Raw genomic sequence first — 57,296 nt, 5'->3', positions numbered from 1 at the left:
TGGTCGCCATCCAGCTGATCGCCCAGGTCCGCAAGACCACCGGCGCCCGGCTGGCCATGAAGACCCTCTTCGAATCGTCCACGGTGGCCGCGCTGGCCGAGCGGATCGAGGACCTGCGCAGCGGGCCCGCGCCCGCCGCCGACGCACCCGCCGCCACCACCATCCCCAAGCTCGAGCGCTGAAGCAGGAGACATGACCGACACGAAGGAATGGACGTTCCCGGCCTCGTTCGGGCAGGAGCGGATCTGGCTGTCGAACCAGCTCGACCCGGCGTCCCCGGTGTACAACCTGCCCTGCCAGGTGCGGCAGGATCTGCCCCTCACGGAAGGGCAGTGGCGGGCCGCGCTCGGCGTGGTCGTCGGGCGCCACGAAGCCCTGCGGACCACGTTCCGGATGGACGGCGCGGACCTCCGCCAGGTGGTGCACGCCGACGTCCCGATCGATTTCGAGGTGCACGACCTGCGTGCCCACCCGGACCGGGAAGGCCGCGCGGTCGAGCTCTCGGAGGCGATCGCCCGCCGTCCCATCCCGCTGGACACGGCCCCGCCGTGGCGGGCGCAGCTGTGCCGGCTCGCCGACACCGACTGGCTGCTCACCTTCGTCGTGCACCACACGGTGTTCGACGCCGGCTCGGCGGTCGTGCTGGCGAAGGAGCTCGACGAGGCGTGCAACGCGGCCGCCGAGGGGCGGCTGCCGAAGCTGCCGGAGCTGGCCATCCAGTACCCGGACTACTCGGCGTGGCAGCGCGGCGAGCTGCCGTCCGTGCGCGCGCAGCTGGACTACTGGCGCGAACGCCTCGCCGGGCTGCCGCCGGTGCACAGCCTGCCCACCGACCGGCCGCGGCCCGCGGAGTTCGGCTTCGGCGGCGACCAGGTCGACTTCGCCCTGCCCGGCGGCCTGCTCGACCGGGTCGGCGAGGTCGGCCGCACCCTGTCGGCGTCGCCGTTCATGGTGCTGCTGGCCGCCTACACCGCGCTGTTGTCCCGGCTGTCCGGCTCGGACGACGTCGTGGTCGGCGTGCCGGTCGCCGGGCGTGACCTGCCGGAGCTGGCGCCGCTGATCGGGATGTTCGTCAACCAGCTCGCCGTCCGCGTCGGCTGCGGGGGCGAGCCGTCGTTCGCCGACCTGGTGGGCCGGGTCCGCACCGCGGTGCTGGACGCGATCGAGCACGGCCGGGTGCCGTTCCAGCTGGTCGCCGAGGCGGTCCGCCCCGAGCGCGACCCCGCGGTGCAGGCGGTTTACCAGCTCGGGTTCAACTTCATCCCCGACTCCGGCATCGAGCCGGTCCGGTACGCGACGGCCAAGGACGACGTGGCCATCGACCTGACCGCGGTGAACGGCCGCCTGCTCTACCGCACCGACCTGTTCGACCGGGCGACGGCGGAGTCCATGGTGGACCGCTTCCTGCGGCTCCTGACAGCCGCCGTCGAGGACCCGGCCGTCGCGGTGGCGGACCTGCCGCTGCTGTCGGACGCCGAGCGACGGCAGGTGGAAGCGTGGAGCGGTGCCGCCGCCGAAGACGCCCCGCTGGTCGTCGACCGCTTCGAAGACCAGGTGCGGGCGACGCCGGACGCCGTCGCCGTCGACCTCGGCGGGGTCCGGCTGACCTACGCCGAGCTGAACGCGCGGGCCGACCGCGTCGCGCACCGCCTCGGTGGTGGTGGCGTGGTCGGGATCTGCGCGCCGAACTCGGCCGACCTCGTCGTCGGCATCCTCGGCGCGCTCAAGAGCGGCGCGGCCTACGTTCCCCTGGACCCGGCCGACCCGGCCCCGCGGCGGGCCCTGGTCCTGGCCGACGCCGGGGCGCGGGTCGTGCTCACCGCCGGGGAGGTCACGCTCGAGGCGGACACCCTCGCGCTCGACGACCCGGCCGTCTGGGCGGAGTCGTCCGGCGAGCACCCCGCGCGGCCGGGCGCGGACGACCTCGCCTACGTCATCTACACCTCCGGCTCGACCGGGCGGCCGAAGGGCGTGCGGATCGGGCACCGTGCGCTCGCCACCTACCTGGGCTGGGCGCGGGCGGCCTACCCGAGCCTGGCGGGCCGCGCGCTGCTGCACACGTCGGCGTCGTTCGACCTGACGGTGACCACGCTGCTCGGCCCGCTCACCGCCGGTGGGTCCATTGTGGACACCGGACGGCCGGACTTCGTCAAGGCCACCCCGACCCACCTCACGGTGCTGCCGGAGGAGTCGTACCCGGCCGGTGACCTGGTGCTCGGCGGTGAAGCGCTGATGGGCGAGCTGGTGCGGCCGTTCTCCGGGATCGCCGTCACCAACGAGTACGGGCCGACCGAAGCGACGGTCGGCTGCATCACCCACCGGCTGGACGGCCCGGTCGACGGGCCGGTGCCGATCGGCCGCCCCACGCCCGGCACCCGGGTGTACGTCCTCGACGAGCGGCTGCGGCCGGTCCCGCCGGGCGTCGCCGGGCAGCTGTACCTCGCCGGGGCGCAGCTCGCGCAGGGCTACCTCGGGCTGCCCGAGCTCACCGCCGAACGGTTCCCCGACAGCCCCTTCGGGCGGGTGTACGCCACCGGTGACCTCGCGCGCTGGCGTCGCGACGGCACCCTCGACTACCTCAGCCGGACCGACGACCAGGTCAAGCTGCGCGGGTTCCGGATCGAGCCGGGGGAGGTGGAAGCCGCCCTGCGGGAGCTGCCGGACGTCCGGGACGCGGCGGTGGCCGTCCGCGAAGAAACCCTCGTCGGGTACGTCGTCGGCAGCGCGGACGGCGCGGCCGACGCCCTGCGGGCCACCCTGCCCGAGCACCTGGTGCCCACGGTGTTCGTCACCCTGGACGCGCTGCCGGTCGCGGCGAGCGGCAAGCTCGACCGGGCCGCCCTCCCGGACCCGCAGCTCGGCGGCGGCACGGAGTACGTGGCCCCGGGCACCGCGGCCGAAGAGCTGGTCGCCGAGGTCCTCGGCGAGCTCCTGGGCGTGGAGAAGCTGGGCGTGCACGACGACTTCTTCGCCCACGGCGGCAACTCGCTGCTGGCGATCCGGGCGATGGTCCGCATCCGCAAGCAGGTCGGCGTCGACCTGCCGGTGCGCGGGCTGTTCTCGTTCACCACGGTGGCCGAGCTCGCCGCCGAGGTCGAGCGGCGGCTGGCCGCGGACCTGGACCAGCTCAGCGACGAAGAGGTCCGGGCCCAGCTGGCCGAAGGCGGGCCGGCGTGACGACGATCGACGAAACGAGCAGCGCGGCTGCCCGCCGCGCGTTGCTGGAACAACGGCTGCGGCGGCGCGCGGCACCGGCCGCGACCATCACCCCGCGCCCGGACGGCGACCCCGTCCCGCTGTCCTACCAGCAGGAACGCGTCTGGTTCATGGAGCAGTTCGCTCCCGGCACGACGTCCTACACCATCCCGGTGCCGATCCGGCTCACCGGCCGGCTCGACACCGCCGTGCTGCAGGCCGCGCTCGACGCCCTGCCGGCGCGGCACGAGGCCCTGCGGATGCGGTTCCCGGCCGGGGAGGACGGGCAGCCCTCCGTCCACATCGAACCGGCCGTCACCGTGCCGCTGTCCCTTGTGGACGCAGGCGGCGAGGACGCGGCCCGGGCGGCGGTGGACGCCGCCGCGGCCGAGCCGTTCGACCTGGCCACCGGGCCGCTGCTGCGCGCCACCCTGGCCCGGATCTCCGACGACGAGCACCTCCTCGCCGTGTGCACGCACCACATCGCCGGCGACGGCTGGTCGGTCGACCTGCTCCTGCGCGACCTCGCGGCGCACTACCACGGCACCGCGGCCGCGCTGCCCGCGTTGTCCGTCGGCTACGGCGACTTCGCGCACTGGCAGCGCCGGACGCTGACCGGCGCCGAACTGGACCGGCAGCTCGACCACTGGCGGGCCGCGCTCGACGGCGTCGAACCCCTGGAGCTGCCGGCGGACCACCCGCGGCCGGCGACCCAGACGTTCGACGGCGCGATCCACGAGTTCTTCGTCGAGCAGGACCTGGCCCGCGCCCTGGGGGCCTTGAGCCGCGAACACGGCGTCACGCTGTTCATGACGCTGCTGGCCGCCTACCAGGTGCTCCTGGCCCGGTATTCGGGCCAGGAGGACTTCGCCGTCGGCTCGTCGTCGGCCGGGCGTGGGCTGCCCGAGCTCGAAGGCGTCGTCGGCATGTTCGTCAACATGCTGCCGCTGCGTGCCCAGCTCGAGGGCGACCCGACCTTCGCCGAACTCCTGGACCGCACCCGGCGGCACGTGCTCGACGCCTTCGAGCACGCCGACGTCCCGTTCGAACGCCTGGTCAACACCCTGGGCGTGCCGCGGGACGTGAGCCGCTCACCGGTGTTCCAGGCGATGTTCGCGCTGCAGAACTACGAGATGGGCCGGATGAGCACAGCCGGGACGTCCGAAGTGGACTTCCGCTGGCTGCCGATGGACCTGCCCTCGACCCGGTTCGACTTCGAGTTCCACGCGATCGAGATCGAGTCCGGGATCATCGGCAAGTTCGTGCACAACACCGCGCTGTTCGGCGCGGAGACCGTCGCCGGCATGGCCGGGCGCCTGGTCACCCTGCTGCGGTCGATCGTCGCCGACGCGACGCGGCCCCTGTCCGACCTGGACATCCTGGGTGACCAGCGCGACCTGGTCGTGAACCGGTGGAACGACACCGCGGGGGAGGTCCCGCCCGGCACGCTGCACTCGCTGGTCGAGGCCCAGGTCGCCCGGACACCGGACGCGCCCGCCCTGACCTTCCGCGGCGAGTCGCTGACCTACCGGGAGCTCGACGACCGCGCCAACCGGCTCGCCCACCGCCTCCGGGAACTCCGGGTCGGGCCGGGCACCCTGGTGGGCGTCTTCGCGCAGCGGTCGTTCGAGCTGGTGATCGCGCTGTTCGGCGTGCTCAAGGCCGGGGGCGCGTACGTGCCGCTCGACCCCGAGTACCCGGCCGACCGGCTCGCCTTCATGCTCGAAGACGCGGCCGCACCGGTCGTGCTGACCCAGGCCGCCCTGCGTGACACGCTGCCGGTGAGCGACGCGGCGGTGGTCGTCCTCGACGACCTGACGGGACCGACGACACCCGTGGCACCCCTGGCGGGCGCGGACGATCCCGCGTACGTCATCTACACCTCCGGCTCGACCGGGCGGCCGAAGGGCGTCCCGAACGGCCACCGCGGCATCGTCAACCGCCTGGACTGGATGCAGCGCGAATACGGCCTCGACGGCTCGGACGCGGTGCTCCAGAAGACCCCGGCGAGCTTCGACGTCTCGGTGTGGGAGTTCTTCTGGCCGCTGCTGACCGGCGCCCGGCTGGTGCTGGCCGAACCCGGCGGGCACAAGGACGCCGCCTACCTGCGCGAGCTGCTCGTGAGGGAAGGGATCACGACCGCGCACTTCGTGCCGTCGATGCTGACCCTGTTCCTCGCCGAACCGGGCAGCGAGGTGGTCCCGGCGCTGCGGCGCGTGGTGTGCAGTGGTGAGGAACTGCCCCTGGACACCGCCCGCGAGTTCGTCCGGCGGCTGCCGCACTGCGCACTGCACAACCTCTACGGCCCGACCGAAGCCGCGATCGACGTCACCGCCTGGCACTGCACACCCGAGGCTCTCGAAACCGCCGCGGCGGTCCCGATCGGGGCGCCGATCCGCAACCTGCGGATCTACGTCCTGGACCGGCGCGGCAATCCGTGCCCGGTCGGCGTGCCCGGTGAGCTGCACATCGCGGGCGTCGGCCTGGCGCCGGGCTACCACAACCGGCCGGACCTGACGGCCGAGCGGTTCGTCCCGGACCCGTTCCACGGCGGCCGGATGTACCGCACCGGCGACCTCGCGCACTGGCGGGCCGACGGCACGGTCGCCTTCCTCGGCCGCCTCGACCACCAGGTCAAGCTGCGCGGCCTGCGCATCGAGCTCGGCGAGATCGAGGCCCGCCTGCGGGAGCAGCCCGGCGTGACCGACGCCGTCGTGCTCGTCCGCGAGGACACGCCGGGGGACAAGCGCCTGGTCGGCTACGTCGTCGGCGACGCCGACCCGGGCGTCCTGCGGACGGCGTTGAAGGAAACGCTGCCGGACTACATGGTCCCGCCGTCGTTCGTCACCCTCGATGCGCTGCCACTGACCCCGAACGGGAAGCTCGACCGCAAGGCCCTGCCCGCCCCGGTCGCGGCCCGCGACGCGAGCACGGCGCTGGTCGAGCCCTCGACGCCCCTGGAGGTGCTGCTCGCCGAGATCTGGCGGGACGTGCTCAAGGTCGGCGAACTCGGCGTCGGCGACGACTTCTTCGACCTCGGCGGCCATTCGATGCTCGCCACCCAGGTCGTCGCGCGGATCGCGAAGGCCGGGCACCAGGCCGGTGTGATGGACCTGTTCCAGCACCGCACGATCCGCGAGCTGGCGGTGTTCCTGGACGGCGACCGCGACGACTCGGGGCACCTGCTGTACGAGCTGACCAAACCGGTCGCGAAGCCGACGCTCACCTACGTCTGCTTCCCGTACGGCGGCGGCAGCGCGATCGTCTACCAGCCCCTCGCGGACGCGCTGCCCGGCGGGTATTCGCTGTTCTCGGTGGCGATCCCCGGCCACGACGTCGGGCTCTCCGAGGAAGCCGTGCCGTTCGACGAACTCGTCGAGCGGCTGGCCGACGAGGTCCTCGAGCGCATCGACGGCCCCCTGGCCATCTACGGCCACTGCGGGGTCGGCAACGCGCTCGCCGTCGGCGTCGCCCGGCGCCTCGAAGAGCGCGGCCGTGCCCTGGAGGTCGTCCACATCGGCGCGATCTTCCCGTTCGCGCGGATCAAGGGCGCGGTCGGTACCCTGCGCACGAAGCTGGAGCAGCTGCGCAGCAACCGGTACTACGCGAACTGGCTCAAGGGCATGGGCGTCGACACCGACGACCTCGACCCGGCCCAGGCCGACCGGATCATCAGCAACATGCGCGCGGACAGCCGCGCCGCCGAGGAGTACTTCAGCGGCCTGCTCGACGCGCGGGTGGCCAAGCTGCGCGCGCCGATCGTCTCGGTCGTCGGCTCGGAGGACCCGGTCACCGACTACTACGCCGAGCGCTACCGCGAATGGGAGTTCCTCACCGACCACACCGGACTGGTCGTCCTGGACCAGGCCGGGCACTTCTTCCTCCGCTACCGCGCGGAAGAACTCGCCGAGATCCTCACCCGGGTCCACCCGGCGCTCGACGAGCCCGGTGACCTGCACGTTTCGGCCCGGGGCGACGACGCGGGCTGGGCCGTCCACGACACCCACCGATCCACTGTGGACGACAGGCCCGCGGTGAAGCCGAGCATGGCCCGGTTCGTCACCGTCACCGCCGGGCAGCTGGTCTCCTCGACCGGCTCCGCGCTGACGTCGTTCGCGGTGCCGATCTGGCTGTACACGAAGACGGGCTCGGTCACCGACCTCGGCCTGCTCTGGGCCCTGGCGCTGCTGTGCGGGGTGCTGGTCCTGCCGGTGGCGGGCGCGCTGGTCGACCGCGGCGACCGCCGCCGCATCATGATCGCGGCCAGCGCGATCGCCGGCGTCATCCAGCTCGCGCTCGCCCTGCTGCTGACGGTGGGGCACCTGCAGCTGTGGTTCCTCTACGTGCTGATCCCGCTCGGGTCGGTCGCCGGGTCGATCCAGCGGATCGCCTACCAGTCGTCGGTGGCGCAGCTCGTGCCCAAGCAGTACCTCGGCCACGCGATGGGCCTGGCCCAGCTGTCCAACGGTTTCGCGCAGCTGCTGATGCCGGTGATCGCGGCCGGGCTGCTCGCCGCGATCCAGCTGTCCGGGATCCTGGTCCTCGACATGGCGAGCTACGCCTTCGCCGTCGTCAGCCTGCTGTTCGTCCGGTTCCCCGACCTGCTCGGCTGGCGCCCGCGCGAACCGCTGCTGACGGCGATCGCGGGCGGCCTGAAGTACTCGTGGAACCACCGCGGCTTCCGCACCATGCTGCTGTACTTCGCGCTGGCCAACGTCTTCCTGGCGCCCGCGCTGGTGCTCGTCTCGCCGCTGGTGCTGTCCTTCGGCACGGTCACCGACGTCGCCCAGGTCGCCCTCGCCGAAGCCATCGGCGCGGTCGCCGGCGGCATCGGCATGGCCCTGTGGGGCGGCCCGCGACGGCGGCGGATGGTCGGCGTCCTGGCCGGCAACGTCGGCATCGCGCTCGGCAGCCTGGTGATGGGCCTGCGCCCGTCCCTGGTCGTCGTCGCGGCCGGGGTGTTCCTGCTGGCCGCCGCGATGGCTGTGTCCCAGGGCATCTACGCGACCTTGGTGCAGGTCAAGGTGCCGCAGCGCTACCACGGCCGGGTGTTCGCGATCAACCAGACGATCACCTGGTCCACGCTGCCGATCGGGTTCGCCGTGCTGGCGCCGCTGGCCGTGAGCTGGTTCTCGCCGCTGCTCGCCCCCGGCGGCGCGCTGACCGGATCGGTCGGCGCGGTCCTGGGCACCGGAGAAGGCCGGGGCGTCGGGCTCGCCTACGTCGTCTACGCGCTGGTTCTCCTGCTCGTCAACGCAGGCGGGTTCAGCATCCGGCTGCTGCGCCGGTTCGACACCGAGGTGCCCGATTCGCTGCCGGACGACCTCGTCGGCGCGCAGGAGCGGGAGCGCAAGCTCGCCGGGAAGGAGGCCGCGTGAGCACCGTGGTCCTGATCAGGGAAGCCCGCGGGCACTGGGTCGGCGAGGTCGCCGCCGCGGTGCACGCGGCCGGCCACCGGGCAGTGCTCCTGGCCCCGCCGGTGGACGCGGCCGAACGCGCATCGCTCGCCGCGCTGGTGGACGAGGTGGTGGCGGTCGACGACGTCTACGACGCTTCGGCGGTCGCTGCGACGATTCGTTCGGCGTACGGGACACCGGCCGCGGTGCTGACCGGCTCGGACGGGGCCATCGCGAGCACCGCCCGGGTCGCCGAGCTGCTCGGGGTCGCGCGCTGCCCGGCGTCGGTGTTCGCCCGGTGCGCGAACAAGTTCGCGGTCCGGGAGGTGCTGGGCGGCACTCCGTTCGCGCTGATTTCCTCGGCGGCGCAAGCCCCGGACGTGGCCGCGCGGGTCGGCCTGCCGGCGATCGTCAAGCCGGTCAACGGCGCCGGGAGCAACCTTGTCCGCGCAGTGTCCACAGTGGCGGAACTGGCCGCGGCGTACGAACTGCTGGCCGCGCGGCTGCCCGAGTCCGCGGACCCGCGCTACCACCGTCCACTGGGGACACTCGACCCGGCCGGGACGTTCCTGGTCGAAGGGTTCCTCGACGGGCCCGAGTACGCGGTGGACGTGCTGGTCCGCGACGGCGTGGCCGAACCGGTCGAGATCCTCGACAAGCCGCTGATCGACGAGCGCAAGTTCGAACTGGTGCTGTCCTGCCCGCCGGCGGACCTCTCGCCGGAGCGGGCGGCGCTGGTCACGTCGGCGGCGTCCGCCGCGGTGCTCGCGCTCGGGCTGGACAACACCGTCGCGCACGTCGAGGTGATCGACGACGTGCGGCGCGGTCCGACGATCGTCGAGGTCAACGCGGGCCGCCCGGCGGGCTCGATCATGCCGCTGCTGGCCAGGCTGCGCACCGGCATCGACGTGTTCGCCGAGCTGACCGCGCTCGCCCTGGGCGCGCCGCCGCCCGCGCGGGAGCCGGCGAAACTGCCGATCCCGCTGGCGATGCTGATCCTCTACGCGGCCGGCTCCGGGACCCTCCGGAGCATCGGCGGCCTCGACGAGGTCGCCGCGCTGCCGGAGGTCGTCGACGTCGTCACGACCGTCTCGCCCGGCCAGGTGCTCACCGACGAGCAGGAGACGTACGCGGTGAACCTCGTCGTCGCCGGGTTCGCAGGCCACGACGACCTGGCCGCCCTGCACGCCGAAGCGAGCAAGCTGATCCGGCTGGAGGTCGGGTGAAGACCGCGTTCATCGTCCGCGAGACCCACGGGCATTGGATCGGGGACTACGCGGCCGCGGTCCGGGCGGCCGGGTGGCGGGCCGAGCTCGTCACCGAGCCCCTGGACGACGCCGAGCGGGCCGCGTTGGACCCGTTCGTGGACGGGTTCGTCGTCGTCGAAGACGTCCGGGACGTCCTCACCGTCACCGAGGCGGTGCGCCCCCGGAAGCCCGACGCGGTGCTGACCGCCGCGGAAGGGATCATCGCGACCACCACCCAGGTGGCCGAACTGCTCGGGGTGGCGCGCTGCCCGGCGTCGGTGCTCACCCTGGCGCACAACAAGTTCGCCGTCCGGGAGAAGCTGGCGGAGGCGGGCCTGCCGGGGCCGCGCGCCGCGTTGTTCGCCGACCCGGCCCAGGCCGGGGAGATCGCCGCGCGGGTCGGACTTCCGGCGATCGTCAAGCCGGTCAACGGCGCGGCGAGCACCCTCGTCCGCACGGTGTCCACTGTGGATGAACTGGTGGCCGCGTACCACCTCCTGGCGTCCCGGTTGCCGCATCACCCGGACGCGCGCTATCACCACCCGCTGGCCGGCGGCCTCGACCCGCGGCGGGTGTTCCTCGTCGAGGGCCTGCTCGACGGCCCGGAGTACGCGGTCGACGTGCTGGTCCGCGCCGGGGTGGCGGAGACCGTCACGGTGGTCGGCAAACCGCTGGTCGACGAGCGGAAGTTCGAACTCGGCATGGTGTGCCCGCCGTTCGGGCTGTCCGGGGACCGCGCGGCAGCGATCCGGTCGGCCGCGGCCGACGCGGTGCTCGCCCTCGGGCTGGACAACACGGTCGCGCACGTCGAGGTGATCGACGACGCCGCACTCGGGCCGGTGGTCGTCGAGGTCAACGCCGGCCGCCCGGCCGGGGGCGCGCAGCCCGCGCTGCTGAAGCTCGCCACCGGCATCGACGTCACCGCCGAAGCCGTCTCGATCGCCCTCGGCACACCGCCGCCCGCGCGGGGCACCGGGCTGCCGGTGCCGGTCGGGTACCTGGTCGTCTACGCCGAGGGCGCCGGGCGGCTGGTGCGCGTCGAAGGCACCGGCGACGTCGCGGACCTGCCCGAGGTGCTCGACGTCGTCACGATCGTTTCGCCCGGCCAGGTGCTCACCGACGACCACGAGATCTATGCCGTCAACGTCCTCGTCGCGGGGTTCGCCGACGCCGACGACCTGGCCGCGCTGCACGCCGAGGCCACCAAGCTGATCCGATTCGAACTGGAGGAGTCATGACCGCCGATCTCGCCGCGGCCCTGGAGCTGCAGGGCAACGAGCACACGAAGATCGCCGTTTTCCCGGCCGCGGACTTCGCCGCGGTGGAGGCGCACCTGCCGCAGTTGCAGGCCCACCTGCGTGACCACGGCGCCGTCCTGCTGCGCGGTCTGCCCGCCGACCTCGACCTGTTCAACCGGGTGACCGAGACGATCGGTGGTGCGCTGCTCACCTACACCGAGCGGTCGACGCCGCGCTCGGCGGTGGCGGGCAACATCTACACCTCGACGGAGTACCCGCCGGCCGAGTCGATCCCGATGCACAACGAGAACTCCTACTCGGCGAGCTGGCCGGCACGGCTGTTCTTCCTGTGCGACACCGCGGCGGAAACCGGCGGCGCGACGCCGGTCGCGGACAGCCGCGCGATGGTCCGGCTGCTGCCCGAAGACCTGCGCGAGCGGTTCGCGGGCGGCGTCACCTACACCCGCGCGTTCCGCGAAGGGCTCGGGCTGACCTGGCAGGAGGCGTTCCAGACCGAGGACCGCGCGGTCGTCGAGGACTACTGCGCGCGCCACGGCCAGACCTTCGAATGGACCGAAGAAGGGCTGCGCACGCGGCACGTCCGGCCGTCCTTCGCGGACGAGCCGCACACCGGCGACACCGTGTGGTTCAACCAGGCCAACCTCTTCCACATCCGGAGCCTCGGCGAAGAGGTCAGTGAAGCGCTGCTGGAGCTGTACCCGGAGGAAGACCTGCCCCGCAACGCCTACTTCGCCGACGGCAGCCCGATCCCGGTCGCCGATCTGGAGCAGATCCGGGCGGTCTACGACGAGGTCAGCTACGCGTTCCCGTGGCAGACTGGCGACATCATGGTGATCAACAACATGCTGATGGCCCACGGCCGCGAGCCGTTCACCGGCAAGCGCCGCATCCTGGTGGCGATGACGGGATGACCGCCCCGGTGGTGGTGCTGCTCGCCCACCCGCGGCCCGGCAGCTTCAACCACGCGCTCGCCTCGCGGGTGGTCGACGCGCTGGAGCGGGCCGGGGTGCCGGTGCGGTTCCACGACCTGTACGCCGAAGGCTTCGACCCGGTCCTGACCGCGGAAGAGGCCCACACCAGCGGGACCAGGGCCGAGGAGTTCCTCGCCGCGGAACCGGACCCGCTGGTGCGGCGGCACCGCGCGGACCTGCGCGAGGCCGCCGGGCTCGTCGCGATCCACCCGAACTGGTGGGGCAAACCGCCGGCGATCTTGAGCGGCTGGCTCGACCGGATCCTCGTCCCCGGCGTGGCCTACCGCCTCGACGACGCGGGAGGCGCCCCGGAGTCCCTGCTGTCCCTGCGGCGGCTGCTGGTGGTCAACACCTCGGACACCACCGAGGAGCGCGAGCGCACCCTGTTCGGCGACCCCCTGGACGCGATCTGGCGGCGGTGCCTCGCGCCCTACCTCGGCGAGCCGGACGTGACCCGGCTCGTGCTGCGGGTGGTGGCCGACACCGACGCGGCCGAGCGGGCCACGTGGCTCGACGACGTCTCCGCGTCGGCCCTGCGGTTGTTCGGTTAGTTCTTCCGGAAGCTGTCGAGGACCAGCTTCGCCGCCTGGGCGATGAGCCGGTCGTCGTGGCCGGCGTTCTCGGCCTGGCGGCTGGACAGGACCACGAGCACGATCGGCGCCCGGCCCGGTGGCCAGACGACGGCGATGTCGTTGCGCGTGGCGTAGCTGCCGGTGCCGGTCTTGTCGGCGACGGCCCAGCCCGCCGGCGCACCGGCCCGGATCAGCGCGGCGCCGGTGGTGTTGGCGCGCATCATGTCCGTGAGCACGGTTCGCTTGTCCGGCGGCAGCGCGGTGCCGAGGGTGAAGGCCCGCAGGCTGCCGGCCATGGCGCGCGGCGTGCTCGTGTCGCGGATGTCACCGGGGGCGAGATCGTTGAGGCCGGGTTCGATCCGGTCGACGTGCGTGGTCGTGTCGCCGATCGCGCGCAGCGCGGCGGCGAGGCCCGGCGGCCCGCCGAGCTCCCGGAACAGCAGGTTCGCGGCGGTGTTGTCGCTGTAGCGCAGGGCGGCGTCGATCGCGTCGCGCAGCGGAAGCCCGGTGGCGACGTGCTTTTCGGTGACGGGGGAGTTCGGCTGCAGGTCGGCCCGGGTGTAGGTGAGGTGCTTCGCGAGCCCGTCGAGGCTGGTGCGCTGGAGAACGGCGGCGGCGGAGAACGCCTTGTGCGTCGAGGCGTAGCCGAAGCGTTCGTCGGCGCGGTGGGCGATTTCGCGGCCGGACCCGGTGTCGACGGCGTACACGCCGAGGCGGGCGTCGAAGTCGTGTTCGAGCGGGCCGAAGTCCGGCGCGGCCGGCGCTGTCGTCGCCGGTGTCGCTGATGTCGGCGGTGTTGCCGGGGCCGGCGGTTCGGTGGTGCAGGCGGTGAGCGGCACGAGGACCAGCGCGGCGAGCGCGGCCCACCGGGCGTGGGGGAACGGCACGGGGTCTTCCTTCCTTTTTGATCTTCCGCAGTTTCACCGGCCGCCGTCATGCTGTCCAAGACGGAAACGTGCGGTTCGATGCGAAACCGGCATAGAGTGCGGTCGTGGACCTGGTCGGTGGCTGCAGGGCGTTCGTGAGCGTGAGCGAGACGGGGAGTTTCACCGCGGGCGCGGCGCTCGCGCACATCCCGCAGCCGGTGGCGAGCCGCCGGATCGCGGCCCTCGAGCGCCACTTCGGCGAGCGGCTGTTCGACCGGTCGACCCGCCGGGCCCGCCTGACCCCGTTCGGCCGCGAGGTGCTGCCTTCGGCCCGCCGCCTGGTCCAGCTGGCCGAGGAGCTGGAGCACGACGCGAAACGCGCCCGGCTGCGCCCGATCCGGGTGGCGGTGCCGTCGACGTGCGGGGTGCGGGAGCTCGCCGAACTGGCGGCGGAGGCCCGGGCGCTGGAGATCCACCTGGAGTTCCGCACGGCGGGGCCGGGGGAGCGGGCGGAGCTGGTCCGCACGAGCGAAGTGCGGGCGGCGCTCACCGCGGTCCCGGCGGAGGAGGGCGTGTGGTCGGTACCGCTGGGGCTGGCCGGCGTGGCGCCGCCGCCGGGCCGGGCGGTGTTCCTGGAGACGTTGCGGACGGGCAGGTCGGCGGGCGGGCGGCGCCGGGTGTGGATCCAGCCGGAGGACGACGTCCCGCACGTCCGCGACCGGGTGCTGCGGGTCCGGGACGCGGTGGGCCTGCCCCCGGCCCAGGTCCAGGTGGCAGCGTCCCTGACGACGGCGGCGGCCGAGGTGTTCGCCACGGCGGACTTGCTGCTGTGCTCGGCGGCGCAGGCCGGGGAGCTGGGGCTGCGGTGGAGCGGGATCGGGGAAGTGGAGCTGGCCCGGGGATTCGCGGTGGCGGCGGCATCGGGCGAGGACACGGACCGCCTGCGGACGACCTTGCGCGACGCGGTCGGCCGCTGTCTGGGGCCGGCCCGATGAGCGCCTCGGCTCTCGTGCGCGACCTGCGCGCCGAGCTGGCCGACGGGGGGCTGCGTGGCGCCTTCCTGGTCCGGGATCTGCGGTCCGGCGCCGAACTCGGGATCGACCCCGACCGTGAATACCCGATCGCTTCCCTGGTCAAGGTCCCGCTGGCCGCCGCCACGCTGGAGCGGATCCGGCGCGGTGAACTCGACCGGGCGGCCCAGCTCGAGGTTGCGCCCGGTGGCGTCACCACCCCCGGCCCGATCGGGCTGACCCGGTTCCGGCATCCGGCGCGCGTCGCCGTCGAGGATCTGCTCTACCTGAGCACGTCCCTGAGCGACGGGACGGCCGCCGACGTGCTGTTCGGCCTGACGCCGCCGGCCGAGGTCGCGCGGATGCTCGGCGAGTGGGGCCTCGGCGGGATCGCCGTGCGGCACCTGATGCAGGACCTCGTCGAAACCCCGGCCGAGCGCTTCGACGCGGGTGAAGCCGACCTGGCCCACTCCCTCGCCATCGGCGCGGCGACGGCCGGCCACGGGCACCGGCTCCCGCAGCTCGACGTCACGCGCGCGAACTCGGCCTCCGCGCGGGCGCTCGCGGACCTGCTGCAGGCCCTGTGGACGCCGTCGGAGATCGACCCGTCGGTGGCCGCGGGGGTGCGGGAACTGATGGCCCACAACGTGATCCGCCACCGGTTGGCGCCCGACTTCGCGTCCGACGCCGCCCGCTGGTCCTCGAAGACGGGGACGTTGCTGAACCTGCGCCACGAGGCGGGCGTGGTCGAGCACGCCGACGGCGGCGTGTTCGCGGTGGTGGCCCTGACGGAGTCCCGCGTCCCGGCGGCGGTCCAGCCGGAGGCGGAGGTCCTGGCGGCCCGGGTGGCCCGCGCCCTGCGCGACCACCTGCGCGGCCGGTGAGAAAACCGGTTGGGGGCCCGGGACGGGCGACCTAGGCTCCGGCGGTGTCGTTCACCAGACCCGAACCCCCGTACTACGCGGTGATCATCACCAGCGAACTCGCCGCGGCCGACCTCGACGGCTACCCGGCGATGGACGCCCGCATGGCCGAGCTCGGCCGGGCCCAGCCGGGCTACCTGGGCCGCGAGTCCCGAACGGACGCCGACGGCCGCGACCTGACGGTCCTGTACTACCGCGACGCCGAGTCGATCACGGCCTGGAAGCAGCACCCGGAGCACCGCGAGGCCCAGCGCCGAGGCCGCGAGCAGTGGTACGCGAACTACCACATCGAGGTGGCGCGAGTGGAGCGCGCGTACGGCTTCGACCGCGAGTAGGCGGCGCCGGGGAAGTTCTGCCGCCTCGAGCACGGTCGAAGCCGATGCCGCCGCGGCTCGGCCCGTGCTTGCGGACCGCACCCACGCGGCCCGTGCTTGCGGACCGCACCCACGCGGCCCGTGCTTGCGGACCGCACCCACGCGGCCCGCTGGCGATGCAGGGTTGCCCGCGGTGGCTCGACCGCCCGGCCAAGGCTCCGACCCGGCGGGCCGGACCGCCGAGCCATCCTGGCCCGGCCCGGGGCGAGCGGAATCGCCCCAGGCCGGGCCGCCCAGCGAGCTCCAGCGAGACCCGCGCCCAAGCCCCAACTCTCAAGCCGTCGCCTTAACCCCGAACTCCACGTCGGCCGTCGCCACCGTCCCTGCCGTTCGTCCCGGCGCCGTCTGGTACTTCCAGTACATGTTCGTGTGCGCGATGACCTGCCCCGGCGGCGGTGCCCCGTACGCCGACAGGTCCTCCGTCGTGTGCGCGTCCTCCACCAGCGTCACGTCGTACCCCCGCGCCAGCGCGCCGTGCAGCGTCGAGCGGATGCACGCGTCCGTCTGTGCTCCCGCCACCACCAGCCCGCCGATGCCGCGGGCCGACAGCACCTCCTCGAGGTCGGTGTCCTCGAACGAATCCCCGTACAGCTTGTGCACCAGCGGTTCCTCCTCGCGGCGCACCAGCTCCGGCACGTACTCCCAGGTCGCGCTGCCGCGCGGCAGCTCGTCGCTCGTGTGCTGGACCCACACCACTTCGGTGCCCGCGGCGCGGGCGCGGTCCACCAGGGCGACGAGGTTGGCGAGGACGTTCGAACGGTCGTGGGCCGTCTCCATCACCCCGTTCTGCACGTCGATGACGAGCAGTGCGGTGCGCGGACGGTCGGTCAATGTGGTCATGGCGCCACCCTAACCACCGGCACCGACAATTTCGGGGGACTCAGGGCGCTCCGCCGATGTGCTTGGCCGACACCGCCGTCCAGACCGCGTCGAAGTTCTCGTACCGGTCGCCGCCGGGCAGGCCGCCCAGGGAGCCCAGCACCGAGTCGCCGCCGCCGGCGGCCGCCGCGCGGCGCAGGAGCTCGTCGCGGCCGCAGGGGTACTCCGTGTCGGACAGGTGCTGTTCGAGGCTGTTCCGGTCCGGAGCGGGCATCGCACACCTCCTGATCGTTCGCTTCCCCGCGGCGTACCCGGCCCGTCCGGCCGGGAAACTCAGCCGACGACGATCGTGTGCTCCGACCGCGGCTCCAGCGAGCCGATCACCGGGTGCCCCGGCAGCTCGCCCACGACCAGCAGCCCGCCGGACGTCTGCGCGTCCGCCAGCAGCAACGCCTCGTCCGCGGAAATCCGGGACAGGTCCGCGTGCGGGCTCACCCAGTCGAGGTTGCGCCGCGTGCCGCCGCTGACGTACCCGTCGCGCAACGCCTCCCGCGCGCCCTCCAGGTACGGTACCGCCGCCGGGTCCACCCGGGCCGTCACGCCGCTCGCGCGCGCCAGCTTGTGCAGGTGTCCCAGCAGGCCGAACCCGGTGACGTCGGTGGCGCAGGTGGCCCCGGCGGCCAGCGCGGCCCGGGACGCCGGCGCGTTCGACGTCGTCATCGCGTCGATCGCCTGCTCGAACCGGTCGCCGGTCACCTTGTGCCGCGAGTTGAGCACACCGATCCCGAGCGGCTTGGTCAGGGTCAGCGGCAGGCCCGCGCGGCCGGCGTCGTTGCGCAGCAGCCGCGCGGGGTCGGCGACGCCGGTGACGGCCAGGCCGTACTTCGGTTCCGGGTCGTCGATGCTGTGCCCGCCGGCCAGGTGGCAGCCGGCCTCGCCGCAGACGTCGAGGCCGCCGCGCAGCACCTCGGCGGCCAGCTCGAACGGCAGCGTCTCGCGCGGCCAGCCGAGCAGGTTGACCGCCACCACCGGCGTGCCGCCCATGGCGTAGACGTCGGACAGCGCGTTGGCCGCGGCGATCCGGCCCCAGTCGTAGGCGTCGTCGACGACCGGGGTGAAGAAGTCCGTGGTGGCGATCAGCGCGGTGTCCCCGGCGATGCGGACCGCGGCCGCGTCGTCGCCGGTGTCGAGGCCCACGAGCAGCTCGCCCGGCGGCGAAACCGGCGCCGCTCCGGTCAGGCCGGCCACGGCCGCTTCGAGCTCGCCGGGCGGGATCTTGCACGCGCAGCCGCCGCCGTGCGCGTACTGCGTCAGTCGGTAACCCACCCCCTCATCCTGCCCACCGGCGGGAAACTTGGCAGGATGGCGCCATGGTGCAGGGAGGCGTTTCCGGCCTGGTGACCGGCGCGGTCTTCAAAACCGTCGAACGGCAGGTACTGCCGCTGGCGGGTTCGATTCCCGTCCGCCTCCGCCATGCCTGACCCGCGCCGCGCGATCCCGCGGACCGACGCGGTCCTGGCCGAGCCCCGGATCGCCAAGGCCGCCGGCTCGCTCGGCCGGGAGCTGGTCAAGGCCGTGGTCACCGACGTCCAGCAGGCGGCGCGGGCCGGAGACCTCGCCCCGGGCGACGTCGTCGACACCGTGCTCGCCCGGCTCCCGGCGAGCGCGTCCTCGCTGCGGCCGGTGCTCAACGCGACCGGCGTCGTCGTGCACACCAACCTCGGCCGGGCCCCCCTTTCGCCGGCCGCGCTGGACGCCCTCGTCGCGGCCGGTGGCGCCACCGACGTCGAATTCGACCTGGCGACCGGCAGCCGCGCCCGCCGCGGCCGGGGCGCCCTCGCCGCGCTGGCCGCGGCCGTCCCGGACGCCGGTGCGGTGCACGTGGTCAACAACAACGCGGCCGCGCTGCTGCTCTGCGCGCTCACGCTGGCCCCGGGTCGGGAGATCGTCGTCAGCCGCGGCGAACTGGTCGAGATCGGCGACGGGTTCCGCCTGCCGGACCTGCTGGAATCGGCGGGCGCGCGGCTGCGCGAGGTCGGCACCACCAACCGGACGTCGATCCGCGACTACGCCGCCGCGCTCGGCCCGGACACCGGGTTCGTGCTCAAGGTCCACCCGTCGAACTACCGCGTCACCGGCTTCACCTCGGAAGCCCCGCTCGGCGAGCTGGCCGGGCTCGGCGTGCCGGTGGTCGCCGACATCGGCTCCGGCCTGCTCGCCCCGCACCCGCTGCTGCCGGACGAGCCCGACGCGGCGAGCGCACTGCGGGCGGGCGCCACGATCGTCACCGCCAGCGGCGACAAGCTGCTCGGCGGCCCGCAGGCCGGCCTGCTGCTCGGCGACGCCGACGTCGTCGAACGGCTGCGGCGGCACCCCGCCGCGCGGGCCCTGCGCGTCGACAAGCTCACCCTCGCCGCCCTCGAAGCGACGCTGAAGGGGCCGGAACCGCCCGTGCGCGAGGCTCTCGCCGCGACTGTCGAGCACCTCCGGACCCGCGCCGAAACCCTGGCCAGGGCCCTGGCCGGGGTGGACGTCCACGTCGTCGAATCGGTGGCGGCCGTCGGCGGCGGAGGCGCACCCGGCGTCGAGCTGCCCAGCGTCGCGCTGAGCCTGCCCGCCCGGTACGCGGCCGCGCTGCGCACCGGCCGGCCCGCGGTGGCCGGCCGGGTGGTCAGGGACCGCTGCCTGCTCGACCTGCGGACCGTGCGGCCGGAAGCGGACGCGCAGCTGCTGGAAGCCGTCCGCCGATGCGGGTGATCGTCACCGCCGGGCACGTCGACCACGGGAAGTCCACGCTCGTGCGGCGGCTGACCGGGATGGAACCGGACCGCTGGGCCGAGGAACGCCGCCGCGGCCTCACCATCGACCTCGGCTTCGCGTGGACCCGGATCGGCGCCGAGGACGTCGCGTTCGTGGACGTGCCCGGCCACGAACGGTTCGTGCCCACCATGCTCGCCGGCGCCGGTCCGGCCCCGGCGGTGCTGTTCGTCGTCGCCGCGGACGAAGGCTGGATGCCGCAGTCGGCCGAGCACCTCGCGGCGCTCGACGCGTTCGGCGTCCGCCGTGGCCTGCTGGTCGTCACCAAGGCCGACCGCGCCGACCCGGCCGCCGCAACGGCGTCCGCGCGGGCGGAGATCGCGAAGACGTCGCTGGGAGCCGTGCCGGGCGTCGCCGTCAGCGGCACCACCGGCGCCGGCCTCGGCGAGCTGCGCGAAGCCATCGGCGAGCTGACCGGCGGCCTGCCCGTGCCCGATCCGGCCGCCGACGTCCGGTTGTGGATCGACCGCGCCTTCACGGTTTCGGGCGCGGGCACGGTCGTCACCGGGACGCTGGCCGCCGGCACCATCGCCGTGGGCGACGAGCTGCGCCTGGGGCCGTCGCGGGTGAAGGTCCGCGGCCTGCAGGCGCTCGGCGAACCCCGCGAACGGGTCGCCGCGGTGGCCCGGGTGGCGGTGAACCTGCGCGGCACCGCGCGCGGCGACGTCCGGCGCGGCGACGTCCTGCTCACCCCCGGCCGGTGGCGCACCACGGCCGAGTTCGACGTCCGGCTGCGCGGCGCGGCCGCCGGGGACCTGCACCGCGAGCTCGTCCTGCACCTGGGCACGGCGGCCGTGCCGGTCCTGGTCCGTCCACTCGGGACGGACACCGCGCGGCTGGCCACGGCCACCGCGCTGCCGCTGCGCGTCGGCGACCGCGGCCTGGTGCGCGACCCCGGCGAGCACCGGATCGCCGCCGGGTTCGACGTCCTCGACGTCGACCCGCCCGCGCTGGCCCGCCGCGGCGCGGCCCGGGCCCGTGGCCGCGAACTGGCCGAGCCCGACCTGGCCCGGACGTACCTGCGCCGCACCGGTTTCGTGCGCGCGGCGGACTTCACGGCGATGGGGCTGCCGGAAACGGGGGAGCGGCTGGGCGAGTGGTGCGCCGACCCCGGGCGCTTCGCCGCGTTGCGCGCTCAGGCAGCGGAGATCGTGGGCGCGTGGGACAGCACGGCCGCGGGCGTGCCGGTGGAGGCGTTGCGGCAGCGGCTCGGGCTGCCCGCCCCGGACCTGGTCGTGCCGGTCCTGCGGGGCACCGGGTTCGAGGTGGCGGGCGGGCTGGTCCGCCGGCCCGGCGCGGGCCTCGCTCCGGCCGTCGAAAAGGCCGTCGACGTGGTGGCGGAACGGCTCGCCGAGCACCCCTTCCGCGCGCCGGAGGCCGACGAGCTGCGGGCGCTGGGCCTCGGCCGGCGGGAACTCGCCGCGGCCGTCCGGCTGGGCCGGCTGACCGCCGTCGCCGAAGGGGTCGTGCTCGGCCCGGACGCGGAGGAGCAGGCGGTGGCGCGGCTGCGCCTTCTGCCGCAGCCGTTCACGGTTTCCGCGGCGCGCCGCGCCCTCGACAGCACCCGGCGGGTGATGATTCCCCTACTGGAACGCCTTGACGCGGCGGGCCGGACGGAGTCCCTCGGCGACGGCACCCGCCGTACGAAAGGCTAGCTGCGGCGCTCCTCGACCCCGAGCGACTGCGTCCCGATGACGCCCAGCAGCGCCAGCCGGTCGGCGTCCTCCGTGCCGGGTTCGGCGGTGTAGACCATGATGCGCAGGTCGCTGCCGGCGACGCTGAGGACGTCGCAGTCCAGGGTCAGCGCGCCGACGTCCGGGTGGTCGACGGTCTTGCGGGCGGCTTCGTGCCGTCCGACGGCCCCCGATTCCCACAGCTCGGCGAAGCGGGCGCTGTGCCGCTGCAGCTCGGCGACGAGCGAGCGCAGGTCCAGGTCGGCGGGGTACTGGCCGGCGGTGCGGCGCAGGTCGGCGACCAGCGCCACCTCGAAGGCGTTGCGGGCCTCGGGGGTGTAGCGCACGCGGCCGTCCGGGCCGAGGAAGGCGCGGCGGACGCCGTTGAGGTCGTCGCCGTGGCGTTCGCCCATCAGCGCCGTGTAGAGCGGGTTGGCGAGCAGCTGGTTCCAGGCGGCGTCGAAGACGGCGACGGCGGTGCCCGCCAGGCGGTCCAGCAGCCGGTGGACGCTCGGCGTGATGTGCCGCGGCACCGTGCCGGGGCCCGGCGCGGCGAGGCCGGCCAGCCGGAACAGGTGGGCCCGTTCCTCCTGCGGCAGGCGCAGGGCGCGGGCGAGCGCCTCGACGACCTGGGCCGAGGGCGTGGTCGCGCGGCCCTGTTCGAGCCGGATGACGTAGTCGGCGGAGATGCCGGCCAGCTGGGCCAGCTCCTCGCGGCGCAGCCCGGCGGCGCGCCGGCGCCCGCCCGCGGGCAGGCCGACCGACTGCGGGGAGACGTGATCACGCCAGTGCCGCAGGGCCATGCCGAGTCCGGTGGACGCCACACCCCGATTGTGCAAGGCCGGCGGCTCCTTGTCCTGGTACTGCCGTTCCCGGGAAAACCGGACCCCTTCCCGGCCGCGCGGGGCACGCGGATCGTCGGAGGAGACCGGAAGGAACCCCATGAACCAGCTCGCCCTCGTCACCGGCGCCACCTCCGGCATCGGCCGGGCCTTCGCCGAACGCCTCGCCGCCGACGGCCACGACCTGATCGTCACCGGCCGCCGCGAGGACCGCCTCGCCGAGTTCGCCGCCGCGCACCCGGGTGTCCGCACGGTGGCCGCCGACCTGTCCACCGACGCCGGCGTCGACGCGGTGGCCGCGATCTGCGCCGCCGAGCCGCTGACGATGCTCGTCAACAACGCCGGGGTCGCCCACTACATGCCGCTGGCCGAGCTGCCCGCGGACAAGGCGCGGGAACTCGTGCACGTCAAGGTCGCCGCGCCCACCATGCTGACCCGCGCGGCGGTCGCGGGCATGCAGGAGCGGGGGGAGGGCCGGATCGTCACCGTGGCCGGGATGATCGCGTTCAGCGGTCCGGCAGACCCGTCGGTGATGCCACGCCGGGCCGCCTACGCCGGATCTCTCGCGTATCTGGTCGCGCTGTCCCAGACACTAAACGCCGAACTCGACGGCACCGGCGTCCGGGTGCAGGTGCTGTGCCCGGGAGTCGTCGCCACCGAGTTCCACGAGCGTCAGGGGCTGGACCTGAGCGCCGTGCCGCGGATGTCCGCCGCCGACGTCGTCACGGCGAGCTTGCGGGGGTTCGAACTCGGTGAGGTCGTCACGGCGCCCGGGGTCGAGGACGCGAGCCTGCTGGACGCCGTTTTCCGGGCCGATCTCGCCGCCTTCGGGGGACAGCGCCCGGAACTCGCCTCCCGCTACCGCTGAAGGCCGCCGGGGTTCTCATCGAACACGTGCGGCCCCGGACGTGAACGCTGCCGCGCCCCGGAATCCGGGACGCGGCAGCGGGAACTCGCGTCAGTCCTTGTCGGTGACACCCTTGATGGCGTCCTTGACCTTCTCCCCGGCCTGCTTCAGCGAGCCCTTGGCCTGGTCCGCCTTGCCCTCGGCCTGCCACTGCTCGTTGCCGGTGGCGTCGCCGACGGCTTCCTTGGCCCGGCCCTTGAGCTCTTCGCCCTTGTTTTCCAGCTTGTCGTTCATCGCGTGCACCTTCCGTTGCGGCGACATTTCCGGATCGGCCAGTCGCCAAAAGGGCCTTGGCATCGGGTTACCCACTGGTCCGGGAACTACACATCGGCCGGGAGATGACCGCCCATCCGCTCGATCCGCTGGATCGCCGGTTCGGCGAGGACGCCGTGCACGATCACCGAAACGGCGATGGCCAGCGCCCCGACCCGCCACAGCACGTCCTGCTGCGGGACCGGCTCCCGGTCGAGGGCGTAGGCCAGGTAGAAGAGCGTGCCGATGCCGCGGACGCCGAAGAACGCGATCGCCGCCGTCGCCGGCCGTCCCGGCGACGGCGCGCCGAGCAGCGACAGCCAGCCGGCCAGCGGCCGCACCACCAGCACCGCGACGACCGCCAGCACCACCTCCAGTGGACGCAGGCCGCGCAGCAGGCCGTCACCCAGCGCCAGGCCCAGCCCCAGCAGCGCGATCGGGACGAACAGCCGTTCCAGCTGGTGGCCGAACGCGTGCAGCACGCCGTGGTACTCGTGCTCGCGCTCCTGCGTGCGCACCGAGACGGCGGCGACGAACACGGCCACGAACCCGTTGCCGTGGCCTGCTTCCGCGAGCGCGTAGGGTACGAAGGCGAGGGCGAGCAGGACGAGCCCGTCGGCGTACTCGGCCAGCCGCAGCCGGTCCGACGGCGTCCGGAAGATCGCCCAGCCCAGCACCCGGCCGGTGACCAGGCCGGCCACCACCCCGACGACCAGCGGCAGCAGCAGGTCCCCCAGCACCCAGGAGAGGTCCAGGCTCGGTTCGTGCCCCACCAGCGCCAGGCCGACGAGCACGAACGGCATGGTCAGGCCGTCGTTGAGCCCGGCCTCGGTGGTGAGGGTGAAGCGGATCTCGTTGTCCCGGGCCAGTTCCGGCTCGACGTCGGGGTGCGGGACGCCGATGTCGCCCGCCAGCACCGGGTCCGTCGGCGCCAGCGCGGCGGCCAGCAGCAGCGCCACGCCGGGGGCGAGGGCGAGCCACCAGTACCCGAGCACGGCGATCGCCAGGATCGACACCGGCATGGTGAGGGCCAGCAGCCGCCACGTCGAGCCCCACCGCCGCAGGCCGAACGGCCGGTCGACGGACAGGCCGGCCCCGGCCAGCGCGACCAGGATGCCCAGCTGCGCGAACGACTCCACGCCGTGCAGGTGGGCGGCGGGATCGCTCCAGCCGTTGCCGTAGGGCGCGGGCAGCGGCAGCAGCCCGAGCACGATCCCGGCGACGAGCATGACGAGCGGCACCGAGAACGGCCGGTCGGCGACCAGCTTCGGCACGATCGCCGCGGCCAGCGCGAGCAGGCCCGCCACCCCGAACAACACCGTCAACGACGACAAATTTCTCCTCCTGCCTGCGCGCTCCCCGCGCGGCCGGGTGCCCGCGAGCCGGGTAGCGTGGCCGGGGAGAGGCGCGCCGCGGCCCGGATTCCCGGCGCGCGAGCGGCGAAACCGGCGAGGAGGCCGCGGTGACGGCGACGAACGGGGCGGGCGGGCCGTGCCGGTTCTGCGGCAGGCGGCGCGACCCCCGGGTGCCCGGCCGCAACGGGCCGATCTGCGTGGACTGCGTCCGCGCCGGCCTGCGGGTCGTCCGCGACGGCGCGGACCGCGAGACCCCGGTGGGTGACGTGCTGGCGGCGGTGACGTCCCCGCTGGCCGCCGTCTGCGACTACTGCGGCCGCCGCGAGCGCCGCACGTTCCTCGGCCTCCGCCGTCCCCTCCTGCGCGTGGACTGCGCGGCGCGCGACGCGGTCATCTGCGTGGACTGCCTGGACCACGCGGGCGACGTCCTGAACGTCGCGCTCCGCGGCTCCGCCTGAGCCGACCCTCCGGGTACGCGAGTCGTCCGTCCGGGTACGCGAGTTGTCCGTCCGGGTACGCGAGTCGCGTGCTTGGAGAGGCATCTCGTGTGTCTGGGCGGGCATCCCGCGTGTCTGGAGGGGCGACACGGGGTTTGCGGGTGGGGTAGCCGGGCGGGATGACGTCCACTCGGGAGCAGCGCACGCGACCGGAGACCGCTTCGGTGGCTGGTCCCGTTCAGCGCGGGCCCGGCGATCTGCCCGGGCCGTGACCTGGTCCGGTTCTGCGCGAGCACGATGCCGGCGAACCTGCTGCGCGACCGGCGGTTCGAGCTTCCACCTCGGGTTCGAGCCGGTGCCGCGGTAGGAGCCGCGGCACCGGCTCGCCCGGTCACGCCGGAGCGGTGAACACGTACGAACCCGCGGGCAGGAAGTACGTCCCCGGCGCTGACGGCACGGCCTCGGCCGGCGCCACCACGCCCGCGGGCCGGGACGTCGGCACCACGACCGTGGCCGACGCACCCGCCGGGACGGTCACCCGCAGCGTCACCACCCCGTTCGCCACGGACCAGTCGCTGACCGCGCCACCGTAGGGCGTCTCGTACGCCGACTTCGCCGACGTCAGGCCCCCACCCGGCACCGGCGCGATCCGCAGCGACGCATAGCCGGGTGCGGCCGGCGCGAGGCCGCCCACCGAGCGGTAGAGGAAGTCGCCCACCGAGCCGAGGCCGTAGTGGTTGAACGAGTTCATCCCCGGGTCGTTGAACGAGCCGTCCGGCTTGATGCCGTCCCAGCGCTCCCAGACCGTCGTCGCACCGCGCCCGATCATGTAGCCCCAGCCCGGGAAGTCCGGCTGCAGCAGCACGCGGTAGGCGACGTCGGCGTGGCCGTGCGCGGCCAGCACCGGCAGCAGGTTCTCGACGCCGAGGAACCCGACGCTCAGGTGCCCGCTCGCCGCGGTAACGCGGGCCGCCAGCTTGTCCGCCGCCGGCTGGACCAGGGACGGCGGCAGCAGGCCGAACGCCAGGGCCAGGACGTACCCGGTCTGCGAGTTCGACCCGATCGTGCCGTCGGCCGCCACGAACCGCCGGGTGAACGCGGCCGCGACCTGGTCGGCGAGCGTCCCGTACGTCGTCGCTTCGGCGGGGTGCCCGGTGGCCGCCGCCATCCGGGACACCAGCCGGGCCGACCACGCGAAGAACGCCGTCGAGACCAGGTCCTGCGCCGTGTTGTCGTTGACGTTGAGCCAGTCCCCGTAGGTCTGGTGGTCGCGGATCAGGTCGGCGCCCGACGTCGAGCGCAGGTACTCGACCCACCGGACCATCGCGGCGAAGTGCTCCTGGATCACGCCGGTGTCGCCGTAGCGCTGCCACAGCGTGTACGGCACGATGACGCCCGCGTCGCCCCAGCCCGCCGTGCCCGAACCGCCCAGCACGCCCGGCGCGACGTCGGTGAACGACCCGTCGTCGTGCTGCGCGTCGGTCAGGTCGTCGCTGAACTTGCCGAGGAAGTTGGCCACGTCGAGGTTGAACGTCGACGTCCCGGCGAAGATCCCGATGTCGCCGGTCCAGCCGAGCCGCTCGTCGCGCTGCGGGCAGTCGCTGGGCACCGACAGCATGTTGGACCGCTCGCCCCAGAGGATGTTGTGCTGCAGCTGGTTCACCAGCGCGTTCGACGTCGTGAAGGTCCCCGGCTGCGCGCCGGACGTCCACATCGCCCGGCCGGTCAGCGTCGCGGCCGTCGGCGCGGACGGCAGGCCGGTCAGCTCGACGTACCGGTAGCCGTGCACGGTGAACCGCGGTTCGTACGTCTCCGGGCCGCCGGTGCCCGCCAGGGTGAAGCGGTCGGTGGCCTGGGCCGCGCGGAGGTTGGCCGTGTAGATCGTGCCGTCGGGGTTGAGCACCTCGGCGTGCCGCATGGTCACCGTCGTCCCGGCCGGCCCGGTGACGGACAGCCGGTTCCAGCCGCCGAAGTTCTGACCGAGGTCGGCCACCCACACGCCGGGTTTCGGCTGGGTCCAGGCGACCGGCTTGAACTCCTGCTGGACCGTGACGCCGTTGTCCACCTGGGACACCAGGTTCGGCCGGTCGCCGGTGCGCACGCGCGGCGCGGCCCAGCCGCGGTCGTCGAAGCCGGGCCGGTCCCAGCCGGTGGCGAGCCGCGCGTCGTAGGTTTCGCCCTGGTAGAGGTCGTCGGCGCGGATCGGGCCGTCCCCGGCCTTCCAGGTGCCGTCGGTCGCGATCGTGGTGCTCGTGCCGTCGGTGAACGTCAGCCGCAGCTGCGCCGAGTACCACGGTTCGGTGCCGTACTTCTGACTGCCGGCGATGCCGATGCTGCCCGAGTACCAGCCGTTGCCCACCAGCGCGCCGAGGACGTTCTCCCCGGTGCGGATCTGCCCGGTGACGTCGGAAACCCGGTACTGCAGCCGTTTCGTGTAGTCGGTCCAGCCGGGCGCGAGGACCTCGGTGCCGACCTTGACGCCGTTGAGGTGCGTTTCCTGCAGCCCGAGCGCGGTCGTCAACAGGCGCGCGCTCGCGACCGGCTTCGAGACCGTGAAGCTCTTGCGCAGCAGGGGAGCGGGGGCGCTGACAGCGACGTTCGCGCCCCACGGCCCGGTGCCGTAGGCGGTCAGCGCCCGCGCCGCGGGCCAGGAGCTGTCGTCGAAGGTGCGCTGCTGCCAGCCGTCCGGGCCGCTCTGGCTCGCCTTCCACGTCCCGTCGGTGACCAGGGCCGGTCCCCCGGGGACGGTCAGCTTCGCGATCGTCCCGGCCGGGCTCTGGGTCGTGTTCTCCGTGCTGACCGCGATGGTGTTCGCCCCGGCGGTCAGCAGGCTGCCGACGTCGACGACCGCGGCCGTCTTCCAGGAGTCGGCGACGCGCGGCGAATCGCTGACGCGGGTGCCGTTCACCCACACCGTCGCCGTGTCGTCGCCGGTCACGACCAGCGTGGCCTTCGCCGGGGCCGCGGCCAGGTCCAGGGTCCGGCGGAAGAACCGGGTCGACGGCGGCACCCCGCCGAGCGGATCGCCTTCGGGGTACCAGATCCAGCTCGCCCCGGCGAGGTCCGGGCCGGCCGTGGCGCGGCCGAGGAAGGCGCCGGTCCACTCGGCCGCCCGGATGGCGGTTTCGAAGCGCTGCACCGGGCTCCAGCCGGACGCGCGGCCCTGCCCGTCCCAGACGCGGACGCGCCAGGTGTAGGCGGTGAGGGAGGCGAGCGCCGGGCCGCCGTAGGCGACGTCGGCCTGCTGCGCCGAGGAGACGCGGCCGCTGTCCCAGACGTCGGTGCCGCCGGCGGACACCACGAGCTGGTACGCCGACTGCCGTTGCCCGGCCGCCGCCGACGTCAGTTTCCAGCCGAACCGCGGCTGCGCCGGGTCGACGCCGAGCGGGTTCACCCGGTTCGCGACCGTGGCGCTCGCGACCGCCAGCGGGGCCGCGCTCCCGGGGTTCGGGGTGGTGACGCCGGTGCCCCACGGTCCGGTCCCGTAGGCGCCGAGGTCCGCGGCCGCGGACCAGCCCCCGTCCGCGAAACCGGGCTGTTCCCAGCCTTCCGGGGCGGTCGTCGCGCTCTTCCAGGCGGCTCCGGTGGCCACGTCGGTGGTGGCCGCCGCCGTCTTGACCTGCAGCCGCCCGAGGAGGCCGGCCGGGCCGCCGGCGTTGCGGACGGCGACGGCGAGGGTGTTGACGCCGGGGACCAGCGCGGGCCGCAGCTCGACCGGCAGCGCCGTCCGCCACGAGTCGCTGATCCGGGCCGAGGAGGCCAGCGGCGTGCCGTTGAGCCAGACGTCGGCGGTGTCGTCGCCGGTGAGGACGAGCCGGGCGTCGGTGACCGCGCCGGCGGGGACGGTGAACGTCGTGCGGAAGTAGCGGGTGGCGGCCGGCGCGGCGACCCGGGCGTCACCCTCCGGGTACCAGATCCAGTGCGCGCCGGCGAGGTCCGGTGGCGGCGCGGCGCCGGCCGGGGGCGCCGCGGCGGCGGAAAGCGCCAGGATCGCGGCGAGGGTCGTGGTGGTGGCGCGCCAGAGCTTCGAGGGCAGCATGCAGGCTCCCTTGCGGCGGGGACGGGCGCCGGGCTTAGAACGTTTCAACCTCGGCGTGACTGGTGACTGTAATCAGAAGCTCACGCAGGAGCAATACTCCTTTGGTAGCCAGCTCGCCCGTCCCCGGGCACCCTAAATCGTTTCAGGTCGCCGTCGCCGCCGGGCGAACACGATGACGGCGGCCGCGCCCAGCAGCACCAGCGCGACCGGCAGCGCGGTGGGCAGCCACGGCCAGGCGTCCCCTTCGAACACGATGTCGTCGGTGGGCAGCTCCAGCACCTTCGCCGTCCAGCGCGCGGTCGCCACGTCGGTGTGGCGGGAAAGCCCGCTCACCGCGGTGTCGTAGGCGAAACCGGGCCGGTCGTGGACGTACTCGGGGGCCGGCCCGCCGGGTGGCGGCGTGACCCCGCGCGTCGCGCCGGGCACGAGCAGCCGGTCGAGGTCCGCCGCGGCGGCGAGGGAAGCCCGCGGCAGGAACGTCAGCCCGTGCCGCGACCGGATCGGCCCGCCGCCGGCACTCACGGACAGCGTGCGCGAGGACAGCGACTGTCCTTCGGTGTCGAACACCGACGCGAGCTCGATCTCGCCGACGCCGTTCGCGAGCAGTACGCCGATCCTGCCGGGGTGCCAGCGGAATCCGGCGTTGACGATCGCGGCCGCGTCCGGCATCCCGGCGGGCGGTGTGACCGGGACCGCGGTGCCGTAGCGGCGCCAGCCGATCGCCGCCGCGGCCTCGGCCGCCACCGGGCGCCCGGCCAGCCGCTCGACCCAGTGCAGCGTGCCGTCGATGCCGGAGAGGATCCCGGCGGTGGTGACGACGTCGCCGTCGTCGACGAACCGCTGCCCGCGAACCCAGTGCACGGCGGGGTAGTCGGCGGCGAAGCTGTCGACCTTGAGCCAGTGCGCGGTGGCCGGCCGCCCGTCCAGCAACCCGGCGGAGGCGAGCACCCCACCGCCGTTGCAGACGCTCAGCAGCTTCGCGCCGCGGGCGGCCTGCGCCCGCAGCCACGTCTTGACCGGCTCGGTGGACGCCTCGCCGAGGTCCGGGAAGGCGGGCACGACGACGAGGTCCGGCGCCTTGGCCCCGAGCCGGGCGGCGAGTTCGGCGAACCCGAAGTCCGGCACCAGGTCGAGGCCGCCGGTCAGCGGCTTCGGCTCGCGGTGCGGCGCCACGGTGTAGACGTTGAACCGGCCGGTGGTGGCCAGGATTTCGTACGGTGCGAGCGCGTCGGAAACGACGGCACCGCGATCGCCGACGACGACCACCGCGGTCGGCTTGGCCGGGTCGTAGGGCAGCGGCGCCGCGGCGGGGACGGGCCGCGGCGGGCCGGGGGCGTAGAGGGCGTCGATCGCTCCGAGAGCGGAGACGGTCGCGCCGACGGCGGGGACGACGAGCACGGCGGCCACCGCGGCGAGGACGAAAGCCAGGCGCTTCAGCATGATTCAGTGCCAGTACTCGGCGCGGCGCCACACCATGGCGGCCAGCATCAGGGGAACCATGATGACGTGCCCGGCCACCATCAGCGTGGTGCCGGAGATCGCGCCCAGCCAGTACGGCACGAGCAGCACGACGAACGGCAGGTACATCGCCGCGGCCATCTCGGCGATCCGCGGCCACGAGTGCCGGCGCAGCAGCATCGCGAGCACCATCGCCACGGTCATGTCCGTGGCCATCACGAGCGCGCCGGCGTCCGCGCGCCCGACGGGCGGCCACAGCGGGCCGAGCGCCACCATGCCGACGAGCATGGCAGCCACCATTTCGAGGTAGTGGCCGGTGAAACGGGCGAGCTTGCGGGTGGTGGTCCGGGTCGTTCCGGCAGTGGTCATGGTTTCCCTCCAGGTGGTCCTGGACGAGAATCCCGCCGGGCGGCCGCGGTGCCAGGTGCCGGAAGTCATGACCGGGGGTCATGGTCTACAGCAGGCCGAGGTCCCTCGCGCGCAACGCGGCCTGGGTGCGGTCCCGGGCGCCGAGCTTGCCCAGCACGTTCGTCACGTGGTTCTTGACCGTGCCCTCGGCGAGGAACAGGGCCGCGGCGATCTCGCGGTTGCTGCGGCCGTCGGCGAGCAGCCGCAGCACGTCGAGTTCGCGCTCCGACAGCGGCACGACCAGCGGCTGGGGCCGTGGCCGCGGGGTGTCCGGCAGCTGCGCGAACCGCGCCACCACCTTGGCCGCGACCGACGGCTGCAGCACCGACTCCCCGCGGGCCGCGGCCAGCACCGCCTCCACCAGGCGCGCCGACGAGACGTCCTTCAGCAGGTAGCCGACGGCACCCGCGCGAAGGGCGGCGAAGACGTCTTCGTCGTCGTCGAAGGTGGTCAGCGCGATGACCCGCACCTCCGGGTGCGCCACCCGCAGCCGCCGGGTCGCGGAAACGCCGTCGAGGACCGGCATGCGCAGGTCCATCAGGACAACGTCCGGGGTCAGCGCGGCCACCTGGTCGAGGGCTTCGGCGCCGGTCCCGGCCTCGCCGGCGACGTCGATGCCGTCGTGGGTGGCCAGCAAGGTGGCGAGCGCCTCGCGGAAGAGGGCCTGGTCGTCGACCAGCAGGACGCGGACCGGCGTCATCCGGGGATCTCCATGGTCAGTGCGCTGCCCCGGCCGGGTGCCGAGGTGAAGGTGAGGGTGCCACCGAGGTGTTCGGCGCGTTCCCGCAGCCCGACCAGGCCGAAGCCGGTCGACGCGCCGCCGCCGGTGCCCGCGCCCTCGTCGCGGATCTCCACGCGGACGGCCGAGGCGGTGTAGGCCAGCACGACGTCCGCGCGGTCCGCGACGGCGTGCTTGCGGACGTTCGTCAGGCCCTCCTGCGCGGCCCGGAACAGCGCTTCCCGCCGCTCGTCCGGCAGCGGGCGTTCGGTGCCGGACACCGTGAGCCGCGCCGTGATCCCGGCCGTTTCCGCGAGGGCTTTCAGGGCGTCCGGCAGAGGTGGCACCGGACGCGGTTCGCGCAACGCCTGCACCGAACGGCGCACGTCGGCCAGTGCGGTTTCGGCCTGCTCCTGCGCTTTCGCCAGCACCTCGTCGGCCTTCGCCGGATCCGTCGGCAGCACCGCCCGCGCGGCCTTCACCTGCATCTGGACGACGGTGAGCGAGTGCCCGAGGCCGTCGTGGATGTCGCGGGCGACGCGGTTGCGCTCCTGCGCCGTCGCGAGCCGCTCCGCCTGGGCGGCGTAGTCGCGCAGCTTCGCGTGCGCTTCGGCGAGTTCGGTGCGTGAGCGCTGTTCCCGCAGCAGCAGTTCGGTGATGATCGCCGCGAACAGCACCGAGATGAACGTGCCGATGCCTTCGCGCAGCCCTTCGCCCAGCGACATCCCGAGGTGCACGAGCGGGACCACGGCGATGACGAGCGCGATCGCGGGCCGCGGCAGGCGCAGCAGCACGCACTGGCTGACCAGCACGACGAGGAACAGCGTCGCCCCGACCCCGGCGTCCTTCGTGAACAGCACGAAGGCCAGCGGGAGCTGGACGACGACGTAGATCGCACCCCGGAGCGGCCGGCCCCGCACCCAGGCGAAGCCGGCCGTGGCGAGCAAAGCGAACACCGCGCCGAGCACCAGGGCGAGCACGGGTTCCCCGGACCCGAGGACCCCGAGCCCGAACGAGAGGAAGGCGCCGCAGGTCAGCACCCCGAGGGCCCGGTTCATGCGGTCACTGTGCGGGCTGCGGGGCCGGCGGTCAACCACGAAAGCGTTCACACGGCCGTTCGACACCGCCGCCCTTACGCTGGGATCGACGGCCAAGCCGATTCGGGGGTTTGACATCGATGTCAGTGCTCTGGGGCGTCTCCTTCGACGCCACGCCGCTGTCCGGGGTCGTGGTCGAGTTCCTCAAGACGGCCCGCCGCTTCGCCGCTCGCGGCCACCGCGTCCACCTGGACCTCGGGTACGACATCAAGGCCGACAAGGGCGCGTTCTTCCGGCCCTACCGCGACGAAGGCCAGCTGCTGCCGGAGTGGGTCACGCTCGACCGCGTCGAACGCGTCGACGAGATCCGCGGCTACGACCGCGGGTTCGTCGAGCGCGTCCTGCGTGACGTCGTCCAGGGCGGAGACGGGACCCTGCGCCCGGAGATCGACCGGGTCGCCGGCGAGCTGGCGGACCGGATCGTGGCCACCTGGGAACGCCTCGGCGTCACGATGGTGATGGTGGAGAACGGCACCCTGCCCGAGAACATCGCCTACACCGAAGGGCTGTACCGGGCGATCGGCCGCTACGGCGCCCGCCACCGGCTCGGCCGGTTCGTGTTCTGGCGCGACCACGACCTGATGTGGCAGAGCGAACCGGGGATCGCCAAGTACGGCCGGTTCCCGTACCCGGGCGTCCCCGCGCCGCGCAACTCCCCGCACGTCCACTACTTCGCGCTGCACGAGCAGGCGAAGGCGCGGACATGCGAGTGGGTGCCGGCCCTGGCGAACATCGACGTCCTGCCCAACAGCTTCGCCATCGCCCCCGCGCGGATCGACGAGCGCAACGCCGGTTTCCGGCGCGACCACGGCATTCCCGAGGACGTCCCGCTGCTGGCGCGGATCACCCGGATCATCCCGCAGAAGCGCATCGACCGGGACCTGCACCTGCTCGCGCTGCTGCCGGACGCGTGGCTGTTCGTCGCCGGCGACGTCGAGGAGACGCCCACCGAGCACGCGCGGCTCGTCGACCTCGCGACGCGCTTGGGCGTGCGCGAACGCGTCGTGTTCGGCGGCTGGCTGACCCCGTACGACACCGCCGTTCCCGGCCGGTACTCCGTGCGCGACCTGCTGGCGCACGCGACCGTCGTGTCGTTCCTGACCTCCTACGACTACGAGAGCTACGGCAATCCGGTCAGCGAAGCGATCGCCTCCGGGACGCCGTACGTGACCAGCGGGTACGAGCTCTACGACGTCGTCTACGGCAAGTTCCGGGCCCCGGTGCTGGACATCCGGGCCCGCGACCTGCCGGACGCGGCGTTCGCCCGTGAAGTCGCCGAGCTGATCACCGACGAAGGGAAACGAGCCGAAGTGGTGCGGGTGAACTCGGAACTCGGGCAGGCGCGGTTCGGCGCGCGGGTCGTCGACGACCTCGTCGACCGGCTGTACCCGCCGCCGATGGGGGCGGCGACGCGGCTGAGCGTCGTGCTGCCGGTGTACGACGAAGCCGCGAACCTGCCGGAGGTGCTGCGGACCCTGCACGACCAGCGCGACGGCGACGCGCCCCTGGACAAGAGCCGGTACGAGGTGGTGCTCGTCGACAACAACTCCACCGACGACACCGTGGCCGTCGCCCGCGCCTTCGCGGCCGCGCACCCGGACCTGGCCCTGCACGTGATCCACGAGCCGGAGCAAGGTGTCTCGTGCGCGCGGCGGGCGGGGATGGACTTCGCCGCGGCCCGCAGCCGCAACCGGCCCGAGTCCGACCCGGGGGAGCGGTTCTACCTCGTGTCGGCCGACGCGGACTGCCGCGTCGACCCGCACTGGCTGAGCGAGCTGTTCGCCGCGATGGAGTCGAGCAAGGCCGCGATCGGCGTCTGCGACTACTACTACAACGCCGGCCACTTCACCGGGCGGCCACGGTTGTGGGACGCGATCCAGCGGACCCTGCGGTGCCGCGCGGTCACCTTCGCGCTCTTCGGCGGCTTCCCCGACGGCAAGGGCTTCGCCGTCGAGCGCGACGCCTACGAGCGCGCCGGCGGCATCGAGATCTTCTACCAGCTGCAGGACGGCAGGTTCGTCAGCCACCTCTCCGACGACTGGGACTTCGGGATCAAGGTCGCCAGCGGCGGCGACGCGATCACCTACGCGCCGCGCTCGCGCGTCGAGATCAACCCGCGGCGCGTCGACCACGCCATCGACGAGGTGATCGCCGGCCGGGCCTACGGTTCGGACGGCATCATCGTCATGCGCGACATCCGGCCGTCGGCGCCGCCTGTTGCCGCGGATTTGTCCGAAGCCGAGGCCGGGCAGGCGTGGGAGTTCTCCGTGAAGGACTTCACGCCGAAGAACACCATCCTGCCGGTACTGCTGACCCCGGCCCTGCTGGAGGACGACGCCGTCATCGCCTTCTTCGGCGCCGATCTGGCCACCCGGCTGGCGCGGCGGATCGCCGAGATCCGGCACGAGATGCGCGTCGTCGACTTCACACCGATCCACGCCTACAAGACACCGTCCTACCGGCTGTACTTCGAATTCGCCGACGAGCTGTTCGCCTGCCTGCGGCGGCACGTCGGCGAGGACATCGGGCACCCGCCGCCGTTGCCGCCCTGCCTGGCCGAGGTCCCGGCCGAGCGGTTCGCGGAGTTCGTCCGCTACTACTGCGAGGACCGCGAGTCGGGCGAGGCCCACAACTACTTCGGCAACGGAGGGGTGTTCTGATGACACTGAGCTACGAAGCGGCGATCGGCTCGCTGCACACGATCGACCCCGCGTGGCCGCGCCCGGCGGTGCTCGACGTCCTCGAAGCGCCGGAGAACCGGCACCTGCTGGACTTCGTGCAGGAGGACCCGTTCGGGGCGCACGTGTTCCCCGGCAACGTGCCCGGCTCGCCGGCGGAGTTCCTGGCCGACCTCGACGCGCAGCTCGCGTCCGGCGGCCCGATCCACCTGTGGTCCTACATCCCGACGTGCGCCTACCGCTGCCGGTTCTGCCAGTACCCGGTGGTGCTGGTGAAGGGCAGTCCCGAGGTGGCGTACGAAAAGGCGAAGTCCTGGGTCGACCTCAACATCGCCGAGGCGCAGCTGTGGCTCGACGCCGTGCCGAACCTGCGCGGCGCCGAGGTGGGGGAGTTCAACGTCTTCGGCGGCACGCCGTCGCTGCTGCCGGAGCCGGAAATCCGGCGGCTGCTGGAGTTCTACCGCGAGAACTTCGGGTTCACGCCCGCGACGACGATCCGGTTCGAGGGCGACCCCAGCACGTTCACCCCGGCCAAGCTCGAACTGCTGCGGGAACTGGGCTGCACCAAGCTGTCCAGCGGGGTCCAGTCGTTCGACGACCCCGTGCTGCGGCTGTGCGGACGCGAGCACACGGCGTCGATGTGCGTCGACTTCGTCCGCAACGCTCGTGCGCTGGGCTTCGAGTGGGTCAGCATCGACCTGATGTACGGCCTGCTCGACCAGACGCTCGACAGCGTCCGGCGGGACCTCGACGTCGTGCTGGAGAACGAAGTCACCGCGGTGGTCTGCACGAAGCTGCACCTGGCGTCCTACAGCGACACCCGCACCGGCGTCACCGGCGAGAAGCCGGCGGCGTGGCAGCTGCCGTCCTACCGCGACAAGCTGGTGCGCGACGGCCACCGCTGGCCCGCGCTCGGCGAGCAGTACCAGATGCGGGAGCTGCTCACCGAGGGCCTGCGGGCCGCGGGCTACACCGAGCACCCGACGATGTACTTCGCCCGCGACGGCCTCGGGCCGGAGAAGTGGAAGGCCATCATGGTCGACCAGGACAAGCAGGAAGCCGAGGTGGCGATCGGGCTGGGCGGCAGCTCGAGCTGCCGCGCGTCCGAGGCGATCACCGACGTGAACTCCCGCCGCTACACCGAAACCGTGCTCGCCGGCCGGATCCCGCTGGGGTCGGCGACGCGGTTCACCCCCGAGGCGCAGGAGGCCCGGGCGGTCAAGATGGCGCTGACGACGTTGCAGCCGGTGCGGGATTCCCTGCACCGTTCCCGGTTCCCGGGAAGGTCGCTGTTCGCGGAGCCGTGGCTGGGCAAGTTCCGTTCGCTGGCTTCGCGCGGCCTCGTCCGCATCGGACCGGACGCCGTCGAGCTGACCCCGGCGGGGGAGGTGCTCGTCGAGGCGATCATCACCACCGAACTCTGAAGATCACTGCATCGGGTGACACACGCCTCGCGGGGATCGGGCACGGCGGGCAGCATGGACTCCGGATCTGTTCCTCCCGAGATCGGAGCCCGGATGAACCTGGTCGTGGCGGGACAGCGGCTGGCGGGCGCGGCCGCCCTGGCGGCGCTCGCGGCGGTGGTGGTCGTGGCACCGGCCCGAGCCGGCTACGCCCTGGCGGACACGAACTACGCGGGCACGCAGATCGCGCGGCACGAAGGCGTCCAGGGGACGCCCCGGGACGACCTGGCCGGGCAGACGCTCGGGCACGACGTCAGCGGGCACCAGGGCCCGGTCGACTGGCCCGCGGCGGCCGGCGCGGGCGCGAAGTTCAGCTACGTCAAGGCGACCGAGGGCACCGGGTTCGTCAACCCGCAGTTCGGCCAGCAGTACGACGGTGCGCACGCGGCGGGGATCATCCGCGGCGCGTACCACTTCGCCCGTCCCGACGTCTCCGGCGGCGCCGAGCAGGCGGCGTACTTCATCGCCCACGGCGGTGGCTGGCAGGGGGACGGCACCACCCTGCCCGGCGCCCTGGACATCGAATACAACCCCTACGGCGACGTCTGCTACGGCAAGAACCCGGCGGACATGACGGCGTGGATCGCGGACTTCACGCGCACGTACCTGGCCAAGGTCAGGCGCAGCGCGCTGATCTACACGAGCACGGCGTGGTGGAAGCAGTGCACCGGCAACACCGGCCGGTTCGGCGGCACGAACCCGCTCTGGCTGGCCCGGTACGCCCCGGCGATCGGCGAACTGCCCGCGGGCTGGGACAAGCAGAGCATCTGGCAGTTCGCCCGGGGTGGCGGGCTGCCGGGCGACCAGAACTACTACAACGGCCCGATCGGCCGCGTCCAGGCCCTGGCGAAGGGTTAACGCCGCCGGCGCAGGTCGGGCCACGGCGGCCGGAGCACCATGGCGATCCCGGCGAAGGTGGCGGCGACCAGCCCGACACCCACGCCGAGCAGGGCGACGCGCGTGGCGTCCACCGCCGGTGCCCACTGAGCCCGGCCGTCGCGGACCGCGAACACCCCGACCGGCCGGTGGACCGGGATCACCGTGGTCCCGTCGGGGGTTTCGTACGGCTCGCCGAAGAGGCGTGGTTCGGTCATGCCCACCATCGAACGGGAAACCGCCGCCGCTGACAAGATCGGACAAAACCCTGTCGCTTCCGTGACCGGCTGCTTACGATCGGCTGCGAGGTCTTCGTCGTTCGTCCTTTGTGGACTCGGGAGGCGCCGTGCGCAGATTCGCTCTTCTTGCCGTGGTTTCCGCGGCGGTCGTCTTCGTTGCGCCGGGCGCAGCCGGGGCCGGGCACGCCTGGTTCACGTCGTGGGCGCAGTCGCAGGACGGCCGGGCCGACGCGCCGGTCACCAGTCAGTCGCTGCGGATGGTCATCCACCTCGGCCAGGGCGGCGACGCGGTCCGCGTCCGGTTCCAGAACACCTTCGGCACCGGGTCGCTGACCATCGGGCACGCCACGGCCGGGCCGAGCGCGGGCGGCGCCGCGGTCTCCTTCACGCGTGACCTGACCTTCGCGGGCCGTCCCGCCGTCACGATCCCGGCCGGCGGCGAGGTCTGGAGCGACGAGACCAGGCTCGCGACGCGGCCGGACGCCGACCTGGCGGTGACCATGGCGGTCGAGGGCACGGCGGTGCCCGGCCGCCACGGCGCGGCCCTGCGGGACAACTACCTCACGCCGCCGGGCTCGGGCGACCACACCGGCGACGCCGCCGGTGACGCCTTCACGAGCACGGTGGGCTCGACGTACGTCGTCAGCGCCGTGGACGTGCACAACGCGGCTCTGCGAGGTGTCGTCGTCCCGTTCGGCAGCTCGGTCGTCGACGGCATCGGCAGCACGAACTGCGGGCCGGGCTGCACCGAGTCCGGCGCCAACCGGCGCTGGACCGACGACCTGGCCCGGCGGATGGTCGCCTCGGGCGTCCCGCTCGCGGTGGCGAACGCCGGCGTCTCGGGCACGACGAGCGCCCGGTCGTGCCCGGCGATGCCGCCGTCGGTGGCGGGCCTGGACGCGTCGAGCCGGCTGGACCGCGACGTCCTGGCGCTGCACGGCGTCACGGCGGTCATCTACTACTACGGCACGAACGACCTGGCGTACGGCTGCGACGCGGCGACGATCCTCGACAGCTACCGGGCGGTGTTCGCGCGGCTGCGGGCGGCCGGCATCGCGGTGTACGTCACGCCGAGCACGCCCCGCCCGGGCTACTCCGACCAGGCGAACCTGGCCCGCCACGAGATCGCGCTGTTCGTCGGGCGCTGGAACACCTGCGGCGGCACGTGTTCGGGCGTGGTGGACTTCGACACGGTGCTGGCGGACCCGCTGAAGCCGAACAGCATCCTCCCGGCCTACGACAACGGCGACGGCATCCACGCGAACGCGGCGGGCCAGCAGGCCCTCGCGGACTTCGTGTCGCTCCCGATGCTCGCCCGATCCGGGCCGGATCTTCACACGATGGGGTGACGCGGCGAGTCGGAACGGCGGGACTGTGCCCGCGGGTCCCCAGAGTACGTCGGGTGATGAACGAGTCGATGGACGACGCCGGGTGCTGCCTGCTGTCGGTGGCCTGGAACGTCGCCCCGCTGGCGGAAGGAGAACCGGGCACCCGCCGCACCGACCTCCGCCGGACGCTGGTGGCGGCGTGCCGCACGGCCGGCCACGGCGCCCGCGACTGGGCAGCGCGCCACGGAACGGGCACCGAGACCGAGTACCGCCCGTTCCTGCAGCTGGCCGACGTCGCCTACGAGATCGCGACGCTGTTGGTGCTGGTGGAGGACTTCCTGGTGCCGGACCTGGAACGCGAGCACCGCAGGTGGGCGGAGATCGAGGAGCTGACGACCCGGTTGACGGAGCTGGCGGACTGGACGTCGGCGTTCCTCCTGTCCGACGCGTCCCTGCGCCTGTAAGCCGCGCTGCCCGGGCGGGCACGCAGGATTGCCCCGATCGTCACCCGGACGCGGGTGGGACCGCGCCTCCGGGTGGTCGATGCTGGCGACGTGGTCAGGGCGAGGCGGACGGCGGACGACCCGGGTGGCGCTCGACGGACCGCCGCCGACCCCGGGGTGCGCGACACCGGCCCGCCGTCGTCGGCAGCCGGCACCGGAGCGGCCCTGCGCCTGCAGCGGACAGCGGGCAACCAGGCGGTCGCCGCGCTGCTGGCCGGCCGGAAGGCGGCGGGCCCGATCGTGGCCGTCCAGCGTCGCACCGCCCAGGAGATCTACGACTCCCACAAGGACTGGGGCGGGCTGAACCTCAAGGAGGAGGCGCTCGCGGCCGAGCTCGCCACGCTGTTCCAGGGCGGACAGTACGGCGTGGTGCTCGCGGTGTTCCAGCTGCCGTCGTTCGCTTCGAGCGACAAGGACGACGTCGCGCAGGAGATGGTCCGGGGGCTGGCGGTCCTGCAGCTGATCGCCGCCGCCCGCACCGAGCCGGGCCGTCAGCTGATGTCGCTGATGGCGGCCGAGCTGGCGGGCGGCTGGTCGACGGCGGACGAGGTGGACAAGGCCAACGTCCTCAGGGCGGTGACGGGCGACCAGGCCGCGCGGTCGATCTACAACCGCGCCCGCATCCTGAAGATCAAACAGGAGTCGGCAACCGACCTCGAAGCACTGGCCCGCCTGTTCGACGACGACGAGCTCGTCGACGACGGCACGGTCCAGAGCAGGCTGACGGTGGTGCTGGCCGTGACCGAGCACCTGGTGATCCCCGGCCTGCAGACGGGAATCGACTTCAGCGACACGGGCTTCGCCGGCGACCGCACACCCCACGGACCGGGCTTCCGCGACCCGCACCCGTCGAGCCAGAACCAGGTGGGCCACTTCCTGACGGCCACGGGCCTGCAGTACTCCCCGGCGGTGGTGTCCCGCGAGATCCCCTACTTCGGCACGATCCGCCGGATGGTGGCGGCCCCGGCGGCCCTGTCCGACCAGGACGTGGCCCTCCGGCTGACGATCGGCCACGAGAAGGGCCCGGACCCGGACGGGATAGCGGCGTTCGTGAACATCGTGGTCACGGGCGTGGCCGAGCGCTGGGCCGCCGGTCCGGAGGGCGAGACGGAGGAGCAGCGCGAGAGGCGCATCACCAAGGCGATCGAGAAGGAGGTCAACCGCCAGGTCGGCGAGATCATCGCGGCGTTCAGGGCCCAGTTCCAGGCCTGCACGGACGCGGACGTGGCTGCCTGGCAGGACGCACTGGCGGCGTTGGGCATCGGAGCGACGTTGAACATGACGGCGGCGGAGGTCCCGTTGGGGCGCATCGCGGTGGACCCGGCGATGCGGGGCAACAGCCGCCAGGATCTGAGGTTGAGCCTGGTGGGCTGGCGTTTCGGCCAGCTGATCCAGGGAGGCGGCCTGCCGGACCGCCACACCGCGGCCGGATGGCTGCGTGCGAACCTGGGCCCCCACTGAGGTTGCGCACCGGTCCGCGTGACCGTTACGGGCGCGTCTTGACGCCCACCCCGGCGTAGAGGCCGTCTTCCTCGGGATCGACGACGGCGGCCAGCCGGTCCGGCCGCCAGTTCGCGGAGGTGGTGAGCCCGGGTTCGACGAGCTCGAAGCCGTCGAAGAGGGCGAGCACTTCGGCTTTCGTCCGCGGGTAGATGTGGTCCTGGGTCGAGCGCATGGTCTCGGCCACGCGCGGATCGCGCAGGACGGCGAAGTCGTTGGTGAGGTGGGTGAGCGCGAGGTAGCTCCCCGGCGCCAGGACGTCCCGGTAGGCGGCGAAGACACCGCGCACTTCGGGGAGGTAGTGCCCGAGGGTGATGGCGAGCAGCCCGACGGGCCGTTCGAAGTCGAGCAGCTTCCTGACCGGTTCGGACTTCAGGACGGCGGCGGTGTCGGTGGCATCGGCTTCGAGGGCTTCGGCGTGCGGGTTGTCCTTGAGCAGCATGACACTGTGCGCGACGGCAACGGGTTCGTAGTCGACGTAGACGACTTTGGCTTCCGGATCGACCCCTTGGGCGACTTCGTGGACGTTGCCGACGGTCGGGATACCGGAGCCGAGGTCGAGGAACTGCCGTACGCCCTGATCGAGCATGAACCGCACGACCCGCCGCAGAAAGGCCCGGTTCCGCCGCGCAACCCCGGCCACGTGCGGCTGGATGGCTTCGAGTTTCCGGGCAACATCCCGGTCAGGAGCGAGGTTGTGCGCCCCGCCGAGCAGGTAGTCGTAGATCCGCGCAGCACTGGGCCGCGAGAGATCGGCCCCGGGCGGAATCCAGTCGGCAGTTTCCTCATCGCTCACGAAGGCCCCCTCCCACTCACCGGCCGGCTTACTTTACCGGTTCGTGGGTCGTGCATTCGAGGCCATGGGGTGGGTCTGGGTGGTCGTGGTCGGGGGAGCGGGTGCCGGTCGTCGGGTGCCCGGATACGACGAAAGCCACGTTTACCTGCGTAAACGTGGCTTGTCCGTCGGGCTGACAGGATTTGAACCTGCGACCCCTTGACCCCCAGGACGGGGGAGTCGGGATTTTCGCAGCTCAGGGCCCGTGCACGTGATCAACTGGCGTGTTAGAAATGCCTGGTCGTTCACCGGCGTGCGCGACGTGTGGTCCCCTGATGGTCCCCAAGGTCGGACTTGGTCGACCAGATCGCGATGATCTGCTCCGGGGTTCTGCTCGACCTCGGCGTTCCTGTCTCTTAGGTGCGCTGAGCTGCGGTTTTGTCTGTCATCAGTTCTCGCGGGTGCTTGCCTCTTTCTGACCTCTGACGGCCTGGAGACGGCCTGGCGGACCCCAGCCACACCCTGCCCTGCATCCCGATACGAAGCCTCCACGCGGCCGGTGGTACCGGGTCAAGACACGCTTTCCCGTCTTGACGCGGTGCTACCGGCCGTTGTCACGATCAGGCGTCGGGATGGAGGTCCCCAACGACGGTGCGTAACAGAGATCGACTCCCAAGCGACCCGATTGTCACCACCGCTCGTAGCTCGCCGAGGAGGCCGGGATGGCTCAAGGGACTCGTGTGCCGCCGCGCGGCGCTGCGCTGAGTGACCCGCTGGCGGCCGCACCGCCCGGCCGGCGGGCGAAGCGGAGCGGCAGCCCGCCGTGTCGGAAGCGGATGCGGCCGCCAAAGCGAGGGGCTACATAGGCGACAGGCGCGCCGCCACCGGCGGCGCGCCCTTGATCCCATAGAGCCAAGTTCGGCAGGTAGAGGCGCAACGTTGTCTATTGCCTTGTCATAAGACCGACCATCACTCTCCAGTCAAGGATCATCGATGGCATTCGACCCCCGCGGCGCACTCGAAGGCACGCCTTACCTTTTCTCGGACGACTGCGATATTCGGACAGAAATCGACAAGCTCACAGGCGCACAAGCTGACATCTCTCGACGATTAACCGTTGTCATAAAGAACCTGCAAAGTCGCGGCCTTCTTCGTGATATTCGAACGCAGACTCGAAGTCGCGAAGTCTTCGAAACAAACGCCCTTGAAGGGGTTGGTCCAAACTTTAGGACCACTGTCGATATCTTGAAATCAAAGCCCGCTGAAATCGCCCTCCAGAGGGTTCGCGAAGGCATGTTGCTTGACAGCATCACAGCCGAGCGCAAGATACTTGACGTCATTGGAATGAATGCCGCCAAAGATTTGGCGTCACGTCTAGCTTCATCAAGTGATTATCGCGGGATTACCGAGTCCGAGATTAGGTCTTTCCATGCGATCATCTCTGCGCAAGAGATTTTCGCCGGCAAATACCGAACGGGCCACGTCGAGATCCATAAAGCCAAACACAAGCCACCTCATCCAATAGAAGTCCCAAGGCTGATGGCTGACATGGTGACATGGTCGAACAATTCGCTAGATATCACGCCGCCGATCTTGCGTGCGGCAGTTCTTCATGCCTGGTTGACTCACATTCACCCATTTGACGACGGAAATGGTCGCACGGCTCGCCTGCTCGTCAACATGCTTATGACCCAAAGTGGCCTGCCTCCTGTTATTGTTCGCCACAACGCGGACCGAGGAACTTACCTTGACGCTCTCGCGCTCAGCGATGTAGCTGGGGATATCCTCCCGTTCTGCGGAGTTTTCATAACTGCCTTGAAGCGGCACATTCGCCAGGTTGAGAAACCGCAATTCATGCGCCAGCTATTTATTGACGAGATGAAGGCTCGAGGAAGCTCTCTTTTCGATGCATGGAAGTCCGCAACGGCAGCCTTTATTGAGCAGCTAACTTCCGCACTATTTACCTATCGCCTCAAAGTTGAAAAGGTCGGCGATATCGACCGAACCTCATTCGAACTCCTTCGTGGCGGCGACCGTGAGGGAAACGTCTGGTTCTTAAAGATCTCCGATGGGGCGGGGCGAGAGCTGCTCGTTTGGTATGGATACTCTTCATACGAGACTGCACGCTTAATTCCCTGGAAAGGGCATATGCCGTCAATGTACTTCTCTGTTCGGAATGACGGGCAACAGATGATTCCCTATCGAAGAGTAACCGACTACGAGTTGGACGGCCTTCATGAACTACTAATTGTTCCGGAGGTGCCGGCGCGTGTATATGCATTGTTTAACACTCTCAAGAGTGGACAGATTGCCGACTCGGCCGACTATATCGCGGAAACGATATCGCGATCATTCTCTAAAGGAGAGATACCACTTATTCGCACAACGGGCATTTAACTAGTAGCACGCTTGGCAACTGCGCTGCGTTTGCCTGTCGGCCTCGCTTAGGTGAAGTAGGGTAAAGAATCCATCGAGAAGGCGTGTTCGATTCGCAATCGAATCGACCGGTGAATATTAAGGTTCTCTAAATCGGCAGGGTCGACCCAGAATACTTCCTTACTTTCACTGCTGGTACGCAGATCGCCACCCATCACGTTGGCACGAAAGCAAATAGAGAACTCCTGGCGAACTTCACCGTCGTCGTAGGCAATCACGTGCTTCGGATCGGAGTACAGGCCAATAACCCCTGTTACTTCGCATTCAATGCCGGTCTCCTCGCGGACCTCACGAACCGCTGCTTCGGCCAGCGTCTCGCCGAGCTCTAGTTGGCCACCCGGGATCGAGTACAGGTCATTGTCGGTGCGCCTGATCATCAAGATTCGGCCTTCGTCGTCCTGGATGAACGCCGAGACCGCTACCGCGATGCTGTTGGCCTTAGGTGCGTTCGGGTCGTTGTAGTAGTCGACTCGGGTCATGCTGCCTCCTAGAAGGTGGCCGGCTTGGCGAGGTTCCAGACTGATTCGAAGCTCTCCGAGTAGGTCTCGAAGAGGTCCCCGGCGGAGAGTCTCCGCAGGTGGAGAGATGGGGCGTGGGCTCCCTGGAACCCGTACACGTGCGTGTTGATGATCATCTCGTCGTCGAACCGGAAGATTGAGTTGTAGAGCGTCGTGTTGTGGAACCGCATCTCCACACCGTCGACTCCGACAAGCGGCCGGTAGGACGCCAGGGCATTGCGGATGCGCGCCGCGAGCGTCCCGTCGCCCAGCTGCTCTTCCTCGCCGCGCAGGGCGACGCTATCCCCTTCCGGGTCGCCGAACACGAGCCGGATTCGAGCGCCGGCCGATGCCTTGGCTATCAGGTCCTTGATGAACCGCGGGCGTTCGACCAGGAACAGCGCTGCGTGGACCAGGATCTCGACGGTCTCTGAAGCTTCCTTGATCAGCCGGTCCCACAGTTCGACGGGGACGGCGTTGCGGTGCGGGAAGACCTGTACAAGCTCGGCGGCGGCCGTCTCGGCCTTGCGCTCCGGAGCGACCGAGTCCGGCCACAGGTAGGTCTCTGACTCGCGGGCCATAGCGGCGATCTTGTGCCGGTGCTTGGGGTAGGGCGTCCGGTTCTTGGTGATCCAGCGCTCGACGGTCTTCTGATCGACCCCGACGGCCTTGGCGACCTGCTCCAACGTCAGGCCGTTGCGCAGTAGCGCATCACGCAGACGTTCGTTCGGCATCGCCACCCCTTGGGACGTGTAGGGACGTCTTCGACGGTACCAGGGACGTCCCAAGATGTCCCGCCACGTGGTGATCACGTCCCGCGTTTAGGCGGAGATTGGGTGTCAGGTTGCCGGGGCAGGCCCGGTGCCAGGACACCGAGGAGGTAGGCGTGACCATTGAAACCGCCGTCCGGCCGACTGGCTTGGACAAGCGGGCGGTCCCTCGCCGACGTGCGGCGTAGGCGCGGCGTGGCATGCGCGACACGGTTCAGATCCACGTCACGGCTGATCTGCCGATTCGCGTCCGGGCGCTGACGTACGCAAACCGCGCGGAAGTCCGGTTCGGCAAGGCGTTCCCGGTGGTCCTGCTCGTGGACTCCGACGCCATCGCCGTACTGCGGAGGGAACTGGACGAGGTCAGCGCGGCACTGGACGCCGCAGCGGCACGAGGCGGAGAACCGCCCGAAGAGACCAACTAACAGACGACACAAGGGAATTCAGCATGGCTATCGACAAGGGACACCGGTTCAGCATCGACTTCGACGACGCGTTCACGCAGGGCCTGGTGATGGTAGGCGAAGTGTCGCCGGACAACGAGTACCAGTCGCGTGAGGACCGGGCCGCCAATCGCCCGGTGCGGCAGCGGGTCGACGAGGTGACCGGTAAGCGGCAGTGGAAGGTCACGGTCACCGACCCGGCCGAGTCCCGCGCAAAGCGGGCTTCGTTCGAAATCACGCTTCTCGCCGACGTCCAGCCGGTGCCGACGACGGCGGAGGCGCTGCCCGGCATGCGGCCGATCGAGCTGGACGGCCTGACGGCCGAACCGCGCGTGGCTGGGCAGGGCGAGTTCAAGTACCAGTCCTACGTGTTCCGCGCGACCGGGTTCAAGCAGGCCACCAGCAGTGCGAAGCCGTCTCGGTCCGGTGGGTCCGGTGAGACGGCGAAGGCAGCGTGACAGGCATGGGCTTCCGCGAGCGGGTCGAGGCGTGGGAGCAGGCGTATCGGGACTACATGGCCGCGTGGGAACACGGCCGTGCGGTGCTGTCGCCGGTGAGTGCGGCGAACACGGCGAATGCGGCTCGGCGAGTGTCGCGGGCGTGGCACGAGCTGGCGCAGGTGCGCGGGTTGCCGTGGTGGTGTGTGGCGGCGTTGGAGTCGGCGGCCGAGGGGTTCGCCGACCTGGCCCGGGAGTGGGAACGACATGACGGCAACGTGGGACGGGCTGGGGCTGCGCTGGACGGTCGGGGCGGGTACCGAGGTGACGGTGGAGGAGACCGGGACGGGCGCATCGTGTCCGCCGGTTCTGGTGCTGGCCGGTGGGCTGTGCGTGGTGACGCTGGTGCCGCCGGAGGACCAGAACGCCTGGACGGGCTGCGCGGTGTTCCTTCGCCGACTCCGCGACCACGCCGAGGACCTGGCGGCGCTGCTGGAAGCCCGCGCGGAGAGGCGTGACAGTGCGCAGGACTGAGCCGAAGACGCTCCGGGACGCCCACGAGGTCGTGATGGACCGCCGGCCACCCAACGACGCGAACCCGTCGGTGTGGCTGGCGTTCCGCCTCGGCAACGCACGGCTCTACAAGGCCGTCGCGGACGTCGACCGGGGTCATCACCACGAGGCGCTGTACTGGGCCGGATACGAGGAACGGAAAGCGGGTGAGATCTCGGCAAACCTTCAGGCGCAGGGCAAGCCTGCTGATTAGTCGCATGTAGACGACTGGAAATTCAACAGTACTAGCGAAAACGCACGCTATGACGTGCGGCGATGAAACACGTCCTGATGTGGGTGCGTGTGATCCGTTAAGGCGCAGAAGCGGTGCCTGGCTACCAACCTTGCCGCTCCTGCGCTGTCCACAACCAGCGGAAGTGAACAATGACAACGCTAAACGACGACAACCGGCGAGCGTCAACGGGGGTCACCCGAACGCGCTGCGCCTCCTGCAAACGATTCGCCAAACTCCTGCCCGGCGAGACCCAGTGCGCCCCCTGCTTGGGAATGCTGCCGCTGGACCTCGACGTGAAGCGGGGTGGTCGGTGATGTCTCCCGGCTTCGCGGTAGTGGCCGTGGCTGGGCTGGGGCTCGGTGTGTGGGTGCTGCACAAGATCGGCCGCGCCCTGGCCTCCGTGGTCGAAGGCTTGGCTGCGGCGGCCGTCGTGTTCGTGGCCCTGTGGTGGCTGTGCAAGGCCGTGGTGTGGATGCTCGCGCAGGTCGTGACCCGGTGGCGGACCAGCCTCGCCGTCGTCGCGATTTGCGCCTGGTACGAGCTGTTCGGATGGCTCTCCCTGGTGATCATCCTGGGCAGCGTCGCGGTGGTCCTGGCGACGTGGTGGATGATCGACGCCGTCTCGTTTGACCAGTGGTGCGGACGGTTCCTGCGCTCCTGGTGGGCCCGGTGGGCGGTCTACGGGCGGAAGCTGCCGGAGTGGCTGCACGCCTGCGGCCTGTCGGTGCGGGACGAGGCGTTGCCGGTGGTGGTGAACGTGAACCTCGTCGGCCGTCGACGCGCGCTCTCACGATCGACGTCGAACCGGCCGAACGCGCGACTGCCCAAGGTGCTCGGCGTCCGGTCCGGTGCCTCGTGGGATGAGGTGCGGGTGGAGCTGGTGGCCGGGCAGAAGCCGGAGGACTTCGACGACGCCGCCCGAGCGCTGGCTGTCGCGCGGAAGGTCGCTCGCTGTCAGGTCCGCGAGCTGGCACCCAACGTCGTCTCGATCGACTTCCAACGGCGCGACTTGCTCAGCGGCGGGGTGGCCGGCTCCGAGGTCCCGGACGGCCTCGACTCGACCGGCGTGGACCTGCGCCACGTCTGGGCCGGGCGGACCGAGTACGGCCGTGACTGGCGCGTCCCTCTGCTGGGCTCGGGTGCGCACTGCCTGACCGCCGGTGCCTCCGGGGCGGGCAAGAACTCGGTGATGTGGTGCCCGCTGGTCGCGGCGGCCTCGGCGATCCGGGCCGGGGTGGTGCGCATGTCCGGCATCGACCCCAAGGGCATGGAACTCGCGTACGGACGCGGGATCTTCTCCCGCTACGCGGTGGGCGGCAAGGACGCGGTCGAGTTGCTTGACGGCCTGGTGGAGGAGATGGAATCCCGCAAGCGCGCGTTCGCCGGGCGGCTGCGCACGATCCCGGTGTCGACGGAGTATCCGTTGGAGCTGCTGGAGTTCGACGAGATCGGCGCACTCACGAAATACACCGACCGCAAGACCCGCGAGGCCATTGTGGAACGCGTCGCGCTGCTGACGACACAGGGTCGGGCATTGGGGATCTCGGTCCGTGGCTACGTCCAGGAGCCGACGAAGGACACCGTCCCGGTCCGGGAGCTGTTCACCCGGCGTGTGTGCCTGCGGGTCACGTCCAAGACACACGTCGGGATGGTCCTCGGGGACGGCGCGTACGAGCGCGGGGCCTGGGCCAACCGCATCGGCGACTCCGAGGCCGGTGTCGGCTACGTCTGGGGCGAAGGCATCCGCGAACCGCTGCGCATCCGGGCCGGATGGGTCTCCGACTCCACAGTGAAGGCGCTGGAGGCGTATGTGACCAATGGGGGTGTCGCGGATCTGCGGCACGGCGGTGAGGGGGTGGCCGCGTGAATCGGCTGATGATCTTCCTCGACGCGATCCGTGACCATCTCGACTCGCACCAGTTGCCGCCGGCCGCCTCGGTCGACGTCAACGCCTGGTCCAGCCCGATCACGGTCCAACTGGATGTTGACGGCCTGGCGGCGGTCGCTCGGGCGTTGCTGGTGTGGAGCCAGACGCTCGAGGACGTGTCGGCGCGGCTGTGGCGGCTGGTCGATGGGAGGTGGGTGCATCTGTCGATCAGTGGCCGGACGCCGTGCGGCATTCCGGTCGTGGTGTTCGGGGTGGTGCGGTTCGAGCCGAGCACGTTCCCGGATCTCCCGGTCGGGGCGAAGCAGGACATGCCCGTCTACCTGCTGCGTGGCTGGTCCTCGCCCGGGGAGGTGGCGGCCTGATGAGCGAGACACGCGCTGAACGGATGCGGACCCCGCTGGCTGCCGACGTGATCCGGGCGACGGCGGAGAAGCACGGCGTCTGCGTCCGGCCGTTCACGATGGAGGTCGGCGACACCGAGACCGGCGAACTCCGCTACGTCCCCGTGCCGTGCGGGTCCACTGTGGAGTCGGTGTGCCTGCCGTGCGCGCGGAAGGCAAAGGCGCTTCGACAGGCGCAGTGCCGCGAGGGCTGGCACATGACCGAAGAGCCCGTCCTCACTGCTGAGCCGCCCTCGGAGGATCACAAAGAGCTGCTGACGTACCGGGCGGACTTGGTGGCGGCGTATCGGGAGGTGGTCGAGCATGACCAGGCGGAGGCGGAAGAGCTGCGGGAGGAGATCGCTGGGGTTGACGTGGAACTTCGGCAACTCGGGATGCGGGGCCGGCTGCCCGCCCTCGATGTCCCGGTCAAACCTGCGGTGAAGCGGTCGACCAAGCGCAGGCAGGATGCGCCGAACCTTCCTCGGCGAAAGGTCGCGAAGACCACCGTCGGTCGGGAGTACGCCGGGAAGTTCCGGCCGTCCATGTTTGTGACGCTGACCTGCGATACCTACGGGCGGGTCCGCGGTGACGGTGCCCCGGTCGACCCGTCCCGGTACGACTACCGGCGGGCCGCCCGGGACGCGGTGCACTTCGCCGCGCTGGTGGATCGGTGGTGGCAAAATCTGCGCCGGGTAGTTGGCTGGGACGCGCAGTACTTTGCCACTGTCGAGCCCCAGCGTCGGGCCGCTCCGCACCTACACGCGGCCATCCGGGGCTCGGTGCCGCACGACGTGATCCGGCAGGTCACTGAGGCCACCTATCACCAGGTCTGGTGGCCGGCGCATGACGAGATCGTCTACACCGACCGTCTCCCGGTCTGGGATGGCCCGGAGACCGGGTTCGTTGATCCGGAGACGCGTGTGCCGCTGACCAGGTGGGACGACGCGGTGGAGGCGGTCGAGCGTCCGGCGCACGTCGTCACGTTCGGGCGTCAGGTGCACTCGAAGGGCATCCTCGGCGGCACCGAAGAGGCCGGCCGCCACATCGGCTACCTGACCAAATATCTGACGAAGTCGACCGGGGAAGTGGTCGAGGCGGACAGCCCGGCCCAGGCTGATCATCACGACCGGCTGCATGCCGAGCTGTCGGTTACACCGTGTTCGCTGCGCTGCGCGGTGTGGCTGCTCTACGGAGTCCAGCCCAAGGGTGTCACGGGCAAGACGACGCCGGGGTACTGCAAGGGCCGGGCTCACCGCCGATCGACGCTCGGGCTGCCCGGCCGTCGTGTCCTTGTGTCGCGGAAGTGGTCGGGCAAGACGCTGGTCGACCACAAGGCCGATCGGCGGGCCTTCGTGCTGCAGGCACTCGCGGCGGTCGGGATCGAGAAGTCGGACGCCGACCGCCCACAGCAGGTCTGGCGCAAGGTCGAGCCCGGGGATCCGCAGGTCCCGCCCCGGCCGCACCTGGTCATGCGCGCCATCGCGGAACGGATCACTTGGAAAGCCGAGTACGACCGGGCGCTACTGGCGGCGGGGAGACCTCCAGAAACTTCGGCAACCGAGCTCGCGGCCTGAGAGGGGAGTGGACATGGAACTGCGACTGGTGGATGGGCGGTGGCTCACGACGGAGGAGTTGGGCACCCTGCTCGGCGTTGATCCGTCGACGGTGCGGAGGTGGCGAACGGCCCGGCCGCCGCAGGGACCACCCTTCGTTCAGCTCTCCGAGCGGGTGACCGTGTACAGCGCGTCAGACATCGAAGCGTGGCTACGGAGCAGGCGCGTTGATCCAGGCCAGGCGGCTGCGTGATGGCCGGCGATGTGCGGCTTCCACTCGGCGTCTCGCTGTCGTCCGATGTCGAGTACCGGCCTGGCCGGGCCAGCCCGTACCGCGCTCGGGTGCGGTGGATCGACCCTGTGACGAAGAGGCGTCCGAGCAAGTCGGAGGCGTTCGCGTCCGAGGACGAGGCGCGCGACTGGATCACCCGGATGGAGCGTGCCGCAGCTCAAGGCGTCGATCCGAACACGGCGACGATGAAGCTGGTCGACTACGGGACGACGAACATGACGTTCGCTCTCCGGGGGCTGGAGGCCAAGACCACCGATCCGTACTTGGCCGGCTGGCGGAAGCGGGTCGTCCCGACGCTGGGGCACCTGCCGGTCAGCATGATCACGAACGGGGCGGTTGATCGGGCGGTGCATGCGTGGATCGCGGACGAGTGCAGCCGGTCGACGGTGAAGAACAGCATTGCGGTGCTGGTCAGGGTCATGGAGCAGGCTCTCCGGGACGGCATCATCGACCGGAACCCGGCACGAGTGAGCGGCTGGCAGCAGGAGTACAAGCGTGCCGAGGACGAGTTGGACGATCCGCGGTCGCTGGCGCTGCCGGACTGGGTCTCGCTTACGACGCTGGCGGATGCCCTGGTGGCGCGGTCGTCGGGGGAGTATCGAGGTTGGGGTGACGTGGTGCTGTTCGCTGCCTGCACGGCGGCTCGGATCGGGGAAGTCTCGGGCTGTCGGGTGGGGGATATCGACACCGAGTCTTGGACGTGGACGGTTCGACGACAGACAACGCCGTCACCTGGCGGGCTAGTGGACAAAGGGACGAAGGGAAAGCGAGCCCGAACCGTACCGCTGATCGGAGAGATACGGGAGCTGGTGAAGCGTCGTATTGCCTTAGCTGATAACGACCTAGACGGCCGGCTGTTCAAGGGCCCGCGCGGCGGTCGCATTACGACTGCGGTGCTCCGCGACGCGACGGCATGGGACGACATAGTGGCGAAGCTCGGGTACGAACAACTGAGGCGTCATGACCTGCGTCATACGGGTCTGACCTGGATGGCTGATGCGGGTGTGCCGATTCATCACTTGCGGGAAATCGCAGGCCATGGCTCTATCTCAACAACGCAACGCTACCTCCATCCAGACAAACGGACCGTGATAGCAGCCGGGAGTCTGCTCAGTGCACACTTGTCTGTGTCGCGCGAACCTAAGGTTCAAGCCGGATAATTCGCTATTTTCCACACATTGGGCATGTAATTCCGACGGGGCCGAGTTCAACTTTCATGAAGCGTTTTGCTTCACGGGTCAACGTTATTTTGCGCTCATAAGGCGCGGAAATGTATGCATTAAGCTCTGAGACAAGCTCCCGTTGCTGGCTTGGTTGCAATTCTGTGTACGCGTTAAGAATTCTTGCTACTTCGTGATCCATTGTCTTTCCAATCGTGCTAGAAATTTCCACACAGGTCGCACTTCGTGGCTGTCATCCCTATCGGAGTTTCCTTGCATGCAGTGCAGGGTATCCCGAGTTCACGCAGTCCGGCGCGAAGCCCTTTTCGGCGTTCCTTGGCTTTCAGGTTCCACTTCGTATCCTGCTCTCGCCGTGAGGCGTCTTCGGCGACGAGGCTTTCGTAACGGAGCTTTAGTTCGCCGAGATCGAGTGTTAGGTCTCGCGCCGTCTTGACGTACTGTCCAAAAAGTCTGCGATTCGAAATCATCGACTCGACTGCATAGCTTTGCGCTTCGACCCAGCGTGCGACGAGCGACCATAGAGAAAATACTACCTGCGCGGTTCCGAGTGCTGAGCCAACTATGATAATTAGCGGCAGTGCCTTGAAGCCTGCACCGTAGCTCAAGGCTAAAAGTCCCACGACTACAGGAACCACGAGGCCGGCGAAGGTGATCAGCTGGAGGTGCCAGGTGAGTCGATGTGAACGCCACTCAAATACGGACGCAGTTCCGAAGGCTTCGACGGCCCGCTTCAGGCAGTCGCGTCGGATAACTTCGGCAGGGTCGGGCTGCGAGTTCGGCGCTGGTGAGTCCGACGACTCCACAGGACCTCCGGTGTCTATTGTTGTTTGCATTGATCCACTTGGGCGATGGGGGTCACTGCAGATTGGTCAGACTACGCCCGGGGGTTTGAGCTCGACGGGCTGGTCCCTATGTGGTCCCCAGGCCTCTCGTGCAGTTGGGGGCGCAGGTGTGCGTAGCCGCGAGCAAGAAAGCCGCCTGACCTGGGCTTTCACCCAAGCCAAGCGGCTTCTGTGTCCGTCGGGCTGACAGGATTTGAACCTGCGACCCCTTGACCCCCAGTCAAGTGCGCTACCAAACTGCGCCACAGCCCGGACTCGCACTCCCTGAGTGCGTGAAAGTACTTTAGCGTGCCCGCCCAACCCCCCTGCAACCAGGGTCCCCCGTCTCCCTGACCTGCGAAAACAGGCCAGGGAGACGAGCGCTCAAGATCAAGCCGGATTCGCCGCGTGGGTCAGGGTCTGCCACGCCACGAACAGGGCGTTCGATCCCGCCGGGCGCTGGCGCTCCGTCAGTGTCTGCGTGTTCGCCATCGCGATGCCCATCCGGGTGCTCAGGGCGTTGAAGCCCACCTCCGTCACCGGGCCCAGGCCCAGGTTCAGGTGGCCGCCGCACAGCCAGCTTGGGGGCGCCGCTCCCAGCTGGTACTTCGACTGGAAGCCCAGGGCCTGGCGCAGGCGCGTGCCGATGTCCGTTCCGTACACGTCGTCGCCCTGGATGCGCAGTGTCTCCGCCACGTTCGCTGTTGCCGCTATGCCGTAGCCCGTGTGGGTGAAGTCGCGGCACGTCTCCTGGGTGAGGCCGTCCACGAACGTCGATTGGCCCTGCCAGTAGCTCACGATCTGCGAGCGGGACGAGAGGCCGCTGCCGGGGACCGTCTTCGGCAAGGCGCCGTCCGAAGCCAGGTACACGTACGCCGCGACGCGGTTGCGGTAGCGGGTCACCGCCTTGTCGTAACTTGCCTTGTCCTCCAGGAACACCGAGATGCCCACCGCGGCTTCCATCATGGACAGTTCCCAGTTTCCGTTGCTGTTGCTGCCGTTGATCACCTTGCTCAGGTACACGTTGCGCAGCATCGTCGCGAAACGGCCGGAATTCGGCCAGCTCGGATACGTGTACTTGATGAGCTCCGCCGCGCGGGGCCAGGATGATCCCGCCCAGCCCGTCTGCAGGGGTGCGTTGCTGTTCGTGTGGCTCGTGATCACCGCCGACCACGCGTCCATCAGCGCGATCGCCTTCCGGGCGTAGCGGGCGTCGCCCGAGATGTACCAGATCAGGGCGTCCGTGTACGCCGCGATCGCGTCCTCGCGCTCGTCCGTGCAGCCGTGGTTCGGGTTCGAATACGAGCCGCACTCCACCACCGCGCGCGGTTTCGGGGTGCGGGACAGGGATGCGTACGAGCTCGAGAAGGCCTGGTCGTACGCCGCCTTCCAGGGTTGGGAGCCCGCGTTCACCTTGGCCTTGACGAAATCCAGCTGCGGACGGCTGACCAGCACGCCCGGGTGGGTGAACGCCGCCGGGGCCGCCGGGGCCGGGGTGGCGGTCGGGCCCAGGAGCAGGGGCACCAGGACGAAGACCTTGCGGAAGCGGGACATGGCTCTCCTCGAGACGACGGTGTCTTCGGGCGCGCGCCGGCTCAGTGTCATGGTCCAGACCACCGTTGGTCAAGTATCAGAAAGGCGTTCAGCCCGCTGAACGAGAAGTGTTCAGCGGGCTGAACCACCTCAGCCGAGCCCGGCGCTCACCGCGTTCATCAACGCGCCGGTGTCGCCCGACATCTCCCACGCCATCACGCCGAGCAGCCCGCGCGACTTCAGCCACGTCGTCTTCAGGCCGATCGACCAGGCGTCGTCGTAGGTCCACCACTGGCCGCCGTTGCCCGTGTAGCACGACGTCGCCACCGCGGCCGTGTCGTGGTGGACCGTGCAGTTCGGCACGCTCGCCAGCAGGTTCGCGTACCCGCGGGTGCCCGCTTCCTCGGCGAACTGCCCCGGCGCCGCGCCGGTTGCCGACTGCCATTCGCCGGCTTTTCCGCCGTCGGCGACGCCCTGCCAGCCGCGGCCGTAGAACGCCAGGCCGAGCGTCAGCCGCCGCGGGTCGACGCCCGCGTTCGTGTACGCGTTGATCGCGCTTTCCGCACTGAAGTGGAAGTTGTACGGGTCGTCCGCGTCGGCGTACAGGTTGCCCTGGTGGCCGGTGCGGTTCGGCTCCCACGAGTTGTCGCTGCCCGACCCGTGGAAGTCGTAGCCCTGCACGTTCGCCACGTCCAGGTAGGTGAACACCTTCGGCAGGTCCCAGCCGGACGCCACCTTGGCCGGGTCGGCCGGGGTGAACGCGTGCAGCTGGTACCGCTTGCCGGTCGTCGCGCCGTACGCGTCGAGCTGCGTGCGGAACTCGGCCAGCAGCGCGGTCAGGTTCGCCTTGTCGTTCGGGCTCCAGTGGTTGCCCGGGTGCCCGTCGCCACTGGCCGGCCACTCCCAGTCGAGGTCGATGCCGTCGAAGAGGCCCGCCGCCGTGCCCGGCCCGCCCGCGCCACCGTAGGACGCGATGTTGCCCTTCAGCCAGGTGTCCACACAGGACGAGACGAACTTCTTGCGCGACGCGTCCGTGGCGGCGACGTCCGAGAAGTACTTCGAATACGTCCAGCCGCCCAGCGACACCAGCACCTTCAGGTTCGGGTGCTTCGCCTTGAGCTTCTTGAGCTGGTTGAAGTTGCCGCGCAGCGACTCCCAGCCCGTGTCGGCCACGCCGTCGACCGACTGCGCCGCCGAGAACGGCCGCGAGTAGTCGGCCTCGGCGTCCCCGGCGCCGTCACCCTGGTTCGGGTCCTGGGGGTTCGCCGTGGTGCCCTTCGTGACGCCGGACAGGCAGGTCAGGTTCACCGGGTCGATGTTCTCGAAGGCGTAGAGCAGGTGCGTCAGCTTCGACGCCGCGCCCGAGGTCTCCAGGTTCTTCACGAAGTACTGGCGCCCGTAGATGCCCCACTGCACGAAGTACCCGACCTTCGCGTAACCCGAGACGATGTCGCCGGTCTTCGCGGTGACGGCCGCACTCGGCGCCGAAACGTTGTCGTAGCCGTCACGCGCCCGGACCGTGAACGTGTACGAAGTGGACGGTGCCAGCCCGGTCACCACGGCGGACGTCGTCGTCACCGTCGTGGCCAAAGTGGACCCGCGGTAGACGTCGTAGCTCACGACGCCGGTGTTGTCGGTCGAGGCGGTCCACGCCAGGGACACGCTGCCCGAGTCCGCGGCCGTCGAGCGCAGGCCGGCGGGCGCCGACGGCGGCTGGGTGTCGTCGGCCGGGTTGTTGGTCGTGACGGCCAGCGCCGCGCTCGCCGGGGACGTGTTCCCCTTGGCGTCCTTGGCTTTCACGGTGAAGGAGTACGCCGTTCCCGGGGTGAGCCCGGGGATCGTGGCGCTCGTGCCGGTGACCGACGTGGCGAGGGAACTGCCCTGGTAGACGTCGTACCCGGTCACCGGCAGCGAACCGGCTACCGCCGCGTCCCAGGCCAGCGCGACCGTCTTGGTCGTCTTCGCGACCAGGCGCAGGTTCGGCGGCGCACCCGGGGGCGTGTCCGGTGAACCGTCGCAGTTGGCGTTGTCGACGCGGCACTGCGCCGGCGTCGCGGCCGCGCTGAGCCGGAACGTCGGGCTGTAGGGGTAGGTCGTGCGGCCCGGCGCCAGCGTCGCGATGTAGTACGCGGGCGTCAGCGTGACCTGGGTGCCGTTCTGGGTCACTGTGCCGTTTTCGCCGGTCGAGGCGGTGACGCCGGCGGGCAGCGTGAACGTGAGGGCCCAGTTGCTCACCGACGCCGTGCCGGTGTTGGACACGGTGTACGTGCCGGTGGTG

49 protein-coding genes and 2 tRNA genes (2 of these 51 cut by a window edge) are annotated in these 57,296 nt (G+C 71.2%); 31 read left to right on the top strand and 20 right to left on the bottom strand.

Annotation, left to right across the window (positions count from 1 at the left end):
- The 7 genes in view from ABZW17_RS04900 to ABZW17_RS04870 are tightly spaced (at most 10 nt apart) and all read left to right on the top strand, a layout consistent with a single transcriptional unit that may run on beyond the window.
- Positions 1-182, top strand: the end of a protein-coding gene (locus ABZW17_RS04900; RefSeq protein ID WP_354809707.1) for an SDR family NAD(P)-dependent oxidoreductase. 5,101 nt of this gene lie to the left of the window's left edge; only the last 182 of its 5,283 coding nucleotides appear in the window; its start codon lies beyond the left edge, outside the window; the stop codon is at positions 180-182.
- 10 nt (positions 183-192) lie between these two features.
- Positions 193-3,177, top strand: a complete 2,985-nt coding sequence (locus ABZW17_RS04895; RefSeq protein WP_354809705.1) for an amino acid adenylation domain-containing protein — start codon at positions 193-195, stop codon at positions 3,175-3,177.
- Positions 3,174-8,573, top strand: coding sequence for an amino acid adenylation domain-containing protein (locus tag ABZW17_RS04890; RefSeq protein ID WP_354809703.1), 5,400 nt, complete (start codon positions 3,174-3,176; stop codon positions 8,571-8,573). The genes ABZW17_RS04895 and ABZW17_RS04890 overlap by 4 nt, the downstream gene beginning before the upstream one ends.
- Positions 8,570-9,817: an ATP-grasp domain-containing protein gene (locus ABZW17_RS04885; RefSeq protein WP_354809701.1), complete on the top strand. Its 1,248-nt coding sequence runs from the start codon at positions 8,570-8,572 to the stop codon at positions 9,815-9,817. Before ABZW17_RS04890 ends, ABZW17_RS04885 begins: the two co-directional genes overlap by 4 nt.
- On the top strand, positions 9,814-11,076 hold the full coding sequence (locus tag ABZW17_RS04880; RefSeq protein WP_354809697.1) for an ATP-grasp domain-containing protein: 1,263 nt from the start codon (positions 9,814-9,816) through the stop codon (positions 11,074-11,076). Before ABZW17_RS04885 ends, ABZW17_RS04880 begins: the two co-directional genes overlap by 4 nt.
- Positions 11,073-12,008 (top strand): TauD/TfdA family dioxygenase, encoded by a 936-nt coding sequence (locus ABZW17_RS04875; RefSeq protein ID WP_354809695.1) that lies wholly within the window; start codon positions 11,073-11,075, stop codon positions 12,006-12,008. The genes ABZW17_RS04880 and ABZW17_RS04875 overlap by 4 nt, the downstream gene beginning before the upstream one ends.
- Positions 12,005-12,619, top strand: a complete 615-nt coding sequence (locus ABZW17_RS04870; RefSeq protein ID WP_354809693.1) for an NAD(P)H-dependent oxidoreductase — start codon at positions 12,005-12,007, stop codon at positions 12,617-12,619. The genes ABZW17_RS04875 and ABZW17_RS04870 overlap by 4 nt, the downstream gene beginning before the upstream one ends.
- Here the strand turns inward: ABZW17_RS04870 and bla are convergent.
- Complete coding sequence (gene bla / locus ABZW17_RS04865; RefSeq protein WP_354809691.1) at positions 12,616-13,527, bottom strand: class A beta-lactamase; 912 nt, start codon at positions 13,525-13,527, stop codon at positions 12,616-12,618. The two genes, ABZW17_RS04870 and bla, sit on opposite strands and share 4 nt — an antisense overlap.
- 104 nt (positions 13,528-13,631) lie before the next feature.
- Between bla and ABZW17_RS04860 the strand changes: the two genes are divergently transcribed.
- The 3 genes from ABZW17_RS04860 to ABZW17_RS04850 are packed head-to-tail and all read left to right on the top strand — an operon-like array spanning position 13,632 to position 15,774.
- Positions 13,632-14,501: a LysR family transcriptional regulator gene (locus ABZW17_RS04860; RefSeq protein WP_354809689.1), complete on the top strand. Its 870-nt coding sequence runs from the start codon at positions 13,632-13,634 to the stop codon at positions 14,499-14,501.
- Positions 14,498-15,400 (top strand): serine hydrolase, encoded by a 903-nt coding sequence (locus ABZW17_RS04855; RefSeq protein ID WP_354809687.1) that lies wholly within the window; start codon positions 14,498-14,500, stop codon positions 15,398-15,400. Before ABZW17_RS04860 ends, ABZW17_RS04855 begins: the two co-directional genes overlap by 4 nt.
- 44 nt (positions 15,401-15,444) lie before the next feature.
- A complete protein-coding gene (locus tag ABZW17_RS04850) occupies positions 15,445-15,774 on the top strand; it encodes an antibiotic biosynthesis monooxygenase (RefSeq protein WP_354809685.1) in 330 nt (109 codons plus the stop codon).
- Positions 15,775-16,086: 312 nt separating this feature from the next.
- On the opposite strand, the gene ABZW17_RS04845 is transcribed toward ABZW17_RS04850, so the two are convergent.
- Genes ABZW17_RS04845 through selD form a run of 3 tightly spaced genes read right to left on the bottom strand, consistent with a single transcriptional unit; the run spans position 16,087 to position 17,958 of the window.
- Complete coding sequence (locus ABZW17_RS04845) at positions 16,087-16,653, bottom strand: cysteine hydrolase family protein (RefSeq protein ID WP_354809683.1); 567 nt, start codon at positions 16,651-16,653, stop codon at positions 16,087-16,089.
- Positions 16,654-16,693: 40 nt separating this feature from the next.
- Entirely contained in the window at positions 16,694-16,906 is a 213-nt protein-coding gene (locus ABZW17_RS04840) for a DUF2795 domain-containing protein (RefSeq protein ID WP_354809681.1), read from the bottom strand.
- Between the two features lie 59 nt (positions 16,907-16,965).
- Positions 16,966-17,958 carry a selenide, water dikinase SelD gene (gene selD, locus ABZW17_RS04835; protein ID WP_354809679.1) on the bottom strand — a complete coding sequence of 331 codons (993 nt, stop codon included), beginning with the start codon at positions 17,956-17,958 and terminating at the stop codon, positions 16,966-16,968.
- A gap of 53 nt (positions 17,959-18,011) precedes the next feature.
- Between selD and ABZW17_RS04830 the strand changes: the two genes are divergently transcribed.
- From ABZW17_RS04830 to ABZW17_RS04820, 3 genes are all read left to right on the top strand, one after another.
- Positions 18,012-18,106, top strand: a tRNA-Sec gene (locus tag ABZW17_RS04830).
- A complete protein-coding gene (gene selA, locus ABZW17_RS04825) occupies positions 18,106-19,389 on the top strand; it encodes an L-seryl-tRNA(Sec) selenium transferase (protein WP_354809677.1) in 1,284 nt (427 codons plus the stop codon). Before ABZW17_RS04830 ends, selA begins: the two co-directional genes overlap by 1 nt.
- Positions 19,380-21,104 (top strand): SelB C-terminal domain-containing protein, encoded by a 1,725-nt coding sequence (locus ABZW17_RS04820; protein ID WP_354809675.1) that lies wholly within the window; start codon positions 19,380-19,382, stop codon positions 21,102-21,104. Before selA ends, ABZW17_RS04820 begins: the two co-directional genes overlap by 10 nt.
- Here ABZW17_RS04820 and ABZW17_RS04815 read toward each other — a convergent pair.
- Positions 21,101-21,946: a helix-turn-helix transcriptional regulator gene (locus tag ABZW17_RS04815; RefSeq protein WP_354809673.1), complete on the bottom strand. Its 846-nt coding sequence runs from the start codon at positions 21,944-21,946 to the stop codon at positions 21,101-21,103. The two genes, ABZW17_RS04820 and ABZW17_RS04815, sit on opposite strands and share 4 nt — an antisense overlap.
- 118 nt (positions 21,947-22,064) lie before the next feature.
- Here ABZW17_RS04815 and ABZW17_RS04810 point away from each other — a divergent pair, with 118 nt between their 5' ends.
- Complete coding sequence (locus tag ABZW17_RS04810; protein ID WP_354809671.1) at positions 22,065-22,832, top strand: SDR family NAD(P)-dependent oxidoreductase; 768 nt, start codon at positions 22,065-22,067, stop codon at positions 22,830-22,832.
- Positions 22,833-22,922: 90 nt separating this feature from the next.
- Here the strand turns inward: ABZW17_RS04810 and ABZW17_RS04805 are convergent, their stop codons facing one another.
- Together ABZW17_RS04805 and ABZW17_RS04800 are read right to left on the bottom strand one after the other, a co-directional pair.
- Positions 22,923-23,105, bottom strand: coding sequence for a CsbD family protein (locus ABZW17_RS04805; RefSeq protein ID WP_354809669.1), 183 nt, complete (start codon positions 23,103-23,105; stop codon positions 22,923-22,925).
- A gap of 86 nt (positions 23,106-23,191) precedes the next feature.
- Positions 23,192-24,457 (bottom strand): cation:proton antiporter, encoded by a 1,266-nt coding sequence (locus ABZW17_RS04800; protein ID WP_354809667.1) that lies wholly within the window; start codon positions 24,455-24,457, stop codon positions 23,192-23,194.
- Positions 24,458-24,585: 128 nt separating this feature from the next.
- Between ABZW17_RS04800 and ABZW17_RS04795 the strand changes: the two genes are divergently transcribed.
- Entirely contained in the window at positions 24,586-24,936 is a 351-nt protein-coding gene (locus ABZW17_RS04795; protein ID WP_354809665.1) for a hypothetical protein, read from the top strand.
- Between the two features lie 370 nt (positions 24,937-25,306).
- Here ABZW17_RS04795 and ABZW17_RS04790 read toward each other — a convergent pair whose 3' ends face one another.
- The 5 genes from ABZW17_RS04790 to ABZW17_RS04770 all read right to left on the bottom strand — a co-directional run bounded on the left by ABZW17_RS04790 (position 25,307) and on the right by ABZW17_RS04770 (position 32,596).
- A complete protein-coding gene (locus tag ABZW17_RS04790; protein WP_354809663.1) occupies positions 25,307-28,954 on the bottom strand; it encodes a family 78 glycoside hydrolase catalytic domain in 3,648 nt (1,215 codons plus the stop codon).
- Positions 28,955-29,086: 132 nt separating this feature from the next.
- Complete coding sequence (locus ABZW17_RS04785; protein ID WP_354809661.1) at positions 29,087-30,394, bottom strand: DJ-1/PfpI family protein; 1,308 nt, start codon at positions 30,392-30,394, stop codon at positions 29,087-29,089.
- Positions 30,395-30,397: 3 nt separating this feature from the next.
- Positions 30,398-30,781 (bottom strand): hypothetical protein, encoded by a 384-nt coding sequence (locus ABZW17_RS04780; RefSeq protein ID WP_354809659.1) that lies wholly within the window; start codon positions 30,779-30,781, stop codon positions 30,398-30,400.
- Positions 30,782-30,866: 85 nt separating this feature from the next.
- The gene (locus ABZW17_RS04775; protein ID WP_354809657.1) at positions 30,867-31,520 is read right to left on the bottom strand and encodes a response regulator transcription factor; all 654 of its coding nucleotides are present in this window, start codon (positions 31,518-31,520) and stop codon (positions 30,867-30,869) included.
- A complete protein-coding gene (locus ABZW17_RS04770; protein WP_354809655.1) occupies positions 31,517-32,596 on the bottom strand; it encodes a sensor histidine kinase in 1,080 nt (359 codons plus the stop codon). Before ABZW17_RS04770 ends, ABZW17_RS04775 begins: the two co-directional genes overlap by 4 nt.
- Positions 32,597-32,715: 119 nt before the next feature.
- Between ABZW17_RS04770 and ABZW17_RS04765 the strand changes: the two genes are divergently transcribed.
- The 3 genes from ABZW17_RS04765 (at position 32,716) to ABZW17_RS04755 (ending at position 37,634) form a co-directional block, all read left to right on the top strand.
- A complete protein-coding gene (locus ABZW17_RS04765; RefSeq protein ID WP_354809653.1) occupies positions 32,716-35,295 on the top strand; it encodes a glycosyltransferase in 2,580 nt (859 codons plus the stop codon).
- Positions 35,295-36,737 carry a radical SAM protein gene (locus ABZW17_RS04760; protein WP_354809651.1) on the top strand — a complete coding sequence of 481 codons (1,443 nt, stop codon included), beginning with the start codon at positions 35,295-35,297 and terminating at the stop codon, positions 36,735-36,737. Before ABZW17_RS04765 ends, ABZW17_RS04760 begins: the two co-directional genes overlap by 1 nt.
- Positions 36,738-36,830: 93 nt before the next feature.
- Positions 36,831-37,634: a lysozyme gene (locus ABZW17_RS04755; RefSeq protein ID WP_354809649.1), complete on the top strand. Its 804-nt coding sequence runs from the start codon at positions 36,831-36,833 to the stop codon at positions 37,632-37,634.
- Here the strand turns inward: ABZW17_RS04755 and ABZW17_RS04750 are convergent.
- Entirely contained in the window at positions 37,631-37,870 is a 240-nt protein-coding gene (locus ABZW17_RS04750; protein ID WP_354809647.1) for a hypothetical protein, read from the bottom strand. The two genes, ABZW17_RS04755 and ABZW17_RS04750, sit on opposite strands and share 4 nt — an antisense overlap.
- Before the next feature lie 128 nt (positions 37,871-37,998).
- Here ABZW17_RS04750 and ABZW17_RS04745 point away from each other — a divergent pair, with 128 nt between their 5' ends.
- From ABZW17_RS04745 to ABZW17_RS04735, 3 genes are all read left to right on the top strand, one after another.
- Complete coding sequence (locus ABZW17_RS04745) at positions 37,999-39,240, top strand: GDSL-type esterase/lipase family protein (RefSeq protein ID WP_354809645.1); 1,242 nt, start codon at positions 37,999-38,001, stop codon at positions 39,238-39,240.
- Positions 39,241-39,296: 56 nt separating this feature from the next.
- Entirely contained in the window at positions 39,297-39,683 is a 387-nt protein-coding gene (locus ABZW17_RS04740) for a hypothetical protein (RefSeq protein WP_354809900.1), read from the top strand.
- 90 nt (positions 39,684-39,773) lie between these two features.
- Complete coding sequence (locus ABZW17_RS04735) at positions 39,774-41,183, top strand: hypothetical protein (RefSeq protein WP_354809643.1); 1,410 nt, start codon at positions 39,774-39,776, stop codon at positions 41,181-41,183.
- 25 nt (positions 41,184-41,208) lie between these two features.
- Here the strand turns inward: ABZW17_RS04735 and ABZW17_RS04730 are convergent, their stop codons facing one another.
- Positions 41,209-42,018: an SAM-dependent methyltransferase gene (locus tag ABZW17_RS04730; protein ID WP_354809641.1), complete on the bottom strand. Its 810-nt coding sequence runs from the start codon at positions 42,016-42,018 to the stop codon at positions 41,209-41,211.
- A gap of 972 nt (positions 42,019-42,990) precedes the next feature.
- On the opposite strand from ABZW17_RS04730, the gene ABZW17_RS04725 reads away from it, so the two are divergent.
- Complete coding sequence (locus tag ABZW17_RS04725; RefSeq protein WP_354809639.1) at positions 42,991-44,394, top strand: Fic family protein; 1,404 nt, start codon at positions 42,991-42,993, stop codon at positions 44,392-44,394.
- A 47-nt stretch (positions 44,395-44,441) separates the two neighbouring features.
- Here ABZW17_RS04725 and ABZW17_RS04720 read toward each other — a convergent pair whose 3' ends face one another.
- Both ABZW17_RS04720 and ABZW17_RS04715 read right to left on the bottom strand, forming a co-directional pair.
- On the bottom strand, positions 44,442-44,912 hold the full coding sequence (locus ABZW17_RS04720; protein ID WP_354809637.1) for an NUDIX domain-containing protein: 471 nt from the start codon (positions 44,910-44,912) through the stop codon (positions 44,442-44,444).
- Positions 44,913-44,920: 8 nt separating this feature from the next.
- The gene (locus tag ABZW17_RS04715) at positions 44,921-45,664 is read right to left on the bottom strand and encodes a DUF5919 domain-containing protein (protein WP_354809636.1); all 744 of its coding nucleotides are present in this window, start codon (positions 45,662-45,664) and stop codon (positions 44,921-44,923) included.
- 236 nt (positions 45,665-45,900) lie between these two features.
- On the opposite strand from ABZW17_RS04715, the gene ABZW17_RS04710 reads away from it, so the two are divergent.
- The 9 genes from ABZW17_RS04710 to ABZW17_RS04670 all read left to right on the top strand — a co-directional run bounded on the left by ABZW17_RS04710 (position 45,901) and on the right by ABZW17_RS04670 (position 52,643).
- Positions 45,901-46,125 carry a hypothetical protein gene (locus ABZW17_RS04710; RefSeq protein ID WP_072476542.1) on the top strand — a complete coding sequence of 75 codons (225 nt, stop codon included), beginning with the start codon at positions 45,901-45,903 and terminating at the stop codon, positions 46,123-46,125.
- A 23-nt stretch (positions 46,126-46,148) separates the two neighbouring features.
- The gene (locus ABZW17_RS04705) at positions 46,149-46,601 is read left to right on the top strand and encodes a hypothetical protein (protein ID WP_354809635.1); all 453 of its coding nucleotides are present in this window, start codon (positions 46,149-46,151) and stop codon (positions 46,599-46,601) included.
- 246 nt (positions 46,602-46,847) lie between these two features.
- Entirely contained in the window at positions 46,848-47,114 is a 267-nt protein-coding gene (locus tag ABZW17_RS04700) for a hypothetical protein (RefSeq protein WP_354809633.1), read from the top strand.
- The gene (locus ABZW17_RS04695; protein WP_354809631.1) at positions 47,101-47,346 is read left to right on the top strand and encodes an AMED_5909 family protein; all 246 of its coding nucleotides are present in this window, start codon (positions 47,101-47,103) and stop codon (positions 47,344-47,346) included. Before ABZW17_RS04700 ends, ABZW17_RS04695 begins: the two co-directional genes overlap by 14 nt.
- A gap of 334 nt (positions 47,347-47,680) precedes the next feature.
- A complete protein-coding gene (locus tag ABZW17_RS04690) occupies positions 47,681-49,234 on the top strand; it encodes an FtsK/SpoIIIE domain-containing protein (protein ID WP_354809629.1) in 1,554 nt (517 codons plus the stop codon).
- Complete coding sequence (locus tag ABZW17_RS04685) at positions 49,231-49,617, top strand: hypothetical protein (protein ID WP_354809627.1); 387 nt, start codon at positions 49,231-49,233, stop codon at positions 49,615-49,617. The genes ABZW17_RS04690 and ABZW17_RS04685 overlap by 4 nt, the downstream gene beginning before the upstream one ends.
- Complete coding sequence (locus ABZW17_RS04680; RefSeq protein WP_354809625.1) at positions 49,617-51,212, top strand: replication initiator; 1,596 nt, start codon at positions 49,617-49,619, stop codon at positions 51,210-51,212. The genes ABZW17_RS04685 and ABZW17_RS04680 overlap by 1 nt, the downstream gene beginning before the upstream one ends.
- A 13-nt stretch (positions 51,213-51,225) precedes the next feature.
- Positions 51,226-51,444, top strand: coding sequence for a helix-turn-helix domain-containing protein (locus ABZW17_RS04675; protein ID WP_354809623.1), 219 nt, complete (start codon positions 51,226-51,228; stop codon positions 51,442-51,444).
- Positions 51,444-52,643: a site-specific integrase gene (locus ABZW17_RS04670; protein WP_354809621.1), complete on the top strand. Its 1,200-nt coding sequence runs from the start codon at positions 51,444-51,446 to the stop codon at positions 52,641-52,643. Before ABZW17_RS04675 ends, ABZW17_RS04670 begins: the two co-directional genes overlap by 1 nt.
- Before the next feature lie 218 nt (positions 52,644-52,861).
- Here ABZW17_RS04670 and ABZW17_RS04665 read toward each other — a convergent pair whose 3' ends face one another.
- From ABZW17_RS04665 to ABZW17_RS04650, 4 genes are all read right to left on the bottom strand, one after another.
- The gene (locus ABZW17_RS04665; RefSeq protein ID WP_354809619.1) at positions 52,862-53,467 is read right to left on the bottom strand and encodes a mobilome CxxCx(11)CxxC protein; all 606 of its coding nucleotides are present in this window, start codon (positions 53,465-53,467) and stop codon (positions 52,862-52,864) included.
- A gap of 217 nt (positions 53,468-53,684) precedes the next feature.
- Positions 53,685-53,758 (bottom strand) — tRNA-Pro (locus tag ABZW17_RS04660).
- A 117-nt stretch (positions 53,759-53,875) separates the two neighbouring features.
- Positions 53,876-55,039, bottom strand: a complete 1,164-nt coding sequence (locus ABZW17_RS04655; RefSeq protein WP_354809617.1) for an alginate lyase family protein — start codon at positions 55,037-55,039, stop codon at positions 53,876-53,878.
- A gap of 129 nt (positions 55,040-55,168) precedes the next feature.
- On the bottom strand, positions 55,169-57,296 hold the 3' portion of the coding sequence (locus tag ABZW17_RS04650) for a glycosyl hydrolase family 18 protein (protein WP_354809615.1). It continues 128 nt past the right edge of the window; the window shows 2,128 of its 2,256 coding nt (coding positions 129-2,256); the start codon falls outside the window, past its right edge; its stop codon occupies positions 55,169-55,171.

Origin of the sequence: Amycolatopsis sp. NPDC004625 (assembly GCF_040609695.1) — a bacterium.
Classification (GTDB): Bacteria; Actinomycetota; Actinomycetes; order Mycobacteriales; family Pseudonocardiaceae; genus Amycolatopsis.
The sequence above is the reverse complement of the archived record's forward strand: the minus strand, read 5'-3'. Positions and strand labels throughout refer to the sequence as shown.

Coding starts and splice junctions, on each gene's coding strand:
- ABZW17_RS04870 (WP_354809693.1), top strand. CDS start 12,005: ATGACCGCCCCGGTGGTGGTGCTGCTCGCCCACCCGCGGCCCGGCAGC.
- ABZW17_RS04805 (WP_354809669.1), bottom strand. CDS start 23,105: ATGAACGACAAGCTGGAAAACAAGGGCGAAGAGCTCAAGGGCCGGGCC.
- ABZW17_RS04760 (WP_354809651.1), top strand. CDS start 35,295: ATGACACTGAGCTACGAAGCGGCGATCGGCTCGCTGCACACGATCGAC.
- ABZW17_RS04680 (WP_354809625.1), top strand. CDS start 49,617: ATGAGCGAGACACGCGCTGAACGGATGCGGACCCCGCTGGCTGCCGAC.
- ABZW17_RS04820 (WP_354809675.1), top strand. CDS start 19,380: ATGCGGGTGATCGTCACCGCCGGGCACGTCGACCACGGGAAGTCCACG.
- ABZW17_RS04810 (WP_354809671.1), top strand. CDS start 22,065: ATGAACCAGCTCGCCCTCGTCACCGGCGCCACCTCCGGCATCGGCCGG.
- ABZW17_RS04700 (WP_354809633.1), top strand. CDS start 46,848: ATGACGGCAACGTGGGACGGGCTGGGGCTGCGCTGGACGGTCGGGGCG.
- ABZW17_RS04725 (WP_354809639.1), top strand. CDS start 42,991: ATGGCATTCGACCCCCGCGGCGCACTCGAAGGCACGCCTTACCTTTTC.
- ABZW17_RS04675 (WP_354809623.1), top strand. CDS start 51,226: ATGGAACTGCGACTGGTGGATGGGCGGTGGCTCACGACGGAGGAGTTG.
- ABZW17_RS04690 (WP_354809629.1), top strand. CDS start 47,681: ATGTCTCCCGGCTTCGCGGTAGTGGCCGTGGCTGGGCTGGGGCTCGGT.
- ABZW17_RS04740 (WP_354809900.1), top strand. CDS start 39,297: ATGAACGAGTCGATGGACGACGCCGGGTGCTGCCTGCTGTCGGTGGCC.
- ABZW17_RS04875 (WP_354809695.1), top strand. CDS start 11,073: ATGACCGCCGATCTCGCCGCGGCCCTGGAGCTGCAGGGCAACGAGCAC.
- ABZW17_RS04755 (WP_354809649.1), top strand. CDS start 36,831: ATGAACCTGGTCGTGGCGGGACAGCGGCTGGCGGGCGCGGCCGCCCTG.
- ABZW17_RS04895 (WP_354809705.1), top strand. CDS start 193: ATGACCGACACGAAGGAATGGACGTTCCCGGCCTCGTTCGGGCAGGAG.
- ABZW17_RS04855 (WP_354809687.1), top strand. CDS start 14,498: ATGAGCGCCTCGGCTCTCGTGCGCGACCTGCGCGCCGAGCTGGCCGAC.
- ABZW17_RS04770 (WP_354809655.1), bottom strand. CDS start 32,596: ATGAACCGGGCCCTCGGGGTGCTGACCTGCGGCGCCTTCCTCTCGTTC.
- ABZW17_RS04750 (WP_354809647.1), bottom strand. CDS start 37,870: ATGACCGAACCACGCCTCTTCGGCGAGCCGTACGAAACCCCCGACGGG.
- ABZW17_RS04780 (WP_354809659.1), bottom strand. CDS start 30,781: ATGACCACTGCCGGAACGACCCGGACCACCACCCGCAAGCTCGCCCGT.
- ABZW17_RS04785 (WP_354809661.1), bottom strand. CDS start 30,394: ATGCTGAAGCGCCTGGCTTTCGTCCTCGCCGCGGTGGCCGCCGTGCTC.
- ABZW17_RS04775 (WP_354809657.1), bottom strand. CDS start 31,520: ATGACGCCGGTCCGCGTCCTGCTGGTCGACGACCAGGCCCTCTTCCGC.
- ABZW17_RS04845 (WP_354809683.1), bottom strand. CDS start 16,653: ATGACCACATTGACCGACCGTCCGCGCACCGCACTGCTCGTCATCGAC.
- ABZW17_RS04840 (WP_354809681.1), bottom strand. CDS start 16,906: ATGCCCGCTCCGGACCGGAACAGCCTCGAACAGCACCTGTCCGACACG.
- ABZW17_RS04715 (WP_354809636.1), bottom strand. CDS start 45,664: ATGCCGAACGAACGTCTGCGTGATGCGCTACTGCGCAACGGCCTGACG.
- ABZW17_RS04720 (WP_354809637.1), bottom strand. CDS start 44,912: ATGACCCGAGTCGACTACTACAACGACCCGAACGCACCTAAGGCCAAC.
- ABZW17_RS04655 (WP_354809617.1), bottom strand. CDS start 55,039: ATGTCCCGCTTCCGCAAGGTCTTCGTCCTGGTGCCCCTGCTCCTGGGC.
- selA (WP_354809677.1), top strand. CDS start 18,106: ATGCCTGACCCGCGCCGCGCGATCCCGCGGACCGACGCGGTCCTGGCC.
- ABZW17_RS04670 (WP_354809621.1), top strand. CDS start 51,444: ATGGCCGGCGATGTGCGGCTTCCACTCGGCGTCTCGCTGTCGTCCGAT.
- ABZW17_RS04765 (WP_354809653.1), top strand. CDS start 32,716: ATGTCAGTGCTCTGGGGCGTCTCCTTCGACGCCACGCCGCTGTCCGGG.
- ABZW17_RS04705 (WP_354809635.1), top strand. CDS start 46,149: ATGGCTATCGACAAGGGACACCGGTTCAGCATCGACTTCGACGACGCG.
- ABZW17_RS04710 (WP_072476542.1), top strand. CDS start 45,901: ATGCGCGACACGGTTCAGATCCACGTCACGGCTGATCTGCCGATTCGC.
- ABZW17_RS04790 (WP_354809663.1), bottom strand. CDS start 28,954: ATGCTGCCCTCGAAGCTCTGGCGCGCCACCACCACGACCCTCGCCGCG.